56 protein-coding genes and 1 riboswitch (1 of these 57 running past the window's edge) are annotated in these 55,637 nt (G+C 72.7%); of the genes, 43 read left to right on the top strand and 13 right to left on the bottom strand.

Annotated elements, in window-relative coordinates; genetic code table 11:
- A protein-coding gene (locus tag ACWER9_RS18760) for an AAA family ATPase (RefSeq protein ID WP_452303033.1) crosses the window boundary here: on the top strand, positions 1-975 show its 3' portion. The gene continues 9 nt to the left of window position 1, outside the view; the window shows 975 of its 984 coding nt (coding positions 10-984); the start codon falls outside the window, past its left edge; the stop codon is at positions 973-975.
- A 78-nt stretch (positions 976-1,053) separates the two neighbouring features.
- On the opposite strand, the gene ACWER9_RS18755 is transcribed toward ACWER9_RS18760, so the two are convergent.
- Entirely contained in the window at positions 1,054-2,334 is a 1,281-nt protein-coding gene (locus ACWER9_RS18755; protein ID WP_452303032.1) for a hypothetical protein, read from the bottom strand.
- Positions 2,335-2,575: 241 nt separating this feature from the next.
- Here ACWER9_RS18755 and ACWER9_RS18750 point away from each other — a divergent pair, with 241 nt between their 5' ends.
- From ACWER9_RS18750 to ACWER9_RS18735, 4 genes are all read left to right on the top strand, one after another.
- Positions 2,576-5,044 carry an ATP-binding protein gene (locus ACWER9_RS18750; protein ID WP_452303031.1) on the top strand — a complete coding sequence of 823 codons (2,469 nt, stop codon included), beginning with the start codon at positions 2,576-2,578 and terminating at the stop codon, positions 5,042-5,044.
- Between the two features lie 110 nt (positions 5,045-5,154).
- Positions 5,155-5,712: a peptide deformylase gene (gene def / locus ACWER9_RS18745; RefSeq protein WP_452303030.1), complete on the top strand. Its 558-nt coding sequence runs from the start codon at positions 5,155-5,157 to the stop codon at positions 5,710-5,712.
- A 5-nt stretch (positions 5,713-5,717) separates the two neighbouring features.
- The gene (gene fmt, locus ACWER9_RS18740) at positions 5,718-6,644 is read left to right on the top strand and encodes a methionyl-tRNA formyltransferase (protein WP_452303029.1); all 927 of its coding nucleotides are present in this window, start codon (positions 5,718-5,720) and stop codon (positions 6,642-6,644) included.
- Positions 6,599-8,077: an RsmB/NOP family class I SAM-dependent RNA methyltransferase gene (locus ACWER9_RS18735; RefSeq protein WP_452303047.1), complete on the top strand. Its 1,479-nt coding sequence runs from the start codon at positions 6,599-6,601 to the stop codon at positions 8,075-8,077. The genes fmt and ACWER9_RS18735 overlap by 46 nt, the downstream gene beginning before the upstream one ends.
- A gap of 43 nt (positions 8,078-8,120) precedes the next feature.
- On the opposite strand, the gene ACWER9_RS18730 is transcribed toward ACWER9_RS18735, so the two are convergent.
- Positions 8,121-9,011: a septum formation family protein gene (locus ACWER9_RS18730; protein WP_452303028.1), complete on the bottom strand. Its 891-nt coding sequence runs from the start codon at positions 9,009-9,011 to the stop codon at positions 8,121-8,123.
- A gap of 82 nt (positions 9,012-9,093) precedes the next feature.
- On the bottom strand, positions 9,094-9,984 hold the full coding sequence (locus ACWER9_RS18725; protein ID WP_452303027.1) for a septum formation family protein: 891 nt from the start codon (positions 9,982-9,984) through the stop codon (positions 9,094-9,096).
- A 254-nt stretch (positions 9,985-10,238) separates the two neighbouring features.
- On the opposite strand from ACWER9_RS18725, the gene rpe reads away from it, so the two are divergent.
- The 7 genes from rpe to ribH all read left to right on the top strand — a co-directional run bounded on the left by rpe (position 10,239) and on the right by ribH (position 16,441).
- Positions 10,239-10,919, top strand: a complete 681-nt coding sequence (rpe, locus tag ACWER9_RS18720; protein ID WP_452303026.1) for a ribulose-phosphate 3-epimerase — start codon at positions 10,239-10,241, stop codon at positions 10,917-10,919.
- 1 nt (position 10,920) lies between these two features.
- Positions 10,921-11,877 (top strand): GGDEF domain-containing response regulator, encoded by a 957-nt coding sequence (locus ACWER9_RS18715; RefSeq protein ID WP_452303025.1) that lies wholly within the window; start codon positions 10,921-10,923, stop codon positions 11,875-11,877.
- A gap of 77 nt (positions 11,878-11,954) precedes the next feature.
- Positions 11,955-12,125, top strand: a riboswitch (FMN riboswitch).
- Positions 12,126-12,291: 166 nt separating this feature from the next.
- Positions 12,292-13,353, top strand: coding sequence for a bifunctional diaminohydroxyphosphoribosylaminopyrimidine deaminase/5-amino-6-(5-phosphoribosylamino)uracil reductase RibD (gene ribD, locus ACWER9_RS18710; protein ID WP_452303024.1), 1,062 nt, complete (start codon positions 12,292-12,294; stop codon positions 13,351-13,353).
- Position 13,354: 1 nt separating this feature from the next.
- Entirely contained in the window at positions 13,355-13,993 is a 639-nt protein-coding gene (locus ACWER9_RS18705; RefSeq protein ID WP_452303023.1) for a riboflavin synthase, read from the top strand.
- Entirely contained in the window at positions 13,993-14,676 is a 684-nt protein-coding gene (gene pnuC / locus ACWER9_RS18700) for a nicotinamide riboside transporter PnuC (RefSeq protein ID WP_452303022.1), read from the top strand. The genes ACWER9_RS18705 and pnuC overlap by 1 nt, the downstream gene beginning before the upstream one ends.
- Positions 14,673-15,938, top strand: a complete 1,266-nt coding sequence (locus tag ACWER9_RS18695; RefSeq protein ID WP_452303021.1) for a bifunctional 3,4-dihydroxy-2-butanone-4-phosphate synthase/GTP cyclohydrolase II — start codon at positions 14,673-14,675, stop codon at positions 15,936-15,938. Before pnuC ends, ACWER9_RS18695 begins: the two co-directional genes overlap by 4 nt.
- Positions 15,939-15,940: 2 nt before the next feature.
- Complete coding sequence (gene ribH / locus ACWER9_RS18690; protein WP_030335701.1) at positions 15,941-16,441, top strand: 6,7-dimethyl-8-ribityllumazine synthase; 501 nt, start codon at positions 15,941-15,943, stop codon at positions 16,439-16,441.
- Positions 16,442-16,476: 35 nt separating this feature from the next.
- Here ribH and ACWER9_RS18685 read toward each other — a convergent pair whose 3' ends face one another.
- The 3 genes from ACWER9_RS18685 to ACWER9_RS18675 are packed head-to-tail and all read right to left on the bottom strand — an operon-like array spanning position 16,477 to position 18,929.
- Positions 16,477-17,220, bottom strand: coding sequence for an amino acid ABC transporter ATP-binding protein (locus ACWER9_RS18685; protein WP_452303020.1), 744 nt, complete (start codon positions 17,218-17,220; stop codon positions 16,477-16,479).
- A 3-nt stretch (positions 17,221-17,223) separates the two neighbouring features.
- Complete coding sequence (locus ACWER9_RS18680; RefSeq protein WP_452303019.1) at positions 17,224-18,069, bottom strand: amino acid ABC transporter permease; 846 nt, start codon at positions 18,067-18,069, stop codon at positions 17,224-17,226.
- Positions 18,066-18,929: an ABC transporter substrate-binding protein gene (locus ACWER9_RS18675; protein WP_452303018.1), complete on the bottom strand. Its 864-nt coding sequence runs from the start codon at positions 18,927-18,929 to the stop codon at positions 18,066-18,068. Before ACWER9_RS18675 ends, ACWER9_RS18680 begins: the two co-directional genes overlap by 4 nt.
- A 132-nt stretch (positions 18,930-19,061) precedes the next feature.
- Between ACWER9_RS18675 and ACWER9_RS18670 the strand changes: the two genes are divergently transcribed.
- The 10 genes from ACWER9_RS18670 to ACWER9_RS18625 all read left to right on the top strand — a co-directional run bounded on the left by ACWER9_RS18670 (position 19,062) and on the right by ACWER9_RS18625 (position 28,887).
- The gene (locus ACWER9_RS18670) at positions 19,062-19,325 is read left to right on the top strand and encodes a phosphoribosyl-ATP diphosphatase (RefSeq protein WP_110566078.1); all 264 of its coding nucleotides are present in this window, start codon (positions 19,062-19,064) and stop codon (positions 19,323-19,325) included.
- Between the two features lie 48 nt (positions 19,326-19,373).
- On the top strand, positions 19,374-20,219 hold the full coding sequence (gene hisG / locus ACWER9_RS18665; RefSeq protein ID WP_030488425.1) for an ATP phosphoribosyltransferase: 846 nt from the start codon (positions 19,374-19,376) through the stop codon (positions 20,217-20,219).
- A gap of 896 nt (positions 20,220-21,115) precedes the next feature.
- Complete coding sequence (locus ACWER9_RS18660) at positions 21,116-21,598, top strand: PH domain-containing protein (protein WP_452303017.1); 483 nt, start codon at positions 21,116-21,118, stop codon at positions 21,596-21,598.
- A gap of 757 nt (positions 21,599-22,355) precedes the next feature.
- Positions 22,356-23,003 (top strand): translation initiation factor IF-3, encoded by a 648-nt coding sequence (infC, locus tag ACWER9_RS18655; protein WP_269679849.1) that lies wholly within the window; start codon positions 22,356-22,358, stop codon positions 23,001-23,003.
- A 20-nt stretch (positions 23,004-23,023) separates the two neighbouring features.
- Positions 23,024-23,218, top strand: coding sequence for a 50S ribosomal protein L35 (gene rpmI, locus ACWER9_RS18650; protein WP_007458415.1), 195 nt, complete (start codon positions 23,024-23,026; stop codon positions 23,216-23,218).
- Positions 23,219-23,250: 32 nt separating this feature from the next.
- On the top strand, positions 23,251-23,643 hold the full coding sequence (gene rplT / locus ACWER9_RS18645) for a 50S ribosomal protein L20 (RefSeq protein ID WP_007458417.1): 393 nt from the start codon (positions 23,251-23,253) through the stop codon (positions 23,641-23,643).
- Between the two features lie 83 nt (positions 23,644-23,726).
- On the top strand, positions 23,727-24,524 hold the full coding sequence (locus tag ACWER9_RS18640; RefSeq protein WP_452303016.1) for a TrmH family RNA methyltransferase: 798 nt from the start codon (positions 23,727-23,729) through the stop codon (positions 24,522-24,524).
- A 219-nt stretch (positions 24,525-24,743) separates the two neighbouring features.
- Positions 24,744-25,823, top strand: a complete 1,080-nt coding sequence (gene pheS / locus ACWER9_RS18635) for a phenylalanine--tRNA ligase subunit alpha (RefSeq protein WP_452303015.1) — start codon at positions 24,744-24,746, stop codon at positions 25,821-25,823.
- Positions 25,824-25,863: 40 nt separating this feature from the next.
- On the top strand, positions 25,864-28,413 hold the full coding sequence (gene pheT / locus ACWER9_RS18630) for a phenylalanine--tRNA ligase subunit beta (RefSeq protein WP_452303014.1): 2,550 nt from the start codon (positions 25,864-25,866) through the stop codon (positions 28,411-28,413).
- Positions 28,414-28,416: 3 nt separating this feature from the next.
- The gene (locus ACWER9_RS18625) at positions 28,417-28,887 is read left to right on the top strand and encodes a S26 family signal peptidase (protein WP_452303013.1); all 471 of its coding nucleotides are present in this window, start codon (positions 28,417-28,419) and stop codon (positions 28,885-28,887) included.
- Between the two features lie 64 nt (positions 28,888-28,951).
- Here ACWER9_RS18625 and ACWER9_RS18620 read toward each other — a convergent pair whose 3' ends face one another.
- On the bottom strand, positions 28,952-29,167 hold the full coding sequence (locus tag ACWER9_RS18620; protein ID WP_452303012.1) for a hypothetical protein: 216 nt from the start codon (positions 29,165-29,167) through the stop codon (positions 28,952-28,954).
- A 155-nt stretch (positions 29,168-29,322) separates the two neighbouring features.
- Here ACWER9_RS18620 and ACWER9_RS18615 point away from each other — a divergent pair, with 155 nt between their 5' ends.
- The 3 genes from ACWER9_RS18615 to ACWER9_RS18605 are packed head-to-tail and all read left to right on the top strand — an operon-like array spanning position 29,323 to position 32,293.
- The gene (locus ACWER9_RS18615) at positions 29,323-29,874 is read left to right on the top strand and encodes a MauE/DoxX family redox-associated membrane protein (protein ID WP_452303046.1); all 552 of its coding nucleotides are present in this window, start codon (positions 29,323-29,325) and stop codon (positions 29,872-29,874) included.
- Positions 29,875-29,912: 38 nt separating this feature from the next.
- The gene (locus ACWER9_RS18610) at positions 29,913-30,452 is read left to right on the top strand and encodes a TlpA family protein disulfide reductase (protein ID WP_452303011.1); all 540 of its coding nucleotides are present in this window, start codon (positions 29,913-29,915) and stop codon (positions 30,450-30,452) included.
- Positions 30,449-32,293: an ABC transporter ATP-binding protein gene (locus ACWER9_RS18605; protein WP_452303010.1), complete on the top strand. Its 1,845-nt coding sequence runs from the start codon at positions 30,449-30,451 to the stop codon at positions 32,291-32,293. The genes ACWER9_RS18610 and ACWER9_RS18605 overlap by 4 nt, the downstream gene beginning before the upstream one ends.
- On the opposite strand, the gene ACWER9_RS18600 is transcribed toward ACWER9_RS18605, so the two are convergent.
- The gene (locus tag ACWER9_RS18600) at positions 32,263-34,095 is read right to left on the bottom strand and encodes a BTAD domain-containing putative transcriptional regulator (protein ID WP_452303009.1); all 1,833 of its coding nucleotides are present in this window, start codon (positions 34,093-34,095) and stop codon (positions 32,263-32,265) included. The genes ACWER9_RS18605 and ACWER9_RS18600 overlap by 31 nt on opposite strands.
- Before the next feature lie 201 nt (positions 34,096-34,296).
- Here ACWER9_RS18600 and argC point away from each other — a divergent pair, with 201 nt between their 5' ends.
- From argC to argH, 7 genes are all read left to right on the top strand, one after another.
- Positions 34,297-35,298, top strand: coding sequence for an N-acetyl-gamma-glutamyl-phosphate reductase (argC, locus tag ACWER9_RS18595; RefSeq protein WP_452303008.1), 1,002 nt, complete (start codon positions 34,297-34,299; stop codon positions 35,296-35,298).
- Entirely contained in the window at positions 35,295-36,467 is a 1,173-nt protein-coding gene (gene argJ, locus ACWER9_RS18590; protein ID WP_452303007.1) for a bifunctional glutamate N-acetyltransferase/amino-acid acetyltransferase ArgJ, read from the top strand. Before argC ends, argJ begins: the two co-directional genes overlap by 4 nt.
- Before the next feature lie 114 nt (positions 36,468-36,581).
- Positions 36,582-37,487 carry an acetylglutamate kinase gene (gene argB / locus ACWER9_RS18585; protein ID WP_452303006.1) on the top strand — a complete coding sequence of 302 codons (906 nt, stop codon included), beginning with the start codon at positions 36,582-36,584 and terminating at the stop codon, positions 37,485-37,487.
- Positions 37,484-38,713, top strand: coding sequence for an acetylornithine transaminase (locus tag ACWER9_RS18580; RefSeq protein ID WP_452303005.1), 1,230 nt, complete (start codon positions 37,484-37,486; stop codon positions 38,711-38,713). Before argB ends, ACWER9_RS18580 begins: the two co-directional genes overlap by 4 nt.
- Positions 38,710-39,678, top strand: coding sequence for an ornithine carbamoyltransferase (gene argF / locus ACWER9_RS18575; RefSeq protein WP_452303004.1), 969 nt, complete (start codon positions 38,710-38,712; stop codon positions 39,676-39,678). Before ACWER9_RS18580 ends, argF begins: the two co-directional genes overlap by 4 nt.
- A complete protein-coding gene (locus tag ACWER9_RS18570; protein WP_452303003.1) occupies positions 39,675-40,190 on the top strand; it encodes an arginine repressor in 516 nt (171 codons plus the stop codon). Before argF ends, ACWER9_RS18570 begins: the two co-directional genes overlap by 4 nt.
- Before the next feature lie 100 nt (positions 40,191-40,290).
- Positions 40,291-41,754, top strand: a complete 1,464-nt coding sequence (argH, locus tag ACWER9_RS18565) for an argininosuccinate lyase (RefSeq protein ID WP_452303045.1) — start codon at positions 40,291-40,293, stop codon at positions 41,752-41,754.
- Between the two features lie 44 nt (positions 41,755-41,798).
- Here the strand turns inward: argH and ACWER9_RS18560 are convergent, their stop codons facing one another.
- The 3 genes from ACWER9_RS18560 to ACWER9_RS18550 form a co-directional block, all read right to left on the bottom strand.
- The gene (locus tag ACWER9_RS18560) at positions 41,799-42,152 is read right to left on the bottom strand and encodes an MmcQ/YjbR family DNA-binding protein (RefSeq protein WP_452303002.1); all 354 of its coding nucleotides are present in this window, start codon (positions 42,150-42,152) and stop codon (positions 41,799-41,801) included.
- Between the two features lie 81 nt (positions 42,153-42,233).
- The gene (locus ACWER9_RS18555) at positions 42,234-42,659 is read right to left on the bottom strand and encodes a DNA-binding protein (protein ID WP_452303001.1); all 426 of its coding nucleotides are present in this window, start codon (positions 42,657-42,659) and stop codon (positions 42,234-42,236) included.
- 86 nt (positions 42,660-42,745) lie between these two features.
- Positions 42,746-43,201, bottom strand: coding sequence for a hypothetical protein (locus tag ACWER9_RS18550; RefSeq protein WP_452303000.1), 456 nt, complete (start codon positions 43,199-43,201; stop codon positions 42,746-42,748).
- Positions 43,202-43,386: 185 nt separating this feature from the next.
- On the opposite strand from ACWER9_RS18550, the gene ACWER9_RS18545 reads away from it, so the two are divergent.
- The 5 genes from ACWER9_RS18545 to ACWER9_RS18525 all read left to right on the top strand — a co-directional run bounded on the left by ACWER9_RS18545 (position 43,387) and on the right by ACWER9_RS18525 (position 47,415).
- Positions 43,387-44,028, top strand: coding sequence for a DNA-3-methyladenine glycosylase (locus tag ACWER9_RS18545; protein ID WP_452302999.1), 642 nt, complete (start codon positions 43,387-43,389; stop codon positions 44,026-44,028).
- Between the two features lie 86 nt (positions 44,029-44,114).
- Entirely contained in the window at positions 44,115-45,200 is a 1,086-nt protein-coding gene (locus ACWER9_RS18540) for a WD40/YVTN/BNR-like repeat-containing protein (RefSeq protein WP_452302998.1), read from the top strand.
- A gap of 2 nt (positions 45,201-45,202) precedes the next feature.
- Positions 45,203-45,478 (top strand): ubiquitin-like small modifier protein 1, encoded by a 276-nt coding sequence (locus tag ACWER9_RS18535; protein WP_452302997.1) that lies wholly within the window; start codon positions 45,203-45,205, stop codon positions 45,476-45,478.
- Between the two features lie 162 nt (positions 45,479-45,640).
- Positions 45,641-46,783 carry an LLM class flavin-dependent oxidoreductase gene (locus ACWER9_RS18530; RefSeq protein ID WP_452302996.1) on the top strand — a complete coding sequence of 381 codons (1,143 nt, stop codon included), beginning with the start codon at positions 45,641-45,643 and terminating at the stop codon, positions 46,781-46,783.
- Positions 46,780-47,415 carry an FMN reductase gene (locus ACWER9_RS18525; RefSeq protein WP_452302995.1) on the top strand — a complete coding sequence of 212 codons (636 nt, stop codon included), beginning with the start codon at positions 46,780-46,782 and terminating at the stop codon, positions 47,413-47,415. The genes ACWER9_RS18530 and ACWER9_RS18525 overlap by 4 nt, the downstream gene beginning before the upstream one ends.
- On the opposite strand, the gene ACWER9_RS18520 is transcribed toward ACWER9_RS18525, so the two are convergent.
- Positions 47,408-48,280 (bottom strand): universal stress protein, encoded by an 873-nt coding sequence (locus tag ACWER9_RS18520; RefSeq protein WP_452302994.1) that lies wholly within the window; start codon positions 48,278-48,280, stop codon positions 47,408-47,410. The two genes, ACWER9_RS18525 and ACWER9_RS18520, sit on opposite strands and share 8 nt — an antisense overlap.
- A 137-nt stretch (positions 48,281-48,417) precedes the next feature.
- Between ACWER9_RS18520 and ACWER9_RS18515 the strand changes: the two genes are divergently transcribed.
- From ACWER9_RS18515 to ACWER9_RS18495, 5 genes are all read left to right on the top strand, one after another.
- Entirely contained in the window at positions 48,418-48,918 is a 501-nt protein-coding gene (locus ACWER9_RS18515; RefSeq protein ID WP_452302993.1) for an ArsR/SmtB family transcription factor, read from the top strand.
- 41 nt (positions 48,919-48,959) lie between these two features.
- Positions 48,960-50,432, top strand: coding sequence for a serine hydrolase domain-containing protein (locus ACWER9_RS18510; protein ID WP_452302992.1), 1,473 nt, complete (start codon positions 48,960-48,962; stop codon positions 50,430-50,432).
- Between the two features lie 46 nt (positions 50,433-50,478).
- Positions 50,479-50,979, top strand: coding sequence for a GNAT family N-acetyltransferase (locus tag ACWER9_RS18505; RefSeq protein WP_452302991.1), 501 nt, complete (start codon positions 50,479-50,481; stop codon positions 50,977-50,979).
- 9 nt (positions 50,980-50,988) lie between these two features.
- Entirely contained in the window at positions 50,989-51,630 is a 642-nt protein-coding gene (locus tag ACWER9_RS18500) for a hypothetical protein (protein WP_452302990.1), read from the top strand.
- A gap of 283 nt (positions 51,631-51,913) precedes the next feature.
- Positions 51,914-53,245, top strand: a complete 1,332-nt coding sequence (locus ACWER9_RS18495; RefSeq protein ID WP_452302989.1) for a hemolysin family protein — start codon at positions 51,914-51,916, stop codon at positions 53,243-53,245.
- A gap of 22 nt (positions 53,246-53,267) precedes the next feature.
- Here the strand turns inward: ACWER9_RS18495 and ACWER9_RS18490 are convergent, their stop codons facing one another.
- Positions 53,268-53,657 (bottom strand): PaaI family thioesterase, encoded by a 390-nt coding sequence (locus ACWER9_RS18490; protein WP_452302988.1) that lies wholly within the window; start codon positions 53,655-53,657, stop codon positions 53,268-53,270.
- A gap of 100 nt (positions 53,658-53,757) precedes the next feature.
- Here ACWER9_RS18490 and tyrS point away from each other — a divergent pair, with 100 nt between their 5' ends.
- Complete coding sequence (gene tyrS, locus ACWER9_RS18485; protein ID WP_452303044.1) at positions 53,758-55,050, top strand: tyrosine--tRNA ligase; 1,293 nt, start codon at positions 53,758-53,760, stop codon at positions 55,048-55,050.
- The last annotated feature ends 587 nt before the right edge of the window (positions 55,051-55,637 follow it).

The following is a 55,637-nucleotide window of genomic DNA, read 5'->3' as shown; positions in this document are numbered from 1 at the left end:
GGACAATCGATCGTCTTCAACGGCGACCTCGGCAGCGGCAAGAGCACGGTGTCGGTCGAGATCGCCAAGCGGCTCGGCATGCGCCGGGTCAGCGTGGGGGACCTCTACCGGGAGATGGCGCAGCAGCGGCAGATGACCGCGTTGCAGCTCAACCTGCACGCCGAGCTCGACCAGGCCGTCGACGGCTACGTCGACCAGCTCCAGCGGGACATCGCCGCCTCCGGTGAGCGTCTCATCATGGACTCGCGGCTGGCGTGGCACTTCTTCACCGACGCGCTCAAGGTGCACATGATCACCGAGCCGGGCGAGGCGGCGCGCCGGGTGCTCGCCCGACCGTCCGGGCCGGCGGAGAGCTACGCCTCCCTGGACGAGGCCAAGGCCAAGCTCCGGGAGCGCAGCGCGAGCGAGCGCAGCCGGTTCATCATCCGTTACGGCGTGGACAAGGCCCGTTTGCGCAACTATGACCTGATCTGCGACACCACCCGGGCGTCCGCCGCCGAGGTGATCGAGCACATCGTGGCCGCGTACGAGGGCACCCTCGGCGCCGAGGTGCTGCGCGACGCGCCGCCGCTGCTGTTGTTGGACCCGGCCCGGGTCTACCCGACCGAGGACATCGCCACCCTGCGCGGGCTGTGGGACACCGACTTCGTCGGTGGGGTGGCCGAGGCCGGCGACGAGGCCCTCGAACCGCTGAAGATCGGGTTCACCGGCGAGTACTTCTTCGTCGTGGACGGTCACCGCCGCCTCAGCGCCGCTCTGCAGAACGGGTTCTCCCTGGTCCCCGCCCAGCTGGTCGCCGAGGTCGACGAGCCGGTGGTGGGCGGGATGACCGCGATCGACTACTTCGCCGCCCAGGTGCGTCCCGGCCTGATCTACGACTGGGAGGCGGCTCACAAGATCCAACTGCCGTTGCCCGAGCCGGCGCTACTCCGTGGCGACGCGGTGCTCGCGGGGGACCCGGGCGCCAGCGTCTGAACCGGCGTGTGGCCGGGCCGACGCGCGGGGTACGCGCGCGGCCCGGCCACCGAGTCGTTCGGCGGTCGCCGAGACGGCTCAGCCGAGGACGACGCCCGAGGCGCCGACGCCGGCCATGCCGGAGAAGATGTCCTCGTAGTAGAACCGCCAGGCGCAGACCCGGCCGGTGGGGCGGTAGCCGGTGCAGGCCGTCGACGTGTTGGTGTCGTCGATGGCGGTGTTGGTGCCGGTGGCCCAGACCTGGAGCGTGTTCGCCGCGTTCACGATCTCCACCGGGCCGCCGCTGTCGCCCTGACCGACGGCGTTGGTGCGGGTGGTGTTCTCCGCCTGGACCTGGCCGCAGACCTGGCCGAAGTCGCGCACGTTGATGCAGAGGTTGCGGGCCTTCACCTGGATCGAGCAGCGGGTGCCGGAGTACGCGCCGGAGGTGCACACCCAGTTGCCGACCTGGCTGGCCGACGCGCCGATCACCTGGTTGCTGAACTCACTGACCACGTTGCCGTTCGCGTCGGTGCTGTTGTTGAAGACCCGGCCGCCCGAGGCGCCGGAGAGCAGCAGGGTGTCCGTGCCGGCGTTGCGGGTGCCGACGATGCCCATCGACTGCCCGGTCGGGTCGGTCGCGGCGTTGTTGATGTTGCCGCAGTGCGCGGCGGAGAGGATCCGCGCGGACCCGCCCTGGAAGACCCCGAAGCCGGTCGAGCAGCCGCCGCCGGTGGTGGCGTTGCGCCAGGCGGCGCCGCCCCACCACGGTGTGGTGTCGTCCCATCGGGTCGCGGGCGCGGCGGCGACCTTGGTCTGCACGGTCACCGGCACGCCGGCCATGGCCGTCGCGCCGAGCAGCCCGTCCTGCGTGCCAACGAGCAGGCCGGCACCGTCGGCGCGCGGCCCGACCGTGGTGATCTCGTCGCCGGCCTTGGCCCGCAGCCGATCGGCTGCGGCGAGGAGTTCCCGCTGCGAGTACGCGGCGGGCAGCACCTGGGTGGCGACGGTGGCCCGGGCGGTGGCCACCAGGCTGGCCGGCGGTTCGCCCTTCCAGTAGACCTGGAGCTGGCGGGTGGTGGGGTCGGCGACGATGCCGGCGAAGCCGGAGTTCGGGCTGCGCTCGGCCACCTTCGTGATCCGGGCGGCGGCGTCGTTCATGCGCTGCTGCAGCCGCAGCAGCTCCGACCAGGAGGCGAAGCCGCCGGGCACCGGCGTGCTGTCGACGAAGGATCCGGTGGCGGCGGCCTTGCCGCCCGGTGCTGCGGTGGCGGGTGTGGCGGTCATGCCCGCGGCGAGCAGCGCGAGACTGACCGCGGTGACGGCGACGCGACGCAGCATCGCCACGGGGCGCCGGGTGGTCGGGTGTGGACGGATCATCGGGTACCTCTTCCCCCAGGGATCGTGGAGCGGGCCGTGCCCGCACCAGGGACGGTGGCAGGGGCGTCGGCGCGGTGAGGCGGATCCTGGACGGTGCTGGACACGGCTGGACACCACCGGACGGGGGGACGGTCCGCAGTGGAACTGTCATACATTGGCCGCTGTCTATCGAGCGGCGCGAGGGTGGAATTACCCTGCCCGTGCGCATCCGGGGGGCCGGATGACCGGGGGTGGGGGCCGCATGTCCGACCAGTGGGTACCTTCCGGAACTTGTCAGACGTCACATGGGTCGTCCGGAGCGTTCGAGCTGGCCCGTGCCGGCACCGAGGCGCAGACCCTGCCGGAGCTGGCCGGGTTGCTGCGCCAACTGCGCCGTCGGGAAGCCCGCCAGCAGGGCGAGACACTGCTGACGTACCGGCAGTTGGCCGCGAAGACCGGCTGGTCGCGCGGGATCATCGGGGAGTACTTCTCCGGCAACATCCTGCCGCCGCCGGAGCGCTTCGACGCCCTCATCCGACTGCTCGGGGCGACCCCGGCCGAGCAGGGAGTGCTGGCCACCGCACGGGACCGGGTCGAGGAGCGGCGTCGACACCTGACCCGGGACCACAGCACCACCGGACGGGTGGGCGTGCGGCCCCGGGCCGGCGGCCCGCGCACCGGCACGACGTCCCCGCCCTTTCCGGTGCCCCGCCAGCTGCCCCCGGTGCTGCCCGGGTTCGTCGGACGGGCCGCCCACCTCGCGCGGCTCGACGCCGAGTGCGCGGCGTCCCCGGCGCCCGGGGACGACGACGTGGCGTCGGTCACCGTCCTGACGGTGTCCGGTACGGCCGGGGTCGGCAAGACGACCCTCGCCGTCAACTGGGCGCACCGGGTCGCCGACCGCTTCCCGGACGGCCAGCTCTACGTCGACCTGCGCGGGTTCGACTCCACCGGGACTGTGCTGACGGCGGCCGAGGCGGTGCGGGGCTTCCTGGAGGCACTGGAGGTGCCTGCCGAACGAATCCCCACCCACCTGCCCGCTCAGGTGGGTCTCTACCGCAGCCTGCTCGCTGGTCGCCGGATGCTGGTGCTGCTGGACAACGCCCGCGACGCCGACCAGGTCCGGCCCCTGCTGGTCGGCAGTGCGAGCTGTCTGGTCCTGGTCACCAGTCGCAACCGGCTCGCCGGTCTGGTCGCCACCGAGGGCGCCCGGCCGGTCAGCGTCGACCTGCTCAGCACCGCGGAGGCCTGGCAGCTGTTGGCCCGGCGGCTCGGCGCGCACCGGCTGGCGGCCGAGCCGCAGGCGGTGGACGAGATCATCGAGCGGTGCGCGCGGCTACCGCTGGCGCTTGCCGTCCTCGCTGCGAGAGCTGCGGAGAAGCCGGCGTTCCCGTTGGCCACCCTCGCGGCCGAACTGCGCGCGGCGCCGCGACCACTCGACTCGTTCGACGGAGGCGACACCAGCACCGACGTGCAGGCCGTCTTCTCCTGGTCGTACCGGGGCCTGACCCCACCGGCGGCACGCCTGTTCCGGCTCTTCGGCTGCCACCCCGGCCCGGACATCGGGGTCGCCGCCGCGGCCAGCCTGGCCGGGCTGCCCCGGGCCGAGGTGCCGCGACTGCTGGCGGAGTTGGCCCACGCGCACCTCGTCACCGAACACGTCCCCGGCCGGTACGGCGCGCACGACCTCCTCCGGGCGTACGCGGCCGAGCAGGTCGAACGGCTCGAACCGGCGCCGGCCCGGCGGGCCGCGATCCGCCGTGGGCTGGACCACTACCTGCACACCGCGCACGCGGCGGCGCTGCTGCTGCAACCGGGCCGGGATCCGGTCACCCTCGCTGCCGCCGCACCGGGTGTGCTGCCGGAGAGGATGACCGACCTCGGTCAGGCGCTCGCCTGGTTCGGCGTCGAGTATCCGGTGCTGCTGGCGGCGGTCGCCCACGCCACCCGGGCCGGGTTCGACGGCCACGCGTGGCAGCTGGCCTGGACCCTGGTGGACTTCCTGCAGCGCCGGGGGCGGTGGCCGGATCTGGCGGTGGCCCAGCGCAACGCCCTGGCCGGGGCGCAGCGGGCCGGCGACCGACCCGGGCAGGCGAATGCCCACCGCGACCTCGCCCGGGTGCAGTATCGACTGGGCCGGGTGGATGAGGCGGCGAGGAACTACCGCCAGGCCCTGGTGATCTTCGCGGAGCTGGGCGACCACACCGGGCAGGCGCGTACCCACCGGGCGTTCGGCGCGATGCTCGACGGGCTCGGCCGGCACGCCGAGTCGCTGGAGCAGAGCGAGCGCGCCCTGGCGCTGTACCGGGCGGCCGGGCACGTCGCCGGGGAGGCCAGCGCCCGCAACGCGGTGGGCTGGGCGCACGCCCAGCTCGGCCAGTACGAGCCGGCGCTGGGGCACTGCCGGGAGGCGTTGCGGCTGCTCCAAACGACCGGCGACCGGCACGGTGAGGCGAACACCTGGGACAGCCTCGGCTTCATCCACGCCCGGCTGGGTGAGCACGGCGCCGCGATCAGGTGTTTCCAGCGGGCGATCGGGCTGTACCGGCGGGTCAGTGACCGCTTCGACGAGGCGGACACCCTGTCCCGGCTCGGCGAGAGCCGGCAGGCGATGGGGGACGCGGCCGGCGCCGCGCGGACCTGGCGACGAGCCGTCGGCATCCTCGACGACCTCGGGCACCCGGCCGTCGAACGGGTGCGTGAGCTGCTGGCCCGGGCCGTCCGCGGGTGACGCTTGGCACACCGGCGGTGGGTGATCGAGGTGCGCCGCCCGGCCGGTGGCCGGGCACTCCGTAGACTGGTACGGCACCGCTCGTCCACCCACCGAAGGAGCCGTCCCGCGTGACCGTCCAGCCCATCCGTCTGTTTGGGGATCCGGTGCTGCGCACGCCGGCCGATCCGGTCGTCGACTTCGACGCCGAGCTACGTCGGCTGGTGGCCGACCTCACCGACACGATGCGGGAGCAGAACGGCGCCGGCTTGGCCGCGCCGCAGCTCGGTGTGAGCCTGCGGGTGTTCACCTTCGACGTCGACGACGTCCTCGGGCACCTGATCAACCCGGTGCTGGAGTTCCCCGACGAGGAGGAGCAGGACGGCCCGGAGGGCTGCCTGTCGATCCCCGGGCTCTACTTCGACACCAAGCGTCGGCAGAACGTCGTCGCCAAGGGCTTCAACTCGTTCGGCGACCCGATGCAGATCGTCGGCACCGGTCTGATGGCACGGTGTGTGCAGCACGAGACCGACCACCTCGACGGGGTGCTCTTCCTGGACCGACTGGACCAGGAGGGGCGCAAGGAGGCCATGAAGGCCATCCGCCAGGCCGAGTGGTACGACGCGGCGGCTCCGCCCACGGTCAAGCTCAGCCCGCACACCAGCAACCCCTTCGGTCTGGGGCGCTGACCCGGATGCGCGTGATCTTCGCCGGTACGCCGGCCGTCGCCGTGCCCGCCCTGGCCGCCGTCGCGGCCTCCCGACACGAGCTGGTGGCCGTGGTCACCCGGCCCGACGCGCCCGCCGGGCGGGGACGGGGTCTGTCCCGTTCCCCGGTCGGTGCGTGGGCCGACGAGCACGGCGTCGAGGTGCTCACGCCGGCCCGCCCCCGCGACCCGGAGTTCCTCGACCGGCTGCGCGAGCTGGAGCCGGCCTGCGTGCCGGTGGTCGCCTACGGCGCGCTGGTGCCGCCGGCGGCCCTGGAGATCCCCCGGCACGGGTGGATCAACCTGCACTTCTCGCTGCTGCCCGCGTGGCGTGGCGCCGCGCCGGTGCAGCACGCCGTGCTGCACGGTGACGAGGTGACCGGGGCCAGCGTCTTCCAGCTGGAGGCGGGCCTGGACACCGGCCCGGTCTACGGCACCCTGACCGACGAGATCAGCGCCGCCGACACCTCCGGTGACCTGCTGGGGCGGCTCGCCGACTCCGGTGCCGGGCTGCTGGTGGCGGTGCTCGACGCGATCGACGAGGGCACCGCCCGCGCGGAGCCGCAGCCGGCCGACGGGGTGTCGCTGGCGCCGAAGTTGACAGTCGACGACGCGCGGGTGCGCTGGGGCGACCCGGCCTTCGCCGTGGACCGGCGGATCCGGGCCTGCACGCCCGCGCCGGGTGGCTGGACCACGTTCCGGGACGAGCGGGTGAAGCTCGGCCCGGTCGTCCCGGTGCCCGACGGCCCCGCGCTGAAGCCGGGGGAGTTGTTCGTGGAGAAGTCCGGGGTGCTTGTCGGCACGGCGACCGTGCCGGTGCGTCTCGGTGAGGTTCGTGCCGCGGGCAAGCGGGCCATGGGCGCGACCGACTGGGCGCGCGGCGTCCGGGTCGGCGCTGGAGAGGACTTCGCGTGACGGCACCGGAGGGGACCCGACCGACGCGCCCCGGCCCGTCGACCGGCCGTGGCGGCGACCGCCGCCCAACCCGACCACCACTGGACCGGCCGCGCCGCGCCGCGTACGAGGCGGTGGCAGCGGTGCACCGCGACGACGCGTTCGCCAATCTGGTGCTGCCCATCATCCTGCGCGAGGAGGGGCTGTTCGGTCGGGACGCGGCCTTCGCCACCGAGCTGACCTACGGCACCCTGCGCCACCTGGGCACGTTGGATGCGATCCTGACCGACGCCGCCGGGCGGGACGTGGCCCGGATCGACCCGCCGGCCCGCGACGCGTTGCGGCTCGGGGCGTACCAACTGCTGCACACCCGGGTGCCGGCGCACGCCGCGGTCTCGTCGACGGTGGACCTGGTCCGCTCGGTCGCGCCGGGCGCGGCCGGCTTCGCCAACGCGGTGCTGCGCGAGGTGTCCAGCCGTGACGCGGACGCCTGGGTGGCGAAGCTCGCCCCGCCGATGGAGACCGACCCGACCGGGCACCTCGCGCTGGCGTACAGCCATCCGCAGTGGATCGTGCGGGCCTTCTCCGAGGCGCTCGGCGGCGACCTGGGCGAGACGACCCGCCTCCTGATCGAGGACAATGAGCGCCCTCCGGTGCACCTGTGCGCCCGGCCCGGTCTGATCGACCCGGTCGAGCTGGCCGACCAGGTCGGCGGTGCGCCAGGCGCCTTCTCGCCGTACGCCGTCTATCTGCCCGGTGGCGCGCCGGGCGACATTCCGGCGGTGGCCGACGGCCGCGCCCACGTCCAGGACGAGGGCTCCCAGCTGGTGGCCGCCGCGCTCGCCTCCGCGCCGCTGGACGGCCCGGACGGGCGTTGGTTGGACCTGTGCGCCGGCCCGGGAGGCAAGGCCGGGCTGCTCGGCGCGTTGGCCGCGCAGCGCGGTGCCCGGGTGACCGCGGTGGAGGTGGCCGAGCACCGGGCCAGGCTGGTCTCCCAGGCGACCCGGGGCCTGCCGGTGGCCGTGCTCACCATGGACGGTCGGGAGGTCGGCGGCGACCCGAAGCTGCCGGAGCAGCACTTCGACCGGGTGCTTGTGGACGCACCGTGCACGGGGCTGGGCTCGCTGCGTCGGCGGCCGGAGTCGCGCTGGCGTCGCCAGCCGTCCGACCTGCCGCCGCTGACCCGGCTGCAACGGGAGTTGCTCGGCGCGGCGCTGCGGGCGGTCCGTCCGGGCGGTCTGGTCGCCTACGTCACCTGTTCGCCGCACACCGTCGAGACGCACGTGACGGTGACCGAGGCGGCCCGCCGCAGCGGGGTCCAGGTGGACTTCGTGGACGCCCGGCCGCTGCTGCCGGCCGGCATGCCGGGTCTGGGTGACGGGCCCACCGTGCAGCTCTGGCCGCACCGGCACGGCACCGACGCGATGTTCCTCGCCGTGCTGCGCCGAGGCTGACCCGACCCTGCGTCCGGCCGGTCGGTGATTCGACCGGCCGGGCTCAGGTGACCGGTAGGCCCTTGGTTCCGGCGTTCTTCATCGAGCGGGTCAGGTTCCGGTCGGAGATCCAGAGGAAGCACTGGACGCCCCGGTTGCCGTTGCGCCACTCCTCCTCGTACGGCTGGTAGTAGATCGTTCCGGCGCGGAAGTCGAGCTGGGAGTTGTCCGGCACCTTGGCGTACGTGGCGATCATCGACTGGCAGGCCCGGTGGGTGCGCTTGGTGGTGCGGGTGAACTCGGCGTAGCTGACGTCCGGGCCCTGCCATACCCCGACGAACTCGGCGTGGTGCTTGGCGGTGCAGGAGACCGGCACCATCTCGTCGATGTCGTCCTTGACCAGCTTGGGGTTGAAGCAGCGGTAGGCCAGCGGCGCAGCACCGGAGAGCGCGCCCCGCAGGCTGCCGGTGCGCAGGTCGACGGCGGTGTCGTCGATGCTGGCGATCTCGGTGACGTCACAGCGGTACCAGCGGGCCCCGCCCGCCCACGCCGGCGGCGACGGAAGCACGACGGTCAGGCCGAGGCGCCCGGAACGCCAGTCGCCGCCCACCGCCTTGGTGACCGCCGTGTCGCAGCCTGCCTGGGCGGCCCGCATCCCGGCGGAGCCGGGCTGCGGGGGCGTGCCGCCCTCGGCGCCCCGGCCGGTGAGGGTGCCGACGTGCATGGTCTCCACCCGGTGCGCCTCGGTGCACGCCGTCGGGTTGTAACCGGTCAGGAAGCCGACCTGCTGGGAGCTCTGGTGGCAGACGTCGGCAGCGGGGACGAACTGCTGCGCCGCGACGGGCGCCGGCCAGTCGTCGACGAGGTCACGGTCGAGTCCGGCGGGTGCGCCGCACCCGGACAGCGCCAGGGCCAGAGCCCCACCCCCGGCGAACGCCGCCAACCACCGTCGCATCCCGACCTCCCGCCGCTGGTGGCCCCCGACCGGACCCAGCCGGTCGGTACCGCCACGGCGCAGCAGCATACGGCACCGATGCTCAGATCGCGGGCAGTCCCTCGGGGCCGGCGCCGCGCATCGAGCGGGTGAGTTTGCGGTCGTCGCTCCACAGGAAACAGCGCACCCCACGGTCGCCCTCCTCCCACTCCCGCTGCGACGGTGGGTAGTAGATGGACCCGGCCCGGTACGGCAGCTCGCTGTTGTTGGGCACCGCCGCGTACTCGGCGATCAGCGCCATGCAGCGACGGTGGGCCTGCTCGGCGGACTTGGCGAACTCCGCCCAGCTCATGTCCCGCTCCTCGTAGACGCCCACGAACTCGGCGCGGTGCGGCTCGGTGCAGAGCACGGGCGCCATGTAGTTGAGGTTGTCGCCGATGAGTTTGGGGTCGAAGCAGCGGTGCGTCAGGGGCGTGTCGCCGATCAGCGCGCCGCGCAGGCTGCCGGTGCGGTTCACCGGGCGGGTGTTGTCGATGCTGCCGGTCTCGCTGAGGTCGCAGCGGAACCAGCGGGCGCCACCGGCCCAGGCGGGCGCGGAGGGCAGCGCGAGGGTCAGCGCGAGCCGGGCGGTGTGCCAGTCACCGCCGAGCACCTGACGGGCCCGCTGGTCACACTCGGCGCGGGCGGTGCGCAGCGCCGACGACCCGGGTTCAGGTCGGTTCTCGGTCAGCGCGTCGGGCCCGACGAAGGTGCCGACGTGGATGGTCTCGGCCAGGTGGTTGCGCGCGCAGTCCACCGTCTCGTACGTGCTGGCCTGCACGACCGAGGCGATCCGCGGCAGGCAGGTGTCGGTGGCGGGGGTGAACGGCTTCGGAACCCGCAGCGCCGGCCAGTCGTCGGTGAGATCACCGTCCGCGCCGCGCGCCGGCGCGCAGCCGGCCAGCAGCACCGTCGTGACGCCGGCCAGCACCAGCGCTGGAAGCCACCGTCGCATCGTCCGCCCTCCCGGGAGCTGGCGGCCGGTCGTCGCGCCCCGCGGCGAGACTCCGGCGGGCGTGCAGCCTATGGCACCGTCCCGGTTGGAGTGTCGTCGCGTTTCCGTCGATCGGCCAGCCGCTGATGTCTGTTCGTCCGGATTCGGGGGTCCGGTGCGTCCAATTCTGCACCACTGGTCACTGCTGGGTCACAGCGCGTCCCCGATGGTGGCGCGATGCTGGTGGCGGGTCGCCACGTTCGTACACTGGCCCCGTGACCGTACCGCCGCCGATCGTCGCGCCGAGCATTCTGGCCGCCGATTTCGCCCGCCTCGCCGAAGAGGTCCGTGCCGTCGAGGACGCCGCGGACTGGTTGCACGTGGACGTGATGGACAACCACTTCGTGCCGAACCTGACCATCGGGCTGCCCGTGGTGCAGAGCCTGCGGGCTGTCACGGCGATGCCCTTCGACGTGCACCTGATGATCGAGGACCCCCGCCGGTGGGCTCCCGGGTACGCCGACGCCGGGGCGTACAACGTCACCTTCCACGCGGAGGCGTCCGACGACCCGGTGGCGCTGGCCAAGGATCTGCGCTCGGCCGGTGCGAAGGCGGGCCTGGCCATCGACCGGGACACCCCGATCGAGCCCTACCTGGACCTACTGCCCAGCTTCGACACCCTGCTGATCATGACGATCAAGGCGGGCTTCGGTGGGCAGCGGTTCATTCCGCAGCTGCTGGAGAAGGTGCGGGCCGCCCGGCGGCACGTCTCGGCCGGGCACCTGGAGCTGCGCATCGAGGTGGACGGCGGGATCGCCGCCGACACCATCGAGCAGGCGGCCGCCGCGGGCGCCGACGCGTTCGTGGCCGGCACCGCCGTGTACGGGGCCGCCGACCCGGCGGAGGCCGTACGGCACCTGCGCGCACTGGCGGAACGCGCGGCTCCCGGGGCCTGAGGTGGAGCCCGAGGCCGACCGCAAGGACATCATTCTCGTCGTGGACGACGATGAGGACATCGCTCGTTTCGTCGAGTTCAACCTGCGGCTGCACGGCTTCGAGGTGATCCACGCCAGTGACGGTCAGGAGGCCCTGGAGGTCATCGAGCGGCAGCGGCCGGACCTGGCGGTGGTCGATCTCATGATGCCCCGCATCGACGGGCTGGAGTTGACCCGGCGGCTGCGCGCCGACCCGATGACCTCCGCCCTTCCGGTGATCATGTTGACCGCCAAGGGGATGACCGTCGACAAGGTGCACGGGCTCAGCGCCGGCGCGGACGACTACCTGGTCAAGCCGTTCGACACCGCCGAGCTGGTGGCCCGGGTCTCGTCCACGCTGCGCCGCAACAAGGAGTTCCGGGAGGTCTCCCCGCTGACCGGGTTGCCCGGCAACAGCCGGATCCGGCGGGAGATCAGCGACCGGGTCCGCAACGGTGTGGACTACGCGGTCGGCTACGTCGACATCGACAGGTTCAAGAGCGTCAACGACAGGTACGGCTTCGTCCGCGGCGACGACTTCATCTCCGCGCTGGCCCGCAGCCTGCACCGGGCGGTGGTGGGCGTCGGGCTGCCACCGGCCTTCCTCGGCCACGTCGGCGGCGACGACTTCGTCATCGTCTGCGCTCCGGACCAGGTGCGTCCGCTGACCTCCCAGGCGGTGGTCGACTTCGAGAACGCCGCCGACACGCTCTACGACCCGACCGACCGGGAGCGCGGCTTCGTCGAGTTGAAGGACCGGCGGGGCAACATCAGGCGCGCGGCCCTGGTCACCCTCTCCATCGGGGTCTCCCTCTCTGACTCCGGCAAGCGGTTCTCCGACCCCCTGGAGGCGATCGCGATGGCCTCGGAGATGAAGACCGTGGCGAAGAGCCAACCGGGCTCGTACGTGGCTGTGGACCGGCGACGCGGCGTCACCTGAGCGTGATACCGCTGTGAAGTAGCTCGCCTAGGTAGCGGCGGAGCCGCATCGGCGTGTAAGACTTCCGTGTACCCACCACGCGCTGGCGGGACTCGGTGAAATTCCGAACCGGCGGTGATCCACGGTCCAACCGTGGTCAGCCCGCGACCCGGACGGCTCTGTCGCCCGGTGGACCTGGTGAGAATCCGGGGCCGACGGTTGGGGGCGGTTCGTCCGCGCCCAGACAGTCCGGATGGGAGACAGCGCGCGGGACGGACGGGTCCGAGCCGGCCGCTGGCTTCAGCGTGCCGTGCCGACCCCCCGGGGCGGCTGTGCCGTTTCCGGAATCCGCCACCGCCTGCCCGTGGCCCCATGGCCACCGCCTCCCTGACCGCCTGCGCGCGGACCGGCGAGTGAGAGGGCAGGGGCAGGGCGATGGCCAGCGTCTCCGTTGATGAGGCGATGCGGCGTGCGATCGAGTTGGCCGCGCGCGGGCTCGGCACCACAAGCCCCAACCCGGTGGTCGGGTGCGTGTTGCTCGACGAGGACGGCCAGGTCGTCGGCGAGGGCTTCCACGCGTACGCCGGTGGCCCGCACGCCGAGATCGTGGCGCTGGCGCAGGCCGGGCGGCGGGCCAAGGGCGGCACCGCGGTCGTCACTCTGGAACCCTGCGACCACACCGGCCGCACCGGCCCCTGTAGTTCCGCTCTCGTGCAGGCGGGGGTGGGCCGGGTGGTCATCGCCGTACCCGACCCCAACCCGGTCGCTTCCGGGGGCGCCGCCACCTTGCGCGCCGCCGGGGTCCGGGTCGATCTGGGGGTACGCGGCGAGGAGGCCGAGGCCGGCAACGTCGCCTGGCTGACCTCGATGCGCCGGGGCTGGCCGTACGTGATCTGGAAGTACGCCGCCACCCTCGACGGGCGCTCCGCCGCTGCCGACGGCACCAGCATGTGGATCACCTCGGAGGCGGCCCGGATCGACGTGCACGCGCTGCGCGGCACTGTCGACGCGGTCATCGCCGGGGTGGGCACCGTGCTCGCCGACGACCCCCGGTTGACCGCCCGCAACCTGCGCGACGGCAGCCTGGCCATCCGGCAGCCGCTGCGGGTGGTGGTGGACAGTTCGGGGCGTACCCCGGCCGACGCCCGGGTCCGCGACGGCGCCGCGCGGACGTGGATCGCGACCGCCGACGAGGTCGGCGCCGACCCGGACGGCCGGGTGGACCTGCCGGCGCTGCTCGCGGCGCTGCACCAGCGCGGGGTCCGCGCGGTGCTGCTGGAGGGCGGTCCCCGGCTGGCCGGCGCGTTCCTGGAGGCCGGCCTGGTCGACAAGATCGTCGGGTACGTCGCGCCGCGGTTGCTCGGCGCCGGTCCGACCGCGCTCGTCGACGCGGGAGTGACCACCATCGCTGAGGCCATCGATCTGGAGTTCGTCGACGTTACGCAGATCGGTCCGGATCTCCGGATCACCGCTTTGCCCCGCAAAAGGGAGGGCTGAGATGTTCACCGGCATTATCGAGGAACTGGGCGAGATCGTCCGGGTCGCGCCGACGGCTGGCGATTCGGCGTTGCTCGGCGTCCGCGGCCCGCTTGTCACGTCCGACGCCCGGCACGGCGACTCGATCGCCGTCAACGGTGTCTGCCTGACCGTCGTGGAGGTGGCCGACGGCGTCTTCACCGCCGACGTGATGGGGGAGACGCTGCGCCGCTCCGCGCTGGGCGCGCTGCGCCCGGGCGACCCGGTCAACCTGGAGCGGGCCGCCGCGCTCGGCAGTCGCCTCGGCGGGCACCTGGTCCAGGGCCACGTCGACGGCGTCGGTGAACTGGTCTCCCGGGAGCCGGCCGAGCAGTGGGAGACCGTCCGGTTCCGACTGCCCGCCGCCCTGTCCCGGTACGTCGTGGAGAAGGGCTCGATCACCATCGACGGTGTCTCGTTGACAGTCGCCGCCGTCGGCGCGGACGAGTTCGCCGTCGGGCTGATCCCGACCACGCTGAAGCTGACCACGCTCGGCGCGAAGGGCGTCGGCGACCCGGTCAACCTGGAGGTGGACGTGCTGGCCAAGTACGTCGAGCGGCTGCTCGGCGACCGGCTCGGTGACACCCGCGGGGCGACCACGATCCCGGGTGGGGTGGCCTGATGGGTCCGCTCAGCTGGCTCCTCGACGCCCAGGTGCAGGTCGCCGGCTCGCCGGTGCTGGCCCGGGAGATCGTCGGCAACGCGTTCGGGCTGGTCTCGGCGCTGCTCGGGCTGCGCCGGCTGGTCTGGGCGTGGCCGGTCGGCATGATCGGTAACGCGCTGCTGCTCACCGTCTTCCTCGGCGGGGTGTTCGCCACCCCGCAGGCGCACGACCTGTACGGGCAGGCCGGCCGCCAGGTGTTCTTCTTCGCGGTGAGCGTCTACGGCTGGTGGCGGTGGCGGCGCAACCGTCGCGGCGACGCCGGGCAGGCGGCGGTCGTCCCGCGCTGGGCCACCGCACGGGAACGACTGGTGCTGCTGGCCGCCGCCGTGCTCGGCACCGCCGCGGCGTACCCGGTGCTCAAGGCCCTGGGCTCGTGGGGCCCGCTGCCGGACGCCTGGATCCTCACCGGCAGCCTGCTGGCCACCTACGGCATGGCCCGCGGCTGGGTGGAGTTCTGGCTGCTCTGGATCGCGGTGGACGCGGTCGGCGTGCCGCTGCTGCTGCGCGGCGGGTTCTACCCGTCGGCCGTCATGTACCTGATCTACGGCGCCCTCTGCGTCTGGGGCTTCGCCGCCTGGTGGCGCACCTCGCGCGCCGGGGCCACCGCCCCTCAACCCACCTACCGGGAGGCGCTCGCGTGACCAGCTTCGGGGATATCGACCAGGCGATCGCGGACATCGCGGCCGGCCGGCCGGTCGTCGTGGTCGACGACGCGGACCGGGAGAACGAGGGCGACCTGATCTTCGCGGCCGAGTTGGCCACGCCGGAGCTGATGGCGTTCATGGTGCGCTACACCTCCGGCTACGTCTGCGTGGCGCTCACCGAGAGCGAAGCCGACCGGCTCGACCTGCCGCCGATGCACCACACCAACCAGGACCGGCGCGGCACCGCGTACACGGTGACCGTGGACGCCCGCGAGGGGGTCAGCACCGGCATCTCGGCGGCCGACCGCGCGCACACCAGTCGGCTGCTCGCCGACGCGGCCACCGACCCGACCGACCTGGCCCGCCCGGGGCACGTGGTGCCGCTGCGGGCCCGCGAGGGCGGGGTGCTGCGCCGACCGGGGCACACCGAGGCGGGCATCGACCTGACCCGGCTGGCCGGGCTGCGTCCGGCCGGCGTGCTCTGCGAGCTGGTCAACGACGACGGCACCATGATGCGCCTGCCGGACCTGGAGAAGTTCTCCGCCGAGCACGGCCTCACGCTTGTCACCATCGCCGACCTCATCGCCTACCGGCGGCGGACCGAGAAGCAGGTCGAACTGGTCGCCGACGCCCGGATGCCGACGAAGCACGGGGTGTTCCGGGCGCTCGGCTACCGCGCCGAGCACGACCCGGCCGAGCACGTCGCGATGGTGCTCGGTGACCTCGGTGACGGCCAGGACGTGCTGGTCCGGGTGCACTCCGAGTGCCTGACCGGGGACGTGTTCGGCTCGCTGCGCTGCGACTGTGGGCCGCAGCTGGACGCCGCGTTGGCTCGGGTCGGGCAGGAGGGCCGGGGTGTGGTGCTCTACGTCCGTGGGCACGAGGGTCGCGGCATCGGTCTGCTGCACAAGTTGCAGGCGTACCAACTGCAGGACCTGGGCCGCGACACCGTCGACGCCAACCTCGACCTGGGCCTGCCGGCCGACGCCCGCGACTACGGCACCGGCGCGCAGATCCTCTACGACCTGGGCGTGCGGTCGATGCGACTGTTGACCAACAACCCGGCCAAGCGGGCCGGGCTGGAGGGGTACGGGTTGACCATCACCGGCCGCGAAGGGCTGCCGGCCGGCGCGCACCCGGAGAACATGCGCTACCTGCGCACCAAGCGGGACCGGATGGGTCACCTGCTGGACGAGTTGGACGAGGTGTCCGAGGCGCCACTGGGGCGTCCGGTCGCCAACGACGAGATCGGAGCATGACGATGGCGGGTTTCGGTGAGCCGGGAGTCGAGGCGGTCGACGCCGCTGGGCTGACCGTCGGGGTCGTCGCCGCTCGCTGGCACGGCGAGTTGACCGACCACATGCTCGAGCGTGCGGTGGCCGCCGCCGAGGCGTGCGGCGCGCGTTCCGTGGTCGCCCGGGTCGCCGGTTCGGTCGAGCTTCCGGTGGTGGCGCAGGCCCTCGCCCGTCGCTGCGACGTGGTGGTCGCGCTCGGCGTCGTGGTCCGTGGTGCCACCGCCCACTTCGACTACGTCTGCCGCTCGGTCACCGACGGCCTGACCCGGGTGGCGCTCGACGAGGGCAAGCCGGTGGCGCACGGAGTGCTGACCGTGGAGACCATCGAGCAGGCCCGTGACCGCGCCGGACTGCCCGGCTCGGCGGAGGACAAGGGCTGGGCGGCCACCGTCGCCGCGCTCGACGCGGCGCTTGCCGTGCGGACCGTGGCGGCGGGCAACGCCCAGCGGGTCGGCTTCGGCGGCTGACCCTCGCTTTTCCGCTCACTCCCTCACTTCCTCGCTCAGAGCCGACCCGCCTCGATGATCCGGCGCAGGAACTGCCGGGTACGAGGCTGGGTCGGCTCGCCGAGCACCTGTTCGGGCGGGCCGCTCTCGACGACCCGCCCGGCGTCGAGGAAACACACCTGATCGGCGACCTCCCGGGCGAAGCCCATCTCGTGGGTGGCCAGCACCATGGTCATGCCGTCGGCCTTCAGGTCGCGGATCATCGTCAACACCTCGCCGACCAGCTCCGGGTCCAGCGCGGACGTGACCTCGTCGAGCAGCATCAGTCGAGGTGAGTTGGCAAGTGCCCGGACGATCGCCACCCGCTGCTGCTGCCCGCCGGAGAGCCGGTCCGGGTAGGCGTCCGCCTTGGCGCCGAGCCCCACCCGGTCGAGCAACTCGCGGGCCTGCGCCTCGGCTTCCGCCCGGCCCCGCCGGTGCACCCGACGCGGCGCGAGGGTGATGTTGTCCAGGACGCTGAGGTGCGGAAAGAGGTTGTACGCCTGGAACACCATGCCGATCCGCCGCCGGACCCGGTCCGGGTCCACCCGCGGATCGGAGATGTCCTCCCCGTCCAACTCGACGGTGCCGTCGTCGAGGTCGTCAAGCAGGTTGACGCAGCGCAGCAGAGTCGACTTGCCGGACCCGGACGCGCCGATCAGGGCCACCACCTGGTGTTCGGCGACGGTCAGGTCGAGCTGGTCGAGCACGGCGTGCCCACCGAACTCCTTGCGGAGGCCACGGCAGCGCAGCAACGCCATGGGTCAGCCTCCCGACTGTCGACGGGCCGCGCGCAGCGTCACCCAGTCGGTGACCGCGATCAGCGGGATCGCGAGCAGCACGAAGAGCACCCCCGCCACGACGTACGGCGTGTAGTTGAAGGTTTGGGCGGTGGCGATCTGGGCGGCGCGGACCGCGTCGATCGGCCCGGCGAGCGAGACCAGACCGACGTCCTTCTGCAACGCCACCACGTCGTTGAGCAGCGGTGGCGCCACCCGGCGGACGGCCTGCGGCAGAACCACGTGGCGCATCGTCTGCCGGTAGGTCAGGCCCAGCGAACGGGCCGCCGCGAGCTGACTGGGGTGCACCGACTCGATGCCGGCCCGGAACACCTCGGCCAGGTAGCCGCCGTAGGTGAGGACCAGCGCGATCCCACCCAGCACCAGCACCGGCGGCATGCCCTGCAACCGCAGCCCCGGCACGCCCAGGGTGAGCAGGTAGAGCACGATGATCAACGGAAGGCCGCGGAAGGTGTAGGTGTAGCCGGCGGCCAGCGCGCGGACCGGGAAGAAGACCGGCCCGCGCAGCGTCCGCAGCACGGCGATCACCAGCCCGAGCAGCAGCGCGCCGACCGCACAGCAGACCAGCAGCCGTACGTTGAGCCAGAGGCCGCTCAGCACCGTCGGCAGGGCGTCGCGGGCGATCTCCGGATCCAGGAACGACCGCCGGACCCGCTCCCAGCCCGGCGCCCCGGTCACCGCGATCACCAGCAGCGTGCCGAGGGCCGCCGTCGAGGACGCCGCGACGAGCACGCTGAGGACGGTCTGCCGACGCCGGTACGCCGAGCGCCGCAGCTGCGCCTCGGACGGCACGTGACCCAGAAGCGTCACCGCAGCTCGGCCGCCCCCGCCACCTGCGCCAGCCACTTCTGCTCCAACTCCCGCAGCGTGCCCGCGGCGGCGAGCTGACCGACCGCGCCGGTCACGCAGGAGGTCAGCGGGGAGTTCTTGTCCAGCAGCAACCCGAACGCCTCGGGCGTACCGACCTGCGGCACCTGCCCGACGATCGTCGCGTCGGTGATCTCCGCGCCGCTGATGTAGAAGGCGGTCGGCAGGTCCACCACGAGACCGTCCAACTGCCCGTTCTGCAGCGCCTTCTTGGCGTCGTCGTTGCTGTTGTAGACCTGCGGCTCGACGGTTGGCTTGATCACGTCGGTGATCGCGCGGTAGCTGGTGGTGCCGACCTGGGCGCCGAGCCGAGCGTCCCGCAGTTCGGCCAGCGACGTCCGGCCGGCGATCTTCGAGGACTTGAGCGCGATCACGGTCTGCCGCACGAGGTAGTACGGCGCGGAGAAGTCGACAGCCTTCTTGCGCTCCTCGGTGATGGAGAACTGGTTGATGTCGAAGTCGAAGTCCTTCGGCCCCGGCGCGATGGCGGTGTCGAACTTGACCCGGGTCCAGGTGACGTCGGCGCGGGCGTAGCCGAGCTTCTCCGCCACCGCGTACGCGACGGCGGACTCGAAGCCCTCGCCGCTGTCCGGCTTGTCCTTCGAGAACCACGGCTCGTACGCGGGCTGGTCGGTGGCGATGGTCAGCTTGCCTGTCGTACGCGTGGGCAGGCTGTCCTTCGCGCAGGACGGCGGGGCGGTGACGATGGGGGTGGGCTTCTCCACCTGTGGCGCGCACCCGGCGGTGGCGACGACGGCGGCACCGGCGACGGTGAGCGCGAGGAGACGTGAGCTGCTGGCCATGGCGGACAGCGTAGGGTCGATGGCCGTCGATCGACAATTGCCCCACCATGTTGGTAGGGAATTGTCCGCTTGCTGGATTCCGGCGGACCCGGACGCGGGGCGCCGCCCGGGTGGCTGGAAGAATCGTTCCCCGTGAAGACGTTCGAGGAGTTGTTCGCCGAGCTGCAGGCCAAGGCCGCCGCCGGCACCCCGGGCTCGGGCACCGTCGCCGCGCTGGACAAGGGCGTGCACTTCATCGGCAAGAAGGTCGTCGAGGAGGCGGCCGAGTCGTGGATGGCCGCCGAGCACGAGGGGCCGGAGCGCACCGCCGAGGAGATCTCCCAGCTGCTCTACCAGGTCCAGGTGCTGATGCTCGCCAGTGGTCTCGACCTCAAGGACGTCTACCGACATCTGTGAGTGCCCCCACCCCGTTGATCGCCATCCGGATCGAAGGAGCACTCCGTCATGCTGCGTGTCGCCATTCCCAACAAGGGCACCCTGGCCGAACCGGCCGCCCAGATGCTGCGCGAGGCGGGCTACCGCCAGCGCACCGACCCCAAGGACCTCGTCTGCCGCGACGAGGCCAACGACGTCGAATTCTTCTACCTGCGCCCGAAGGACATCGCCACCTACGTCGGCTCCGGTGACCTCGACCTCGGGATCACCGGCCGGGACCTGCTGATCGACTCGGCCGCGCCGGCCGAGGAGGTCGTCGACCTCGCCTTCGGCCGGGCCACCTTCCGCTTCGCCGCCCGCCCCGACGACATCGCCTCCGTGCAGGAGCTGGGCGGTCACCGGATCGCCACCGCCTACCCGGGGCTTGTCGAGCGGCACCTCGGCGAGGTGGGCGTCAAAGCCGACGTGATCCGCCTCGACGGCGCCGTCGAGAACGCCGTACGCCTCGGCGTCGCCGACGTGATCGCGGACGTCGTGGAGACCGGCGCGACCCTGCGCCAGGCGGGCCTGGTGGTCTTCGGTGAGCCGCTGCTGCGCTCGTCGGCGGTGCTGGTCCGCCGCGCTGGCGCGCCCGCACAACCGCAGGCCGAGCAGTTGCTGCGCCGCCTGCACGGCGTGCTGGTGGCCCGTCGCTACGTGATGCTCGCCTACGACGTGCCGGCTGGCCTGCTGGACCGTGCGAGCGGGCTCACCCCGGGCATCGAGTCGCCCACCGTGTCGCCACTGCACCGCGAGGGCTGGGTGGCGGTGCAGGCGATGGTGCTCCGCGACGACGTGCACCGCATCATGGACGAGCTGTACGAGTTGGGCGCCCGCGCCATCCTCGTCACCAACATCCACGCCTGCCGCCTCTAACCGTCCCGGCCCCACGCTCGACCGCTCGGCCTGGCTTGGCGCGCCGGTCTCTGGTTCGCATCGCGCGCCTTGATCAACTCGGTTTCCTGAAAGTGGGGGTGTCCGGTCCGCCGCGACACCCCCATTTCCCTGACCCGGAGTGGATCTATCCCCGTGCGCCGGCCCCGGCGCGCGCTGCCCCGCCCGCGGTTTCGCCCCGGCGTGGCGCGGCCTGGCGCGGCGTGGCGCGGTCCGTGGCGCGGCCCGTGGTCCGTGGCGCGGCTCGTGGTCCGTGGCGCGGCCCGTGGTCCGTGAGCGCGGACCGTGGTCCGTGACGTGGCGTGGCCCGTGGCGCGGCGTGGCGTGGCCCATGCGCCGGGCCGCCCAGGCCTAGCGCGGCTGCTGGCGCTTGATCGACTCGGTTTTCGTGAAACGGGCGGGTCCTTGGTGTGCGGACACCCCCGATTCACGGAAGCCGAGTCGATCTGTCGCGCTGGGCATGGGTGTCAGAGGCTGTCTCGCAATGGCAGTGCCCGGCCGAGGTGACCGCGCCGGGTCGTCGCGGGTCTTTGATGCTGCGGGGCGAAGCCGAGGCGCTGGGCGCCCGGCGACCGCGCGCGAACCGCGAAGATCGTGCTCAATCATTGAAACAGTGGCCTCGTTCCTCGTCCGAGACCACTAGATCCTGGATCGAGCACGATCTTGCGGTGGTGCGGTGGTGCGGTGGTGCGGTGGTGCGGTGGTGCGGTGGTGCGGTGTGGCGGTGCCGCAGGGGGGCAGGGCGGCGGTGCGTGGCTGAGCGGCTCGGTGGGGGTGTGGTGGTTGAGCGAGCGGCTCGTGGGCGGCGGGATGGTGAGTGAGCGGCGGCTCGGCGGGTGGTGCGTTTGACGGGCTAGTGCGGGTGGCAGACTGGTGGGGTGAGTGAAACCGAGCTGGTCCGCCTGAAGCCCCGCCGCATCCGCGTGGTCTGCTGGTCGGCAGCGGCTGCCCTGGTGGTGGTGTTCAGCCTGGTCGCCACCTCGCTGAGTGGCCCGACCGGCGACGGCTACGGCAGCTTCCAGCGTGGTGACCAGATCGCCATGATCGGCCTGGGCGTCTTCGGTGCGCTGGGCTTCCTGTTGTTCACCCGACCCCGGGTGGAGGCGGACGAGCGGGGCATCCGGGTGCGGAACGTGATCAGCTCGTACGAGCTGCCCTGGGAGGTTGTCCGGGGGGTTCGCTTCGACCGGGGCGCGCCGTGGGCCAGCCTGGAACTGCATGACGACGACCTGCTGCCGATGGTCGCGCTGCAAGCCGCCGACAAGGAGTTGGCCGTCGACGGGGTCCGCGCGCTGCGCCGGCTGCACGAGGGCCACCAGGTCCGCCTCGCCGAACGCGCCGAACGCGCCGTCGACCACTGAAAGCCGCGCCGTTGAGCGCCTTGCCATTGACGCTGAGCCCGCGCCATCGGTCCATCGAGCCATCGAGCCATCGAGCACCGCGCCGCTGAGCACTGCGGGCGTCGGGCGCGCAGAGCGTCGGTCAACCTGCGCCAGCGGCCGCCCAGCCGCACCCGACAGCCGACCTGCGCCAGCCCCTGACCCGACCCCGATCCGCAAGATCCGCACAACTTCCGTGAAGGTGCTGCCTCAGCCCTGCCGGAGGCAGCACCTTCCGGGAAAGTGCGCAGATCTTGGCGGTGGGGCGAGCGGGACAGCGGGACGGTGGGGCGAGCGGGACGGTGGGGCGAGCGGGACAGCGGGGCGCCCGCGCGCCGGGACGAGCGGGACGAGCGGGACGAGCGGGACGAGCGGAGCACGGCACGGCACCCCCCGAGGCAGCCCCAGATGCTGCCCCGGGTGTCCCGGTTTGGGAGTGGCCGGGGCGTCGGTGTAGTGTTGTCGAGTCGACCAGGCTGTCTCCGCGTGCGAGCAGGCAGCCTTGAAAGCGGAGCGCCTGCTCCCACCCGAGTCGCCGCTACGGTGGCCGGGTCCGGTCACCGGTTCCGGGCATGTCCCGGTGCCGGATGCGCGATCCTGTGATCGTGCTGACCGGTCGAGCGGGCCCTGGCATGCGCCGGGGCCTTCTGTTTTCCGGGTCGGTTCCCATCCGGGAGCCGCAGGGGTCGGCACCTGAGCAGAAACGACTCGAGGAGGCCCCATCAGCGTCGAACCACGCGTGAACGAGCAGATCCGGGCACGTGAGGTCCGACTGGTCGGCCCAGAGGGTGAGCAGGTGGGCATCGTCCCGCTGGAGCGCGCTCTTCAGCTGGCCGCGGACGTCGATCTGGACCTGGTCGAGGTTGCGCCGATGGCGCGCCCGCCGGTGTGCAAGCTCATGGACTTCGGCAAGTTCAAGTACGAGAGCGCACTCAAGGCGCGCGAAGCGCGGCGTAATCAGCAGCAGACCGTCATCAAGGAAATGAAGCTTCGGCCGAAGATCGACCCGCACGACTACGAGACCAAGAAGGGTCACGTGGTGCGGTTCCTCAAGGCGGGCGACAAGGTCAAGGTGACGATCATGTTCCGCGGTCGCGAGCAGAGCCGCCCGGAGCTGGGTTACCGGCTCCTGCGCCGGCTCGAGTCCGAGATCACGGACCTGGGATACGTCGAGGCCGCCCCGAAGCAGGACGGCCGAAACATGATCATGGTTCTCGCTCCGCACCGGGCCGTCAAGGCTTCCGCGGTCGCCGCCACGGCGTCTCGCGGTGGCCCTCGGGACCGGGCCGCGGACGAGTCCGCCGCTCCGGCAGCCGATGACACCGCGGCGGTCGGCGAGACCGCAGCAGCCGGTGACACCGGCACCGCCGCCACCAGCGGCGAGTAACAGGGGAGAAGACGTTCCACATGCCGAAGATGAAGAGCCACACGGGTATGGGTAAGCGGGTCAAGGTGACCGGCAAGGGCAAGATCGTTGCCCAGCAGGCCGGCCTCCGCCACAACCTGGAGAAGAAGCCCTCCACCCAGACCCGCCGGCTGACCGGCACGGTCGTGCTGGCCAAGGCCGACGTCAAGCGCATCAAGAAGCTGCTCGGCCGCTGACGCGCGCCACCTTTACGTAAGAAGGAGTTGAGATGGCACGCGTCAAGCGGGCTGTAAACGCCCAGAAGAAGCGTCGTACCCTGCTGGAGACCGCGAGTGGTTACCGCGGTCAGCGCTCCCGCCTGTACCGCAAGGCCAAGGAGCAGGTGCTGCACTCGATGCAGTACGCCTACCGGGACCGTCGCGACCGCAAGGGCGACTTCCGGCAGCTGTGGATTCAGCGGATCAACGCGGGCGCCCGGGCCAACGGGATGACCTACAACCGTCTGATCCAGGGCCTGCGTCTGGCCGGCATCGAGGTCGACCGCAAGATCCTGGCCGACATGGCTGTCAACGACGCCGCCTCGTTCGCGGCGATCGTCGAGCTGGCCCGGGCCGCGGTCACGGCCGAGGGCACCGGCGGCGCGGCGGCTCAGGCCGCCTGATCCCCACGCACCAGAGCGAGGCGTCTCCCGTGTCGGCACCGCCGTCCGGGGGGCGCCTCGATCGTGCCGGAGGAACCCACACCATGGCCTTCACCCCGCGTACCCCAAGGGTTGTCGCCGCCCGCCGCCTGCAACGCCGCCGGGACCGCGACGCGACCGGCCGGTTCCTGGCCGAGGGTCCGCAGGCGGTCCGCGAGGCCCTCGCGCGGCCGGGGGTGGTCACCGAGCTGTTCGGTACGACCACCGCGCTCGACAGGTACCCGGAGTTGGCCGCCGCCGCGGCCCACGCCGACGTGCCGGTCTCCGAGGTGACCGAGGAGGCCATCGCGGCGCTTGCCGAGACCGTCGCCCCGCAGGGGCTGGTGGCCGTCTGCCGGCAGCTGGACGTGTCGTTGGAGCAGGCCCTCGCGGGTGCGCCCCGGCTGGTGGCGGTGCTCGCCGAGATTCGTGACCCGGGCAACGCCGGCACGGTGCTGCGCACCGCCGACGCCGCCGGCGCCGGGGCGGTGGTCTTCGCCGGAGACGCCGTCGACCCGTACAACGGCAAGTGTGTGCGGGCTTCGGCCGGCAGCCTCTTCCACGTCGACGTGGTGCGCGCCACCGACCCGGTCGCGGTGGTCGCCGCGCTGCGCGCCGCCGGTCTCTCGATCTTCGCCACCACCGGGTACGGCGACAGCGACCTGGACGACCTGACCGACTACGGCCGGCTCGTCGGGCCGACCGCCTGGTTGTTCGGCTCGGAGGCGCACGGCCTGCCGGAGGAGCTGACCGCCGCCGCCGACGCCCGGGTGCGGGTGCCGTTGTACGGGCGCGCGGAGAGCCTGAACCTGGCTGCCGCCGCGGCGGTCTGCCTGTACGCTTCAGCGAGAGCGCAGCGCTGAGGGTGACCGCCTGCGGCGCGACTGACAGCAGGGGAGAGCGTCCGTCCATGAACGCGACACGGCGTTCGTTTAGCCAGCCCGCCGGTGTCGGCGGGCGGCGGGCCTGACCTGCTCCCTGCGCAACTCCTACCGGCGGGCTGCGGCACAGCCGCGCGTCCGTAGACTCGCTAAGCCGCCCCGGTGAGGGCTGGCGCCGCCGTGAGGGAGTGCCCGTACGCCATGAGCTACCGCAACGATCCGTACGACCCGAAGCAGGTCGCCCTGCTCGACCCCGCCGCCCTGGACGAGGCTGTCGCGGACGCCACGAAGGCGTTCACGGCGGCGGCCGACCCGGACGCGCTCACCGCACTGCGCCCGGTGCACCTCGGTGACCGGTCCCCGGTCTCGTTGGCGCGCCGGGAGATCGGCGCGTTGCCGCCGGCCGCGAAGTCCGACGCGGGCAAGCGGGTCAACGAGGCCCGCCGGGCGATCGAGACCGCCTACGCCGACCGCGCCGAGGTGCTGGAGCGCGAACAGGCCGAGCGGGTGCTGGTCGAGGAGCGGGTGGACGTCACCCTGCCCTACGACAGGCGTCCACGCGGCGCCCGGCACCCGTTGAGCACCCTGATGGAGTCGATAAGCGACCTGTTCGTCGGGATGGGCTACGAGGTGGCCGAAGGGCCCGAGGTCGACCTGGAATGGGTCAACTTCGACGCGCTGAACATCCCCGCCGACCACCCGGCGCGCGGGTTGATGGACACCTTCCACATCGCATCCCCTGATGGCTCCGCGGGCTCCGGGCTTGTATTGCGAACCCACACCTCCACGGTGCAGACCCGTACGATGCTCAGCCGCAAGCCCCCGATCTACGTGATCGTGCCGGGCCGGGTCTACCGCACCGACGAGATCGACGCCACCCACAGCCCGGTGTTCCACCAGGCCGAGGGGCTGGTGGTCGACAAGGGCATCACGATGGCGCACCTGCGGGGCACCCTCGACCACTTCGCCCGGGCGATGTTCGGGCCGGAGGCGAAGACCCGGTGGCGGCCGCACTACTTCCCGTTCACCGAGCCGTCGGCGGAGTTCGACGTGTGGTTCCCCGAGCACCGCGACGGCCCACAGTGGGTCGAGTGGGGTGGCTGCGGCATGGTCAACCCGCGGGTGCTGCGCGCCTGTGGCGTCGACCCGGAGGTCTACTCCGGATTCGCGTTCGGCATGGGCATCGACCGGACCCTGATGATCCGGCACGGGGTCAGCGACATCCGCCATCTCTTCGAGGGCGACGTGCGGTTCAGCCGCGCGCTCGGGACCGGGGCGTAGGCGATGCGAGTACGAGACACGGGAACGGTGGTCTGACGTCATGCGAGTTTCTGTCAGTTGGCTGCGGGAGTACGTCGACCTCCCCGCAGAGCTGCCCACCGGTGACCTGGAGCAGGCCCTGGTCGACCTCGGCATCGAGGTCGAGTCCGTGGTGGACCTGCGCGAGAGCGTCACCGGTCAGCTCGTCGTCGGTGAGGTCCGCGAGATCGAGGAGCTGACCGGTTTCAAGAAGCCGATCCGGTTCTGCCGGGTCGACGTGGGCGCCGCGAACGGCACCGGTGAGCCGCAGGAGATCGTCTGCGGTGCGCGTAACTTCGCCCCCGGTGACCGGGTGGTGGTGATCCTGCCCGGTGGTGTGCTGCCGGGCGGGTTCGCCATCGGCGCCCGCAAGACGTACGGGCACAACTCGGCGGGCATGATCTGCTCGGCGAAGGAGTTGGGCCTGGGCGACGACCACTCCGGCATCATCGTGCTGGGGCCGGACGTGACGGCCAAGCCGGGTGACGACGCGCGCCCGGTGGTCGGCCTCGACGACGTCGTGCTCGACCTGGAGATCACCCCCGACCGGGGGTACGCGTTGAGCCTGCGCGGCCTGGCCCGGGAGCTGTCGCACGCGTTCGACGTGCCGCTGCGTGACCCGGCCCTGGCGCCGGCTCCGGGCGGCACCGCGACGCCGGCGTACCCGGTGGAGGTCCGCGACACGGTCGGCTGCGACCGGTTCACCGCCCGCCTGGTGCGGGGTGTCGACCCGACCGCGCCCACCCCGTCGTGGATGGCCCAGCGGCTCGTCACCGCCGGCATCCGCAGCATCTCGCTGCCCGTCGACATCACCAACTACGTGATGGTGGAGCTGGGCCAGCCGATGCACGCGTTCGACGCCGACCGGATCGCCGGGCCGCTTGTGGTCCGTCGCGCCGAGGCGGGGGAGAAGCTGACCACCCTGGACGGCGTCAACCGGGTACTCACCGCCGACGACATGGTGATCTGCGACGACACGGGGCCGATCTCCCTGGCCGCGGTGATGGGCGGCGAGACCAGTGAGGTCGTCACCGGCACCACCACCAACGTGCTCTTCGAGGCGGCGCACTGGGACCCGGCGATGGTCGGCCGCACCGCCCGCCGGCACAAGCTGTTCAGCGAGGCCGCGAAGCGCTGGGAGCGCGGCGTCGACCCTGCCGTGGCGCTTGTCGCGCTGGAGCGGGCCGTGGAGCTGCTCACCGAGCACGGCGGCGGCACGCCGAGCACGGAGATCCTCGACATCGACCACGTGCGGCCTCGTACCTCGATCAGCCTCCCGGCGGACCTGCCGACCCGGCGGGTCGGCGTCGAGTACCCGCCGGCGCGGGTGGTCGCCCTGCTGGAGCGGGTCGGCTGCACCGTCGCGCAGGGAGCGGACCGGTTGTCCGAGGACCCGGGCGCGGTCGGCGTGGCCAGCGGTGTCGGGACGACACTGAGTGTCACCCCGCCGACCTGGCGGCCCGACCTGACCGACCCGGCCGACCTGGTCGAGGAGGTGGTTCGCCTCGACGGGTACGACCGGGTGCCGTCGGTGTTGCCGACCGCGCCGCCCGGTCGCGGTCTGACCCCGCGCCAGCGTCGCCGCCGGGCCGTCGCCGACTCGCTTGCGGAGCGGGGGTACGTGGCCGTGCTCGCGCACCCGTTCGTCTCGCCGGAGCTGGCCGACCAGCTCGGTCTGCCGGCCGACGACCCGCGCCGGCCGGCGGTGCGGCTTGCCAACCCGCTGTCCGAGGAGGAGCCGCTGCTGCGCACCACGCTGCTCGGCCCGCTGCTCGGCGTCCTCAAGCGCAACCTCGGCCGGGGTCTTCGCGACCTCGCACTCTCCGAGATCGGTGCGGTCTTCCACCCGCGCGAAGGCGCCGGCAGCCCGCCGGCGATGGGCGTGGACCGGCGCCCCACCGACGCGGAGTTCGCGGCCGCCGACGCGGTGGTGCCGGCCCAGCCGGTGCACGTGGCGGTGGTGCTCTCCGGCGACCTGGATCCGGCCGGCTGGTGGGGTGCGGGTCGACCGGCCGGCTGGGCGGACGCCATCGAGGCGGCCCGGGACGTGCTGGCCGCCGCCGGGATCCCGGACGAGCAGGTCGAGGTGCGTGCCGCCGAGTACGCGCCGTGGCACCCGGGCCGCTGCGCCGAGCTGCGGGTCGACGGCACCGTCGTCGGGCACGCCGGTGAGCTGCACCCGCTGGTGGTCGCGGCGTTGGAGCTGCCCCGCCGCACCAGCGCGATGGAGGTGGACCTCGACGCGTTGCCGTCGACGCCGGTGACGTCCGCGCCGACGGTCTCCGGCTTCCCGCCGGCCCTCATCGACGTGGCGTTGGTGGTGGACGACTCGGTGCCGGCCGAGCAGGTGCGCCGGGCGCTGGAGGCGGGCGCCGGTGAGCTGCTGGAGGACGTGCGGCTGTTCGACGTGTACTCCGGCGCGCAGCTCGGCGAGGGTCGCCGGTCGCTGGCGTACAAGCTGACGTTCCGGGCACCGGACCGGACGCTCACCGTCGAGGAGGCGGTGGCGGCCCGGGATGCGGCGGTCGCGGTGGCGGCGGAGCGCGTCGGCGCGACGCTGCGCGGCGCCTGAGTGATGCCGGCGCTGGGATGGTTCGCGGTGGCCGCCGTGCTCGCGGTGGCCACCGCCGGCCTGATCTGGGCCCGCCGACACCTGCTGTTGGTCGCGGTGGTGGGGCGCAGCATGGAGCCGACGCTGCGCTCCGGTGACCGGGTGCTGGCCCGGCGTGTGCCGCTGGCCCGGGTCCGACCCGGGGACGTGGTCGTGGTGGTGGCGCCGGTGGCGATGACCGCCGGCCACCCCACCCGGCCCGAGGCGGAAGGTCCCGGCCTGCTGATCAAGCGGGCGTACGCGGTGCCCGGCGACCCGGTGCCGGTGGACCGGGTGCCGCTGCTGCGCTCGGGCGGTGACGAGGTCGTGCCGGCGGGTCGGCTGGTGGTGCTCGGCGACAACCCGTCGCACAGCTACGACTCCCGCGAGTGCGGTTACATCCCCGAGCCGGACGTGCTCGGCGTGCTGGTCCGGCCGCGACCGCATACCCGCTGACCGGCCGCGCCGTGCGGTGGACGGCGTGCCGCCCGGCCGGGGCCGGACGGCACGCCGCGACCGCTCAGCAGAGGGCGGTCATCGTGCTCGCGCCCGCGCTGCAGCTGTAGCCGCAGCCGCCGCAGAACGTCTTGCAGGCACCGTTCTGGCTGCACCGCTTCAGGTAGCAGGTGGCGCAGACAGCGCACCACGGGTCCGGTGGACAGCCGGCAGCGGCCGTCACCTTGGGTACGAACACGCCGAGCATCCGCTCGCCCAGGGTTTCCAGTCGACGGAACATCAGTTCACCTCCTCTCGGTACTGATCGGTGCCCGGACGCTACGGCGGCTCGCTACACCGCCCGTACAGCCGACTCGGCCGTCGATGGTTGTCGATGTATCCGCGATGTATCCGCCGCTCCTAGCCTGGGCCTCCCGGCGAGGAGGTGGCGTGACGATGCGAGCCCTGGAGTTGACCGCACGGCTGCTGTTGGCCCTGGTGTTCGTGGTAGCGGTGGTCGGCAAGCTGCGTACCCGGGCGGGTTTCGCGGAGTTCGTCGCGTCGGTGCGCCAGTTCGGCGTGCCGGCCCGCTGGGCCCCGCCGGCCGCCCGCGTCGCCGTCGCCACCGAGGCGGCCGTGGTCGTTCTGCTCGCCGTCGGGCGCACCGTGCCCGCCGGGCTGCTGCTGGCCACCGGTCTGCTCGGCGTGCTCACCGCCGCGATCGTCGGCGCGCTGCGGCGGGGGGCCCGGCCGGCCTGCCGCTGCTTCGGTGCCGGCGACGCGCCGATCGGCGCCCGGCACGTCGTCCGCAACCTCGCCCTCACCACCGTGGCGTTGCTCGGCCTGCTGGGCTGGGCGACCGCCAGCGGGCCGCCGTCGGCACCCACCGTGCTGCTCGCTGTCGGCGTCGCGGTGCCGCTCGCCGCCGTGGTGGTCCGCCTCGACGACGTGGTCGCACTCTTCGCACCCACCCCGTCCCGGGCGCCCCGCCCGGCCCGCCGCTCCTGATCCCGGCCCGTACCCTCCCGCACCCCGAAGGAGTCCTCATGGCGCTGTTGACCGTCGCCGTCGTCCTCGTCGCCGCTCTCGGCCTGCTCAACCTGATCCTGATGCTCGGCGTGATCCGACGCCTGCGGGAGCACACCGAGCTGCTCAGCGAGCAGCAGAGCGCGCCGCCGCCGGTGATGTTGGAGGTCGGCTCGATCCCCGGTGACTTCCTGTCGACCGCTGTGGACGGTCGGGTGTTCGCGCGGACCGACATGCCGCCGATGACCCTGATCGCGTTCCTCTCGCCGAGCTGCGAGCACTGTGAGGAGCAGGTTCCGGTGCTGATCGACCGGGCGCGGAGCATGCCCGGCGGCGCCGATCACGTCTGGGTCGTGGTGGTCGGCAAGGGCCCGGACACCCAGCCGTACGCGGACCGGTTCGCCGGCCTGGCGACCGTCTTCGTCGAGCCCGGGAACGGGGCGCTGCCGCTCGCGTTCGGGGTCAAGGGATACCCGGCGTTCGGCCTGCTCGACGAGCGCGGGATCGTCGGGGCGACGGCGTTCGGCATCGCCCGGTTGGACCTTCCGGTGGCACGGTGAGCAGCTTCCGGCTGACGCCGCGACGGGCCGCCCGGCACGCCCGGGCGGCCCTCGGCCTGACCTGGCGGGCGGCCCCGGCGGGCACCGCTGCGGATCTGGTCCTCGCGGCGCTGGCCGGGCTCACCCCGGTGCTCGTCGCCGCGCTGACCAAACTGCTGCTGGACCGGCTCACCGGCGGTGCCTCGGCCGGTGCGACGTTGGCCGCGCTCGCGGCCGGCCTCGCCGTCGCCGCCGCGCTCAACGCGGTCCTGCCGCACCTGCGCACGTACGTGGCGGCGGAGCGGTCCCGGGCGGTGTCCCGGCTGGTCCGCCGCCGGTTGCACGACGCGGTGCAGCGCCTGGTCGGGCTGGTCCGGCTGGAGGACCCGGAGTTCCAGGACCGGTTGCAGGCGGCCCAGCAGACCGGGCACCTCGGCCCGACCCAGCTGACGGGCAACGCGTTCGGCGTGGTGCAGAGCGTCCTGGCGATGGGCGGTTTCCTCGGCATTCTGCTGGTGCTCAACCCGCTGATCGGGGCACTGGTGCTCCTCGCCGCCCTGCCCACTCTCTGGATGCAGTTGCGGCTCAACCGGGCTCGGGCGGCGATGGTGCTGCGCCTGGAGCACTTCCAACGACGGGACATGTTCTTCGCCCAACTGCTTGTGGGTGTCGCGGCGGCGAAGGAGGTGCGGCTGTTCGGTCTGGGCCGGTTCTTCGGCGACCGGATGCTGGACGAGCTGCACGGCATGCACCGGGTGGAGCAGCGGCTGGACCGCCGGGAGGTGCGCGCCCAGGCGGTGCTCGGCCTGCTCGGCGCGGCGGTGGCCGGCGTCGGGGTGGTCTACACCGTGTCGGTGGCCCGCTCCGGTGGGCTGACCCCCGGCGACGTGGTCATCTACCTGGCGGCGGTGCCGGGTGTGCAGGGCGCGCTGGGCAGCCTGGTCAGTCAGCTGGGCGGGATCCACCAGGCACTGCTCCTCTTCGAGCACTACCACGAGGTGGTGCAGGTCGAACGGGACCTGCCGGTGCCGGCCACCCCCCGTCCGGTGCCACCGCTGACCGAGGGGATCGAGCTGCGCGACGTGTGGTTCCGCTACTCACCGGAGCACCCGTGGGTGCTGCGCGGGGTGGACCTGTTCCTGCCGGCCGGCTCGACGACCGCGCTGGTCGGGCTCAACGGCGCCGGCAAGAGCACGCTTGTCAAGCTCCTGTGCCGGTTCTACGACCCGGAGCGCGGCAGCATCCGGTGGGACGGGGTCGACCTGCGGGAGCTCGATCCGGTGGGGCTGCGGGAACGGCTGGGCGCGGTGTTCCAGGACTTCATGCCGTACGACCTCAGCGCGGCGGAGAACATCGCGCTTGGTGACCTGAGTGCGCGCGACGACCCGGAGCGGTTGCGGGCCGCTGCCCGCGACGCCGGTATCGACGACGCGCTCGCCGCGTTGCCCCGAGGCTACGACACCCTGTTGACCCGGATCTTCTTCGACGGCCCGGACCGTGACGACCCGCAGGCCGGGGTGGTGCTCTCCGGTGGCCAGTGGCAGCGGGTGGCGCTGGCCCGTGGGTTCCTGCGCGCCGACCGGGACCTGCTGATGCTCGACGAGCCCAGTTCCGGCCTGGACGCCGAGGCCGAGGCCGATCTGCACCGCCGGTTGGGTGAGCTGCGCCAGGGGCGGACAAGTCTGCTCATCTCGCACCGGCTCAACGCGGTCCGTGACGCGGATGCCATCGTGGTCCTCGCCGATGGGCGGATCGCCGAGCAGGGTGACCACGAGCAACTGCTCGCCGCCGGCGGCGGGTACGCCCGGCTGTTCACTCTTCAGGCACGCGGTTACCGGGAGGAGGCCGCGGCGCCGGCCTGATCGGCGACCGGTCCGCCGCCCTCGGTGGCGGCGAGTTCGGCGGCGAAGAGCCGCACCAGCGCGCCGATGTGGAACCGGCCCGGTCCGGCCGGTTCGGCGAGCTGTGCGGCGACCAGTCGGTCCAGGGCCCGCGCCGCGTCCTCGCGGGGGACTCCGGTCAGCGCGGCGGCCAACTCCGCGGTGACCGGCCCGGGGTGGGCCCGGCCGAGTCGCAGGAAGGTGGGGGCCGCGGGGCCGAGCCGGCGGTAGCTCGCGCTGAGGCGGGGGCCGAGCCCGGTCTCGGCGAGCCGGTACCGCTCGTCGCGCAGCAGCCGCGCCAACCGGCTCAGCGACCAGTGCGGCCCCTCGTTCAGCCGGCGGGCCGCGGTGCGCAGCGCGAGCGGTAGCCGCTCACAGAGGTTGACCACCGCCGAGGCGGCCTCCGGCTCGTCGTCGACCGTGCGGTCCCCGGCCGTGGCCCGCAGCAGTGCCAACGCGTCGGCGGCGGGCAGTGGATCGAGCCGCAGCTTGGAGGCGTCGCCGGTGGTGACCGGGTTGCGGCTGGTGACCAGCAACGCGCACCCCCCTCGTGCCGGCAGCAGGCCGTCGATCTGGTCGGCGTCGGCCGCGTTGTCGAGCACCAGCAGCACCCGCCGGTCGAAGAGCAGCGACCGGACCCGGGCGCGGGCCTCGGCCTCGCTGGCCGGCTTCGGCTGGTCGGCGCCGGGTTGCAGCGCCCGTAGGACCCGTCTGGCGACCTGCAACGGCGGCGGTGGCGCGTCGGCGACCGACCCGCCGAGGTCGAGGTGGATCTGGCCGTCGGGGAACGCGTCAAGGGCCTGGGCCGCGGCATACAGCGCCAGGGCGGACTTGCCGGTGCCCGCCATGCCGTAGATGGCGACCGTGACCGGTAACCGCCGGGTGTCGACGAGCGCCTCGCGCAGCCGGGCCAGCTCGGCTCGGCGGCCCACGAAGGGCCCGGCGGGGCAGGGCAGCTCGTGCGGTACCCGTTGCTCCACGGAACGCCCGCGCACACGGGTGTCACCGACACGCCGGGCGGGGGTCGTCGGGTGCCGTTCCTGCCGGTTCACCGAGCGGTACAGCTCGGTCAGCTCCGGCCCGGGTGCCACACCCAACTCGCCGTCGAGCGCCCGACAGGCCGCCCGGTAGGTCCGGACCGCGCCGGCCTGGTCACCCGCGCGGTGCAGGGCAGTCATGAGCAGCGCCCACGCCGGTTCGCGCAGCGGGTGCTCGGCGAGGTGCTCGCGGAGCAGGGTGAGCAACGCCGGCGTGCCGCAGTCGCCGAGGTCCAGGCGGCAGGCCGCGTACGTCTCCCGGGCACCGGCCCGTCGCTCGCGCAGCCGGTCGAAGGCCGCCGCGGCCGCCGGCCCGTACGCCGGGGGCGGTTCGGTCGGCGACCAGAGCGCCAGCGCGCGGCCCAGCAGCGTGGCGGCCAGTTCGGGTTCGCCGCTGATCCGGGCCGCGTGGCCCTCGGTGACGAGTCGCTCGAACTCGGCGGCGTCCAGCTCGCCCGCCTCGACCCGGAGGACGTACCCGCCGTGCTCGGCGGGCAGCCGGGGCGGGGCGCCGGGGGAGTCGAGCAGGTGCCGGAGCTGGCTGGCGTGGCTGCGCAGGTTCGCCACGGCGGAGGCCGGGTAGCGGGTGCCCCACAGCTCCTCGCGGAGGCGTTCGACGGGCACCGTCATGCCGGCCTGCAACAGCAGGGTGACCAGCAGGGCACTGGGCCGTCCGGCCGGCACCCGCAGGGCCAGGTCGTCGCGGCGCACCCGGACCGGACCGAGGATCTCGAACGACAGCCCCACGCGCGCCTCCGTCAGGTGCCCCCACGCGAGCCGGACAGGCCGACCCACCACCGTCGAAAAATCATGCTAGTCGATTTTTCGACAGCTCCGGAGGTTTCGTCGAATGGCAGCGGGATCACATCAACATGCAGTGGACCGTATGAACTTGCAGTCACTGATCGCTCTTGCTAGCCTTCGCCGTATAGTCATGCGGAGGTGAGTATGGGGATTCGAGTCGCGGTCGCCGGGGCGAGCGGCTACGCCGGAGGCGAGCTGCTGCGCCTGATCGCCGGGCACCCGGAGTTCGACCTGGTCGCCGCCACCGCGCACAGCCAGGCCGGGCACCGTGTCGACGTGGCGCACCCGCAGCTGACCGGGCTCGACCTGGTGCTCGGGGAGACCGACCCGGGCACCCTGGCCGACGCGGACCTCGTCTTCCTGGCGCTGCCGCACGGTCAGTCGGCGGCCCTCGCGGCCCAACTCCCGGCCGAGGTGCGGATCGTCGACCTGGGCGCCGACCACCGGTTGGCCGACCCGTACGCCTGGGCCCAGTACTACGGTGGCACGCACGCCGGGCAGTGGACCTACGGCCTGCCCGAGCTGCCCGGTCAACGAGAGCTGATCGCCGGCTCCACCCGGGTCGCGAACACCGGCTGCTACGCCGCCGCGATCACCCTGGCGCTCGCGCCGCTTGTCGCCGGCGGGGCGGCCAGCCCCGCCGACGTCGTGGTGGTCGCCGCCTCCGGCACCTCCGGCGCCGGCCGCGCGGCCAAGGCGCACCTGCTGGCCAGCGAGGTGATGGGTGACCTGTCGCCGTACCGGGTGGGAACCCACCAGCACGTACCGGAGATCAAGCAGGCCAGCGGCGCCACCGGCCTGTCGTTCACCCCGGTCCTGGCGCCGATGCCCCGCGGCATCCTGGCCACGGTCACCGCGGTGCCGGCGCGCGGCGTCGACCCGCAGGAGGTGCTGGCGCGGGCGTACGCCGACGCTCCGTTCGTGCACGTGCTTCCGGAGGGCCGGTGGCCGCACACCGCCGCCACCCTCGGCTCCAACTCGTGTCACCTCCAGGCCACGGTCGACGTCGACTCGGGTCGTCTGATCGTGCTCAGCGCCCTGGACAACCTGGGTAAGGGCGCCGCCGGCCAGGCCGTGCAGAACGCCAATCTGATGTTCGGTCTGCCGGAGACGACGGGCCTGTCGATCTGGGGAGTCACGCCATGAGTGTCACCACCCCTCGGGGGTTCCGGGCGGCCGGTGTGGCCGCCGGGCTCAAGGCCAGCGGTGGTGCGGACGTCGCCCTGGTGGTCAACGACGGCCCGGACGCCGGTGTGGCAGGTGTCTTCACCACCAACCGGGTCAAGGCCGCGCCGGTTCTCTGGAGCCAGCAGGTCGTGCAGGGCGGTGTGGTTCGCGCCGTGGTGCTCAACTCCGGCGGTGCCAACGCCTGCACCGGGCCGGCCGGCTTCCAGGACACGCACGCCACGGCCGAGCACACCGCCGCCGCGCTGACCTCGGTCAGCCCACGGTTGATCCTCGGCGCTGGTGAGGTCGCGGTCTGCTCGACCGGGCTGATCGGTGAGCGGCTGCCGATGCCGAAGTTGCTGCCGGGCGTCCGCTCGGCGATCAAGAGCTTGTCCCGGGACGGTGGCGCGGCCGCCGCCGAGGCCATCATGACCACGGACACCCGACCGAAGACCACTGTGGCCCGGGGCAGCGGCTGGACGGTGGGTGGCATGGCCAAGGGCGCCGGGATGCTCGCGCCGGGGATGGCCACCATGCTCTGCGTGTTGACCACCGACGCGGTGGCCGGGCCGGCGACGCTTGACGAGGCGTTGCGGGCGGCGACCCGGGTCACCTTCGACCGGGTGGACAGCGACGGTTGCATGTCCACGAACGACACCGTGCTGTTGCTGTCCAGCGGCGCGAGCGGCATCGAGCCGACGCCGGCCGAGTTGGCCGCCGCCGTCACCGCGGCCTGTCACGACCTGGCCCAGCAGTTGGTGGCCGATGCCGAGGGCGCCACCAAGCAGGTCGCCATCGACGTGGTCGGCGCGGCGAGTGAGGACGAGGCGGTCGAGGTGGGCCGTACGGTGGCCCGCAACAACCTGGTCAAGACCGCGTTGTTCGGCAACGACCCCAACTGGGGTCGGATCCTCGCCGCCGTCGGCACCACCACCGCCGCGTTCGACCCGGACGAGGTGGATGTGGCGGTCAACGGAGTCTGGGTGTGCCGGGGCGGTGCCGCCGCCGAGGACCGCTCGAAGGTCGACCTGACCGGGCGGGACGTGACCATCCGGATCGACCTGCACGCGGGCACGTCCGCCGCCACCATCTGGACGAACGACCTGTCGCACGCGTACGTGCACGAGAACTCGGCCTACTCGACGTGAGCGCGAGGAACGCAGCGCAGCGGAGTCCCGCAGTCGCGAACGAAGGGACGGCACGGTGAGCGCGAGGAACGCAGCGCAGCGGAGTCCCGTAGTCGCGAACGAAGGGGCGGCACAGTGAGTCTCAGTAGCGACCTGGCTCGCGCCCAGGTCAAGGCGGAGACGTTGATCGAGGCGCTGCCCTGGTTGGCGCGCTTCTCCGGGTCGACGGTCGTGGTGAAGTACGGCGGCAACGCGATGACCGATCCGGAGTTGCAGCGGGCGTTCGCGGCCGACATGGTCTTCCTGCGTTATGCCGGCCTGAAGCCGGTGGTGGTGCACGGCGGTGGTCCGCAGATCTCCGCGATGCTGGGTCGCCTCGGCATCGCCAGCGAGTTCCGGGGTGGTCTGCGGGTGACCACCGCCGAGGCGATGGACGTGGTCCGGATGGTGCTTGTCGGCCAGGTGGGCCGGGAGCTCGTCGGTCTGATCAACTCGCACGGCCCGTACGCCGTCGGCCTCTCCGGCGAGGACGCCCGGCTGTTCACCGCGGTGCGGCGCCCGGCGTACGTGGACGGGGTGCCGGTCGACGTGGGGCAGGTCGGTGACGTCGAGTCGGTCGACGTGTCGGCGGTGACCGACCTGATCGAGGCTGGTCGGATTCCGGTGATCTCCACGGTGGCGCCGGACGTGGAGGGGGTGCTGCACAACCTCAACGCGGACACCGCCGCCTCGGCGCTTGCCGTCGCGTTGCGGGCCCGCAAGCTGGTGGTGCTCACCGATGTGGCCGGTCTGTACGCCGACTGGCCGGACACCACGAGCCTGGTCTCCGAGATCGCGGCGGACGACCTGGCCAAGCTGCTGCCCAGCCTGGAGTCGGGGATGGTGCCGAAGATGGAGGCCTGCCTGCGGGCGGTGCGTGGGGGAGTGCCGGCGGCACACGTCGTCGACGGCCGGGTGGCGCACTCGACGTTGCTTGAGGTGTTCACCTCGGAAGGGTTCGGAACGATGGTGGTGCCGACAGACGGGACGGACGCGACATGAGCACGTTGGCGCAGCGGTGGAAGCAGTCCATGATGGACAACTACGGCACGCCGCCGGTGGCGTTGGTCTCCGGCGCCGGTGCCGTCGTGGTCGACGACGCCGGTCGGGAGTACCTCGACCTGGTGGGTGGCATCGCGGTCAACGCCCTCGGTCACGCCCACCCGGCGGTGGTGGCGGCGGTGTCGAAGCAGGTCGCGACCCTCGGGCACGTCTCCAACCTGTACGTGGCCGAGCCGCCGGTCGCCCTCGCCGAGCTGTTGTTGGCGCTCGCCGGCCGACCCGGCCGGGTGTTCTTCGCCAACTCGGGCGCGGAGGCGAACGAGGCGGCGTTCAAGCTCTCCCGGCGTACCGGCCGCACCCACGTGGTGGCCGCCAGGGGCGGCTTCCACGGCCGTACGATGGGCGCCCTCGCGTTGACCGGTCAGCCGGCCAAGGTCGACCCGTTCCGGCCGCTGCCGGGTGAGGTGACCCACGTCGACTACGGCGATGTGGCCGCCCTCGACGCGGCCGTCTCCGACGCCACCGCCATGGTGATCCTGGAGCCGATCCAGGGTGAGAACGGTGTGCTCGTCCCGCCGGCGGGTTATCTCGCCGCGGCCCGGCGGATCACCGCCCGGCACGGCGCGCTGCTGGTCCTCGACGAGGTGCAGACCGGCGTGGGGCGCACCGGGCACTGGTTCGCGCACCAGGCCGAGGGCGTGGAGCCGGACGTGGTCACCCTGGCCAAGGGGTTGGGTGGCGGGCTGCCCATCGGCGCCACGCTGGCCTTCGGCCCCGCCGCGGACCTGCTCACCCCCGGCTCGCACGGCACCACGTTCGGCGGCAACCCGGTCAGCTGCGCGGCGGCGCTCGCCGTGGTGGCGACGATCGCCAACGATGGCCTGCTCGACAACGTCAAGCGGGTCGGCGAGCGGCTGCGTCGCGGCATCGAGGCGCTGGGCCACCCGCTCGTCGCCGGCGTACGCGGTGCCGGTCTGCTGCTCGGCGTGGCGCTCACCGCGCCGGTGGCGTCGGTGCTGGCCGAGGCCCTGCGGGAGGCCGGTTTCCTGGTCAACCCGGTGCAGCCGGGCGCGCTCCGGCTGGCTCCGCCGCTGATCCTCACCGCCGACCAGGCGGACGCCTTCCTGGCGGCGCTGCCCGCCGCGCTGGACGCGACCGCTCCGGCAGCCGCCGGCGCGCAGACCGCACCATCCACCCTGACCACCACGACGGGGACGACTCGATGACCCGGCACTTCCTTCGCGACGACGACCTCTCGCCCGCCGAACAGTCCGCGGTCCTCGACCTGGCGGCGCGGATGAAGGTGGACCGGTTCGGGCACCAGCCGCTTGCCGGCCCCCGCTCGGTGGCGGTGCTCTTCGACAAGCAGAGCCTGCGGACCAGGATCTCGTTCGACGCCGGGATCGCCGAGTTGGGCGGGCACCCCCTCGTGGTGGACACGCAGGTCACCCACTTCGGTCGCGGTGAGTCCCTCGCGGACGCGGGGCGCGTGCTGTCCCGCTACGTCGCGGCGATCGTGCTGCGGACCCACGGGGACGAGCGGATCGCCGAGGTGGCGTCGGGCGCCGGTGTGCCGGTGGTCAACGCGCTCACCGACGGTTTCCACCCGTGCCAGCTGCTGGCCGACCTGCTCACCATCCGGGAGCGGTGCGGTGGCACGACCGGCCGTACCCTGGCGTACGTGGGGGACGGCGCGAACAACATGGCGCAGTCGTACCTGTTGGCCGGGGCGACGGCCGGGATGCACGTGCGGATCGCCGGCCCGGACGGGTTCGCCCCGGACGCGGCAGTGGTGCGACGGGCCACCGAGATCGCCGCGGCCACCGGCGGGTCGGTGCGGGTGCTGACCGACCCGGCCCAGGCGGTACGCGACGCCGACGTGCTCGCCACCGACACCTGGACGTCGATGGGGCAGGAGTCCGACGGGTTGGACCGGATCACCCCGTTCCTGCCGTACCAGGTCAACAAGGAACTGCTCGGCCAGGCCGCACCGGACGCGATCGTGCTGCACTGCCTGCCCGCGCACCGCGGCGAGGAGATCACCGACGACGTGCTCGACGGTCCGCAGAGCGCGGTCTTCGACCAGGCGGAGAACCGGCTGCACGCGCAGAAGGCGCTGCTGACGTTCCTGTTGGAGACCGCCACCGAGGGTGCCGCCGCCGGTGACACCGCCACCGGGGGGTCGCGATGACCGCCCCGCTGACCCGCGCGGCCCGGCACGCCCGGATCGTGGAGCTGATCCGGGACGGGGCGATCCGGTCGCAGACCGAGTTGGCCGACCGGCTCGCCGCCGACGGCGTGGGCGTCACCCAGGCCACCCTCTCGCGGGACCTGGAGGAGTTGGGCGCGGTCAAGGTGCGCGGCGGTGACGGCCCGGCCGTCTACCTGATCCCCGAGGACGGGCAGCGACCGCTGCGCGACGCCGAGGCCGCGCCGGCCCGGCTGGTACGGCTGCTGCGCGAACTGCTCAACGGGGTCGACTCCAGCGGCAACATCGCCGTGCTGCGGACACCGCCGGGCGCAGCCCAGTACCTGGCCAGCGCGTTGGACCGGGCGGGTCTGCCGGAGATCGTCGGCACCATCGCCGGCGACGACACCATCCTCGTCGTGGCCCGGGACGCCGTGGGTGGGGCCGCGCTCGGCGACAAGCTCGCCGGCTGGGCCCGCCGGGACGACACCGTGGAAGGGAACACCTCGCCGTGACCGAGCGGGTCGTGCTGGGGTTGCTGGGCCGGATGGCCGCCGCGCGGAACGCCCGGCTGGGTGGCCCCGCGCTCGTGAGTGAAAGGCAAGCAGAGCGATGATTGGCGACGTGGACGACAAGAGCCTGACCGAGAACAGCGCCGCCACCAACCGGACGAGCCTCTGGGGTGGCCGGTTCGCGGGTGGCCCCGCCGAAGCGCTCGCCCGACTGTCGGTGAGCGTGCAGTTCGACTGGCGGCTGGCCCCGTACGACATTGCCGGTTCCCGGGCGCACGCCCGGGTCCTCGCCGGCGCCGGCCTGCTCGACCCGGAGGAACTGGGCCGGATGCTTGCCGCGCTTGACGACCTGGAGGCCGCCTGCGCCTCCGGAACGTTCCGCCCCACGATCGACGACGAGGACGTGCACACCGCGCTGGAACGCGGTCTGCTGGAGCGCCTCGGCAGCCTCGGCGGCAAGCTGCGCGCCGGCCGGTCCCGCAACGACCAGGTCGCCACCGACCTACGGCTCTACCTGCGCGATCACGCCCGGGGCGTGGCCAGCCGCCTGGTCGAGCTGGCGGAGGCGCTCGTCGAGCAGGCTGAGCGGCACGTCGACACGGCCGCGCCGGGCATGACCCACCTCCAGCACGCCCAGCCGGTCACCTTCGGGCACTGGCTGCTCGCCCACGTGCAGCCGCTGCTGCGTGACCTGGAGCGGCTGCGTGACTGGGACCACCGGGCGGCGATCAGCCCGCTCGGCGCGGGCGCCCTGGCCGGTTCCGGGCTCCCGCTGGATCCGGTGGCGGTGGCGAAGGAGTTGGGCTTCCGGACGTCGTTCGCCAACTCCATGGACGCCGTCGCCGACCGGGACTTCGTGGCCGAGTTCCTCTTCGCCACCGCGCTGATCGGGGTGCACCTGTCCCGCCTCGGTGAGGAGGTGGTGCTCTGGACCTCGCACGAGTTCGGCTGGGTGGAGCTGGACGACTCGTTCGCCACCGGCTCGTCGATCATGCCGCAGAAGAAGAACGCGGACATCGCCGAGCTGGCCCGGGGCAAGTCGGGGCGGCTGGTCGGCGGGCTGATGACGGTGCTCACCATGCTCAAGGGCCTGCCGATGACCTACGACCGGGACATGCAGGAGGACAAGGAGCCGGCCTTCGACGCGGTCGACACCCTGGAGCTGCTGCTTCCGGCCCTGGCGGGGATGATCTCCACGATGACGGTCCGGGTGGACCGGCTCGTCGCCGCCGCCCCGGTCGGCTTCTCCCTCGCCACCGAGGTCGCCGACTGGCTGGTCCGACGCAACGTGCCGTTCCGCGACGCGCACGAGATCACCGGCCAGCTGGTGGCGCTCTGCGCGGCCCGGGAGTGCGAGCTGAACGACGTCTCCGACGAGGACCTGACCGCGATCAGCAAGCACCTCGACCCGTCGGTGCGCGACGTGCTCTCCGTCCGGTCGGCTCTCGCGGCCCGGACCACCCCCGGTTCCACCGGCCCCGGCCCGGTCGCCGACCAGCTCGCCGCCGCGGCGGACCGGCTGGCCGGCTGGCGGGAGTGGGCCACCGAACGGGTCGTCCCGCGCTGAGCGGTGCCGTGGCGTCGGCGTCTGCCGCCGGCGCCGCGGCCGGTTCAGGCCGTGGGGCGCTCCCGCTTGGGGAGCTTGGCCACCACCATGTCGTACGACGAGTCGACCGCCTCGGTCAGCTCGTCGTCGTCGATGCCGCCGTCCAGGCGTAGCGTGTTCCATCCGGACCGGCCGATGTAGGCCATCACGCTGGCGTCGTCGGGGTATCGGTGCAGCCACTCGTCGGCCACCTCCCGGGTCGGCCCGCACTTGATGCCGACCGTCGGCTTGCCCCCGCCGCTGCCGAGGAACGCGAAGATCCGGCCGCCCACCTTCACCACCTCGTCGCCCTCCCACGGTCGGTCCAGCCACGCTCCCGGCTTGGCCAGGCAGTACGCCAGCATCTCCGCGCGCTCCATGGGTGCCTCCTCGTCGTGCGCACAGTGTGCCCGTCCGACCGCCGTCGCGGTCGCGGCCGCCCGCAAGATCGTGCGTGGTCGTCAGGTGGTCTGCTCGGACGAGCGGGCCGCGACCCGTTCGTAGCGCTGCCGGGCCGCCTGTGCGCTGCCCAACCCCAACCCGTACGCGATGGCCTGCCAGGTCAGCCCCCGGTCGCGGGCAAGCGTCAGCAGGCCGGCCTCCAGGGCGTCCAGCTCGGCGCGGACGTGGGGCAGCAGGGTCAGCGCGGCGGTCAGGTCGGCGGCGTCGACCGGCTCTTCCGTGGGCTCCTGCTCGGCCCCGCCGGCGGCCAGGGCGGTGACGAGGGCGACCGCCTCCCACGGGTCGAGCACGTACGGGTGGGCCCAGCGGCCCCGCCGTGTGTCGGTGCCGGCGTGCCGTTCGCTGATTCGCTGTAACGCCTCGTGGGTGCGGTGGGCGCGGGCCCGGCCCGGGTCGGGGGCGGTGAAGATGTCCTCGGTCGTCATTCCCCGAGCACACCCTATGAACGCACGATTGTCAACGAGATGTTGAAGCCTGGCGGCACGGGCCTGCCGTGCCGCCAGGCGACGTCTCAGGGCGCCAGGGTGAACTGACGCTCGTTGAAGATGGGAATGCAGTACGGGTCACAGGGGTTTGCGTCGAGCACACCGAACGCGACGCCCGCCGCGAACGAACGCTCGACCGGGATCACCGCGATCCGCACCTGCTGGGCGCCCTCGACGCAGGTGACCCTCCGGACCGTCGTGCCCGCGCGCATGGTCTGGCCGACCGCCTGCGCGACCTTCACCGTGAGGTCGAACTCGATAGCCTTCGTGCAGGTCACGGTGACCGGCACGATCGCCGCCGCGCCATTCGCCTCGATCTTGCCGGTGCCGCCGATCGCGATCGTGGCCGGCCCCGCGTCGTTGGCCCGCGCCGCGGCCGGCAGCGGGATGCTCGCGCTCGCCGACTGGGTGAAGGCCAGGGTCGCGGCCGCCGCGACGAGGGCGGTGGCGATCAGTGGTCGCCGGATGCTCCGTACGGTCATGGTGGTTTCCTCCCGTTTGTGTCGTCGCTCCCTGCGACGACATCGGGAACACTCCCGAGCCGGCGGTCCGGTTTCACTGTCCGACCATCTGTCCCATCTGCGACGTGAGCCCTCCTCGCTCGTCCCCGGGGTGGTCGGCCCGCCCGCCCGGGTGCCGGCGCGATGCGGTGGGTACCGTCGGGGTCATGGCCCTGTCGTCCGGTGACCACACCACCGACGCCGACCTCACGGCGCTCGCGGACCTGCTCGCCGGTCCACTGCTGCCGGCGGCGCGGGGACTGCTGGGTTGCCGGCTGCACGTCGGCGGCGTCACCGTCCGGATCACCGAGGTCGAGGCGTACGCCGGAAGTGGCGGTGACCCCGCCTCGCACGCCCATCGGGGCCGCACCCCCCGCAACGCCGTGATGTTCGGGCCCGCCGGGTACGCCTACGTCTACTTCACCTACGGCATGCACTGGTGCGTCAACGTGGTCACCGGGGTCGAGGGGGAGGCCGCCGCCGTGCTGCTGCGCGCCGGCGAGGTGGTCGACGGGCTGGCCACGGCACGGGAGCGCCGGCCGGCCATCCGGCGGGACGTGGACCTCGCCCGGGGGCCCGCCCGGCTCTGCTCCGCGCTCGGCATCGACCGTGCGGCGTACGGGGCGTACCTGCTCGGCGACGGCCAGGTCCGGCTGCGGCCCCCGGATCGGCCGGTGCCACCGGAGGCGGTGGTGGCGGGTCCCCGGGTCGGTGTCACCGGCGCGCACGACCTGCCCTGGCGGTTCTGGCTCCACGGCGATCCCACGGTCAGCGCGTACCGTCGGCACGTGCCCCGCGTCCGACGCTGAGCGACCTGCGGGCGTGTGGGCGACGGTGGTTGTCGGGGGGTGTGGCCATAATCACCGGACCTGCTCACGACGGCTCGGAGGACGTCATGGCAACACTGCTCGCGATCGGCACGGCCAAGGGCCTGTTCCTGGCCACCAGCACCGACGACCGGCGCAGCTGGGAGATCACCGGCCCGCACTTTCCGATGACCGGCGTCTACGCGGTCGCTGTCGACACCCGGCGCTCCACCCCGCGGCTGCTCGTCGGCATGACCAGCTCACACTTCGGCCCCAGTGTCGCCACCAGCGACGACCTCGGCGCTTCCTGGGACGAGCCCGACGCGGCGCCGGTCGCCTTCCCGGCCGACACCGGCGTCTCCCTCGGGCGGGTCTGGCAGTTGATGCCGGCCGGCCCCGACGAGCCGGACGTCGTCTGGGCCGGCACCGAGCCGTCGGCGTTGTTCAAGTCCACCGACGGTGGCCGCAGCTTCGAGTTGGTCCGTTCCCTCTGGGACCACCCGCACCGCCCCCAGTGGGAGGCCGGCTTCGGTGGCCAGGCCGTGCACACCGTGCTGCCGCACCCGCGTGACCCGGCTCGGCTGCTGGTCGCCATGTCCACCGGTGGGGTCTACCGCTCGGAGGACGCCGGGGCGAGCTGGGCGCCGGGCAACACCGGCATCCGCGCCTACTTCATGCCCGACGAGTGGCCGGAGTTCGGTCAGTGTGTGCACAAGGCCGCCCGAGACGCCGGCAACCCCGAGCGGCTGTACGCGCAGAACCACCACGGCGTCTACCGCTCCGACGACGACGGCCGCACCTGGTCCTCGATCGCCGACGGGCTGCCCAGCGACTTCGGCTTCCCGATCGTGGCCCACCCGGGGCGCGGCGGCACGGTGTGGACCTTCCCCCTGGTGGCCGACGGCGAGCGGTTCCCGACCGACCACCGCTGCCGGGTGTTCCGTTCCGCCGACGCCGGCGGCAAGTGGGAGCCGCTCTCGGTCGGGCTGCCCGAGGGTCCGTTCTACCCGGCGGTGCTGCGCGACGCGATGTGCGCCGATGACGCCACCCCGGGCGGGGTCTACTTCGGCACCCGCTCCGGGTCGGTCTTCGCCAGTCGCGACGAGGGCGACTCCTGGTCGTCGGTGGCGGCGCACCTGCCCGACGTGCTCTGCGTTCGCGCCGCGGAGGTCTGAGCGTGGTCACCGTGTTGCTGCCCGGTCCGCTGCGCGGCGAGGCAGGGGGCGCGAGTCGGCTGAGTGTCACCGCCGCCGGGACGCTGCGGGCGGTCCTCGACGAGATTGCCGTCGCGCATCCCCGGCTGGCCCGGCGCATCCGCGACGAGCGCGGCGAACTGCGCCGCTATGTCAATGTCTTCGTCGACGGGGAGGACTGCCGCCACTCCGGAGGTCTGGCCGCCCCGGTCGAGGACGGCGCGGAGGTGCAGGTGCTTCCCTCGGTCGCAGGCGGCTGACCGAGTCGACACCATGGGGTTCTCGCCCCGAATGTCGTGGTGTGGGGTGTGGTCGGCGCCACTGCCAGGCGTCCCGCCGACGGAATAGTTGCGTCGTCAAATAAGTTGTGAGCTGCGTCCGGGTACCACGGCGGCACCCGGTTGACACGCGAGGAGCTGGTCATGCAGTTCGGAATCTTCACCGTCGGTGACGTCACGGTCGATCCGACCACCGGTCGGGAGCCGACCGAGCATGAGCGGGTCAAGGCGATGGTCGCGATCGCGCTGAAGGCCGAGGAGGTCGGTCTGGACGTCTTCGCCACCGGCGAGCACCACAACCCGCCGTTCGTGCCGTCCTCACCGACGACCATGCTCGGCTACATCGCGGCGCGCACCGAGCGTCTGCTGCTGTCCACCGCCACCACGCTGATCACCACCAACGACCCGGTGAAGATCGCCGAGGACTACGCGATGCTCCAGCACCTGTCCGACGGCCGGGTGGACCTCATGATGGGCCGCGGCAACACCGGCCCGGTCTACCCGTGGTTCGGCAAGGACATCCGCGCCGGCATCCCCCTGGCCATCGAGAACTACGACCTGCTGCACCGGCTGTGGCGCGAGGACGTGGTCGACTGGAAGGGCAAGTACCGCACCCCGTTGCAGTCGTTCACCTCGACGCCGCGCCCGCTCGACGGCGTGCCCCCGTTCGTCTGGCACGGCTCGATCCGCAGCCCGGAGATCGCCGAGCAGGCCGCGTACTACGGTGACGGCTTCTTCGCCAACCACATCTTCTGGCCCAAGGAGCACACCCAGCGGATGGTCGGGCTCTACCGCCAGCGGTACGCGCACTACGGCCACGGCTCCGCCGACCAGGCGATCGTCGGTCTCGGCGGGCAGGTGTTCATGCGTCGCAACTCGCAGGACGCGGTCCGGGAGTTCCGGCCCTACTTCGACAACGCCCCGGTCTACGGGCACGGGCCGTCGCTCGAGGAGTTCACCCGGGAGACCCCGCTGACCGTGGGCAGCCCGCAACAGGTCATCGACCGCACGCTCGGCTTCCGGGAGTACGTCGGTGACTACCAGCGGCAGCTGTTCCTGATGGACCACGCGGGGTTGCCGCTGAAGACCGTGCTGGAGCAGCTCGACCTGCTCGGCGAGGAGGTCGTGCCGGTGCTGCGTAAGGAGTTCGACGCGCTGCGCCCCGCGCACGTTCCGGCCGCGCCGACGCACGCCTCGCTTGTCGCCGCGGCGGGCGGCGCCAAGGACAGCACCGTGCACGCCGTGGACGACGTGACGGGCAAGGCTCCGGAGGGGGCGACCCGATGACCCGCCGCACCCTGGCCGTGGTCTCGGCGGGGCTGAGTCAGCCCTCGTCGACCCGGCTGCTCGCCGACCAGCTCGCCGCGGCCACCCGCGACGAGTTGGTCCGGCGCGGCCACGAGGTGGAGCTGCACGTCGTCGACCTGCGGGAGTACGCGCACGACGTGGTCAACAACATGCTCACCGGGTTCGCGCCGGCAGCGCTGCGCGAGGTCGTCGACACGGTGACCGGGGCGGACGGCGTCATCGCCGTCACCCCGATCTTCAGCGCCTCGTACAACGGGCTGTTCAAGTCCTTCTTCGACGTGTTGGACAAGGAGTCGCTCGTCGACCGGCCGGTGTTGATCGGTGCCACCGGCGGCACCGCCCGGCACTCGCTCGCGCTGGAGCACGCCGTCCGCCCGATGTTCGCCTACCTTCGGTCGGTGGTGGTCCCGACCGCGGTCTTCGCCGCCCCGGAGGACTGGTCCGACGGCACCGCCGACGGCGCGTTGCGCGGTCGGATCCGGCGCGCCGCCGGGGAGTTGGCCGACCAGATCGAGCGCCGGCCTCCGGCCACCGGGCCGGCGGATCCGTTCGCCCTCACCACCGATTTCCTGCAGATGCTCGGCCGAGGTGACGGCGCGCCGGTCAGCTGACCGGGTGGGCGACCAGCACCGGGCAGTGCGCGTGCTGGATCGCCGCCTGACTGACCGACCCGAGCAGCAGACCGGCGAACCCGGCCCGGCCCCGGGAGCCCACGACCAGCAGCGACGCCGTGCCGCTGGCCTCGACGAGCCCCTGGGCCGCGCCGGCCGCCCGGACCGGATGCTCCCGCACCACCAGGTCGGGGTACGCGGCGCGCGCCACGGCGGACGCGTCGGCGAGTAGCCGCACCGCCTCGGCCTGGTACGCGGCTTGCGACTCCTCGATCTCCTCCGGCACCGTCCGGTCCCCGTCCGCGGGAGCGACGTGCACCAGCACCAGCGGCACGCTGCGCAGCGCCGCCTCGTCGGCGCCGAGGCCCACCGCGAGGCCTGACGACTCGGACCCGTCGACGCCGACAAGCACCGGGCCGTCCACCGGGATCGGCTGGTCGTACGGGCGGACCACAAGCACCGGGCAGTGCGCGTGCGCGGCCACCTGCGCGCCCACTGAGCCGAGCAGCAGTCCGGCGAACCCGCCCAGGCCACGGCTGCCCACCACGACCAGCGCCGCCCGCCGGGACTCCTCGACCAGGGTGGCTCCGGGGCCCGCGCCGACCTGACGTACCTCGACGGCGAGGCCGGGCCACCGTTCGGTCAGCTCGGCCGCCGTGCGCTGCACCATCTCCTGCGCCTCGGGGGAGGGCACCGGTGTCCCGAACTCGTACGGGTTGAGCGGCACGCCGGAGCCGAACGGATGCAGGTAGCCGTGCACCACGAGCAACTGTCGGGACCGGAGCAGTGCGGCGCGCGCCGCGTGCTCGGCGGCGACGAGGCTGGAGGGCGATCCGTCCACGCCCACCACGACAGGTCGGTTCATCGGCGCTCCCCGGGTCGGTCAGGTCATTGTCGGTCGCGCGGACGCCCTGGCGGGGTCGGACGCGCCAGCCCCGGCGTTTCCGGCTACTCGGTGATCCGTAGTTTGCACGTAACTACGTAAGTTCGTATTATCGACGTGTGGACACTGTGGAAGATCGACTCGCCGCGCTGGAGGCACAGGTTGCCGCGTTGAGCGAACGGCTCGCCGCCGCACCCCCGCCGCCCGCGCCCGAAGGCACCTTCTGGGCTCTCGACGGCCTCAAAGCCCGCCTGCCATCCGACGGGCCGGGCGCGGTCCTCTACACCGGCACCGTCCGGGTCGCCGACCAGCGCTACGACTGGCAGTACGGCCGCACCGTCGACGACCTGCTCGCCGCCGACTGGACCGAGCTGGCCAGCACCCTCTCCGCGTTGGCCCACCCGGTGCGGCTGCGGCTGCTGCGGGAGATCCTCGACGGCCGGCAGAGCACCAGCGAGCTGGCCGAGATCGACGAGTTGGGCACCACCGGCCAACTGCACCACCACCTGCGCCAGATCACCGCCGCCGGTTGGCTGCGCAGCGCCGGCCGAGGCCGGTACGCGGTTCCGGCCGAACGCGTGGTGCCGCTGCTGGCCATCCTCACCGCCGCCGGCCGCTGACCAGCGACTCACCCCGATGACCCCCAACCGAAGGAGCCACCATGCGCCGGACGACAGTCACCGCCCTCGTCGTCGCGCTGATCGCCGGTCTGGTCGGGGTGGCGCTGATGCCCCGGGCGCCCCGACTCGGCGCGCAGACCACCGGCGACCGCGCGCTGGCCGCCGCCGTCCGGTCGGCCGCGCCCGACCCGTCCGGACACCGTGGGCTCGCCGTCGCCCTGGTCGAGAACGGGCGCATCCGCGCCGCCGGCCTGGGCGACCGCGACCCCGCCGGCCGACCCGTCGAACCCGGCACCCCGTTCGAGATCGGCTCGGTCACCAAGGCGCTCACCGGCATGCTCCTCGCCGACCAGATCGCCGCCGGGGTCGTCCGCCCCGACGACCGGCTCGGCGCCACCTGGCCCGAGGTGACCGGCTCCGCCCGCGACGTCACGCTCGCCGAACTCGCCAGCCACCGCGCCGGCCTGCCCCGGCTCGCCCCCGGCTCCCCGCTGGGGTGGGCACGCATCATCTGGTCCAACGTCTCCGGCGGCAACCCCTACGGCGGGCAGGGCGTCGACACCATCCGCAGCACCGCCGACCGGGTCGGTCCGGACGACGAGCGCGGCGAGGTCCACTACTCCAACATCGGGCCGTCCGTGCTCGGCCACGCGCTCGCCGTGAAGGCCGGCGTCGCGTACCCCGACCTGCTGCGGGCACGGCTGCTCGGACCGCTCGGCATGACGGCCACCGTCGTCGCCACCCGCGACGGCGACCTGCCGGCCGACCGCGCCCACGGCAGCCGGGCCGGCGGCCGACCACTCGACCCGTGGACGGGGGCCGGTTACGCCCCGGCCGGAGCCGGCCCCTGGTCGACCGCCGAGGACCTGGGCAGGTTGCTCGCCGCGACCCTCGCCGGCACCGCGCCCGGCGCCGACGCCGCGACCGCCCGTTTCCGCGAGGACGACGACACCCGCATCGGGTACGGCTGGTTCACCACCCGACACGGTGACCACGAGGTGGTCTGGCACAACGGCGCGACCGGCGGGTTCCGCTCCTACGTCGGCTTCGAACGCGCCACCGGCCGGGCGGTCGTGGTGCTCGGCAACACCGACAAGGGCGTCGAGCCGATCGGGCTGCGGCTGCTCGGAGTGCCGCAGGAGCAGGCCGACTCGGCGGCGTCGGTGATGCTGCCGTGGATCGGCGCCGGTCTCGCGGTGGCCTTCACCTTCCTCGGCGGCCTGTCCCTGCTCGGCACCGCCCGCCGCCGCCGACTCGACCAGGTGACGGTGCTGGCGGCGGCGGTCTGGGCGTTCGCCTACCTGGGGTTGGGGCACCGGTTGGGGGACTGGTCGGTGGTGCCGGCCTGGCTGTGGCCGCTCGGGGCCGGCCTGTCGGCGGCGGGGGTGGCACTGGCGGCGACCCGGTGGCGTGCCCTGCCGGTGGTCGACGCGCGGGTGCCGTGGCGTCGGCTGCTGTCGGTGGCGAGTTCGGTGGTGGCCGCCGTGCTCGCGGTCGTCGCCGTCGCCGGCTGAGTCCGCGCCGCCGCTGGGTGTCACCGCCGTTGCGTACCCTCGTCCGATGACCCGCGATGTGCTGCTGCGCCCGGTCCTCGAGGACGACCTCGTCGAGTTCTTCCTGCACCAGCAGGACCCGGAGGCCAACCGGATGGCCGCGTTCGGGCCCAAGGACCCGTCCGACCGCCGGGAGTTCGCCGCACACTGGGCCCGGGTCCTCACCAACCCGGCGAACCGGGTCCGTACCGTCGAGGTCGACGGCGAGGTGGTCGGCTACGTGAGCGCCTTCCCGGTCGGCGACCAGACCGAGGTCAGCTACTGGATCGACCCGGCGCGCTGGGGCCGGGGTCACGCCACGGCAGCCCTGGCCGCCCTGCTGCGCGAGCTGCCCCGGCCGGTGCACGCCCGCGCCGCCAAGGACAACGCCGCCTCCCTCGCGGTGCTGCGCAAGTGCGGGTTCGTGGTGGTCGGTGAAGACTCGGGGTACGCGAACGGGCGCGGCGAAGACGTCGAAGAGTGGCTGCTGGAGCTGCCCGCCGACGCCTCTGACCAGGGCGGGCACTAGTCTCGCGGCGTGAACTGGTTGGATCTCGTCGGCTGGGCCGGCTCCGCGGTGCTGGTCTGGTCGCTGCTGCAGTCGCGCATCCTGCGGCTGCGGGCGCTCAACCTCGTCGGCTGCTTCGTGCTGATCGGCTACAACGCCGCGATCGAGGTCTGGCCCGGGGTCGGGCTCAACGTCGTGCTGGCGGCGATCAACATCTGGTACCTGCGCGGAATGCTCGCCACCCGGCACGACGAGAAGACCTACCAGGTGGTGGAGGTCGGCGTCGGCGACCAGTTCCTCGCGCACACGCTGCGGGTGCACGCCGCCGACATCGCCCGGTTCAACCCCGGCTTCCGCTGGGACCCGGCTGCCTCGGGGCGCTCCGCGTTCCTCGTGGTCACCGCCGACGAGGTGGTCGGGGTGGTGCTGTCGCACGCCGAGGCGGGTGGCGTCGCCCAGATCGACCTGGACTACGTCACCCCGAAGTTTCGTGACTTCACCCCGGGCGAGTTCGTCTACCGGCGCAGCCACCTGTTCACCGAACGCGGCTTCCACCGGGTGGTCAGCCCGCCCCGGATGATCGCCCCCTACTACCACCGGCTCGGCTTCCGCCCCGAGGGCGACTCGTACGTCCTCGACCTGCCGGCGTCACCGTCGCCCGAGTCGGCCTAGCGTCACCGACGCCCGATTGGGCACAGCGTCATCGACGCCCGATTGGGCACAGCGTCATCGACGCCCGATTGGGCACAGCGTCATCGACGCCCGATTGGGCACAGCGTCACCGTCGCCCGATTGGGCACAGCGTCATCGACGCCGGATTCGGCGTAGCCTCGCCGGGGCAGGATTCGGCCGGCGCCGGACGGGGCACAGACAACGCCTACGCCGGGCGGGCTCGCCGACCGGCGGGTGCCGCGCATACCGGCCGGTGCCACCACCACGAGGGAGCGAACCGGGCGTGCAGAGCTACGGGAGCCAACTGGCCCTGGTCGGAGTCCTGGTCGTGATCAACGCGCTCTTCGCGGGCAGCGAAATGGCGTTGGTGTCGCTGCGAGACAGCCAGATCCAGCGGCTGGAGCGCACCAGCCGGGCCGGTCGGGTGCTGGCTCGGCTCGCCAAGGACCCGAACCGCTTCCTGGCCACCATCCAGATCGGCATCACCCTCGCCGGCTTCCTGGCTTCCGCCGCCGCGGCGGTCTCGCTGGCCAAGCCCCTGGTGCCGCTGCTCGGGGTGTTCGGCGGCGCCGCCGAGACGGTGGCGATCGTGGCGGTCACCCTCGCGCTGACCTTCGTCACCCTGGTCTTCGGGGAGTTGGCGCCCAAGCGGATCGCGATGCAGTCCGCCGAGCGGTGGGCGCTGCTGGTGGCCCGCCCACTCGACCTGCTCGCCAGCCTCACCCGGCCGGCCGTGTGGGCGCTCGGCGCCACCAGCGACGTGGTGGTCCGCCTGGTCGGGCTCAACCCCAGACACGAGCCGGAAGAGATCGGCCCGGACGAGCTGCGCGACATCGTCGCCGGCAACCACGGCTTCACCAAGGAGCAGCGGACCATCATCGCGGGTGCCGTGGAGATCGCCGACCGGCGGCTGCGGGCTGTGCTCGTACCCCGGTTGCAGGTCTTCACGCTCGACAGCGGGACCACCGCGGAGGCCGCGCGGCTGGTGCTGGCCGCCACCGGGCACTCCCGGGCGCCGGTCGTGCGCCACGGCGGCCTGGACGACACGGCCGGGGTGATCCACCTGCGTGACCTGGTGGGTGTGCCCGACGACCGCCCGGTCGACGAGATCGCCCGGCCGCCGATGCTGCTGCCCGACTCGCTGCCGGTGGTGGACGCGCTGCGGCAGTTCAAGGCCGAGCGCCAGCACATCGCGCTCGTCGTGGACGAGCGCGGCGCGGTCGACGGCATCGTGACGCTCGAGGACATCCTGGAGGAGATCGTCGGCGAGATCTACGACGAGACGGACCGGGATGTGAGCTCGGTGCGGCGCGACCCCGACGGTGCGTTGGTGCTGCCGGGCACGTTTCCGGTGCACGACCTCCCGGACATCGGCGTGGAGTTGCCGTCACGCCCGGCCGGTGACTACACGACCGTCGCCGGGCTGGTGCTGGCCCGGCTCGGGCACATCCCCACCGTCGCCGGCGAGGACGTCACCCTTGACGGCTGGGTTCTGATGGTGGCCGGCATCGACCACCGGGCCATCACCGAGGTACGGCTCAGCCGCGTCCCCGAGGAGGCCGACACCGACGCCGACGAGGCCGCGGAGCCGGTGCTGGACGAGGCCCGCAGCTGACCCGTCCGGCGGGCGTCGTCGCTCAGGCGGGCGAGAGGTTCTGCAACCGGACCTGACCACGGGCGACCAGCCGCTCGTCGGCGTCGGTGATCTCCACCTGCCAGAGCTGCTGGCTGCGGCCCCGGTGCACGGGAGTGCCGACGGCGGTCAGCTCGCCGTCGCGGACGGCCCGCAGGAAGTCCGTCTGGTTCGACACCCCGACCACGGTGCCCCGGCCGGCCAGCCAGATGGCGCCCCCGACGCTGGCCGCGGTCTCCACGACCGAGCAGTACACCCCGCCGTGCAGGAGGTTGAACGGCTGGTGCAGCTCCGGTCGGACCTGCCAGCGAATGACCACCCGATCGGCGCTCGCCTCGTCGAAGGTGAGGCCGAGCAGGGCGGCGAAACCACCCGTCAGATCTGGAATCTCCACGGCGAACCTTTCCTCGATCAACGGGGCGCAAGCCTAGCCGGGCGGGGTTGCGCCAAACCCGGTACGGGTCGGTGCCGGCGATGGGGGAGAATCGGTGACCGTGACCGACAGCAGCCTCCCGCCGACCGGGCGGGACTCCCTGACCGACGACCTGCTCTGGCGTGGCCTGATACAGGACTCGACCGGCCTCGACGAGCTGCGCGAGCTGCTCGACGGTGGGGCTTCCGCCACGTACTACGTGGGCTTCGACCCCACCGCGGCGAGCCTGCACGTCGGCTCGCTCATGCAGGTCACCATGGCCCGCCGGCTGCAACTCGCCGGCCACCGCCCGTTGCTGCTGGTCGGCGGGGCGACCGGGCAGATCGGTGACCCGAAGGAGAGCGCCGAGCGGACCCTCAACCCGCCTGACGTGATCGCCGGATGGGTGGAGCGGATCCGCGACCAGTTGGCGCCGTTCGTGTCGTACACCGGCGAGAACGCGGCCCAGTTGGTCAACAACCTGGAGTGGACCGGCGAGATGTCGGTGGTCGAGTTCCTCCGCGACGTGGGCAAACACTTCCCGGTGAACAAGATGCTCGCGCGGGAGGTGGTGCGGGCCCGCCTGGAGACCGGCATCAGCTTCACCGAGTTCAGCTACCAGCTGCTGCAGGCCAACGACTTCTTCGAGCTGCACCGCCGGCACGGCTGTCAGCTCCAGTTCGGTGGCTCCGACCAGTGGGGCAACATCACCGCCGGTGTCGACTACGTACGCCGACGGGGCGCGGGGCCGGTGCAGGCGTTCACCACGCCGCTCGTCACCAAGTCCGACGGCACGAAGTTCGGCAAGACCGAGGGCGGTGCCGTCTGGCTCGACCCCACGATGACCAGCCCGTACGCGTTCTACCAGTTCTGGCTCAACGTGGAGGACGGGGAGGTGGACCGCTACCTGCGGTACTTCAGCTTCCGGAGCCGCGACGAGCTGGAAGAGCTGGCGAAGGCCACCGCCGAGCGGCCGGCGGCCCGGTTGGCGCAACGGGCGCTCGCCGAGGAGCTGACCACCCTGGTGCACGGCGCCGACGAGACCCGTCAGGCGATCGCGGCCAGCCAGGCGCTCTTCGGCCGCGGCTCCTTGGAGGAGCTGGCGCCGGAGACCCTGCGGGCGGCCCTGACCGAGGCGGGCCTGGTTCGCCTCTCCGGCGATGTGCCGGATGTGGCGGGTCTGCTGCGGGACTCCGGGCTGGTCAACGGCCTCAAGGAGGCCCGTCGGGTGATTGCCGAGGGTGGTGCCTACGTCAACAACAACCGGGTGACCGATGTGGAAGCGACAGTGTCGCCGAGCGACCTGCTGCATGGCCGATACCTGGTGCTACGCCGCGGAAAGCGCTCGTTCGCCGGCGTTGAGCTGGGTGAATAGCCGTCTGTCGACGGTGTGACGGGGGACGCGTCCGGCCGATTTGACGATCATCCCGCCGGACGCGTAACTTTCTCTCTGCCAGCGCGGAACGGACGAAACAGGCGAAAGCCTGAGACGGCCGGAGCGCCGGCCAACGGCCTGAGGGTCGGGTGGGCACGCCCACCGGAGCCTCAACTGGGAGGTGCCACCAGAAACGCCGCGAGGCGGATTTGGCGCGGCGAAACCGACCGGGTATGGTTACGAGCCGGCAGGGCACCGGGCGGGTCGCGGGAAATCGCGACGGCCGGCCTGCCGAATCCATGACGAGAGCGGCGCGAGCCGGTGGCGACATGGTGCCCGCGTTATCGGGTGAAGCACGACGAACCGCGAGATATCGGTTTGACACGGCGGAAACGAGCGGGTAACGTAGTAAAAGTGCCTGGCGCTGAAAGCGCCGGACATTGAGTGAGGAAAAGCCCCGGTTGGGGTTCCACGGTGGTGGGGCTTCTGGCTGGTGTGTGGTTGTTCTTTGAGAACTCAACAGGGTGCTTGTAAAGCCAGTGCCAATGATGATTTATACCCCGGACTGGTCGGTTCTTGTGACTGGC

The organism is Micromonospora sp. NPDC003944, assembly GCF_053605225.1.
The sequence above is the reverse complement of the archived record's forward strand: the minus strand, read 5'-3'. Positions and strand labels throughout refer to the sequence as shown.

Excerpts from the sequence above, each read along its gene's own strand:
- ACWER9_RS18685 (WP_452303020.1), bottom strand. The coding sequence starts at position 17,220 with ATGGCGTTGCTGCGCTGCCGTGGCCTCCGCAAGGAGTTCGGTGGGCAC.
- ACWER9_RS18615 (WP_452303046.1), top strand. The coding sequence starts at position 29,323 with ATGCGAGCCCTGGAGTTGACCGCACGGCTGCTGTTGGCCCTGGTGTTC.
- fmt (WP_452303029.1), top strand. The coding sequence starts at position 5,718 with ATGCGCGTGATCTTCGCCGGTACGCCGGCCGTCGCCGTGCCCGCCCTG.
- ACWER9_RS18510 (WP_452302992.1), top strand. The coding sequence starts at position 48,960 with ATGCGCCGGACGACAGTCACCGCCCTCGTCGTCGCGCTGATCGCCGGT.
- ACWER9_RS18580 (WP_452303005.1), top strand. The coding sequence starts at position 37,484 with ATGAGCACGTTGGCGCAGCGGTGGAAGCAGTCCATGATGGACAACTAC.
- ACWER9_RS18525 (WP_452302995.1), top strand. The coding sequence starts at position 46,780 with ATGACCCGCCGCACCCTGGCCGTGGTCTCGGCGGGGCTGAGTCAGCCC.
- ACWER9_RS18540 (WP_452302998.1), top strand. The coding sequence starts at position 44,115 with ATGGCAACACTGCTCGCGATCGGCACGGCCAAGGGCCTGTTCCTGGCC.
- rpmI (WP_007458415.1), top strand. The coding sequence starts at position 23,024 with ATGCCGAAGATGAAGAGCCACACGGGTATGGGTAAGCGGGTCAAGGTG.
- ACWER9_RS18550 (WP_452303000.1), bottom strand. The coding sequence starts at position 43,201 with ATGACCGTACGGAGCATCCGGCGACCACTGATCGCCACCGCCCTCGTC.
- ACWER9_RS18530 (WP_452302996.1), top strand. The coding sequence starts at position 45,641 with ATGCAGTTCGGAATCTTCACCGTCGGTGACGTCACGGTCGATCCGACC.
- ACWER9_RS18570 (WP_452303003.1), top strand. The coding sequence starts at position 39,675 with ATGACCGCCCCGCTGACCCGCGCGGCCCGGCACGCCCGGATCGTGGAG.
- rplT (WP_007458417.1), top strand. The coding sequence starts at position 23,251 with ATGGCACGCGTCAAGCGGGCTGTAAACGCCCAGAAGAAGCGTCGTACC.
- ACWER9_RS18555 (WP_452303001.1), bottom strand. The coding sequence starts at position 42,659 with ATGACGACCGAGGACATCTTCACCGCCCCCGACCCGGGCCGGGCCCGC.
- ACWER9_RS18545 (WP_452302999.1), top strand. The coding sequence starts at position 43,387 with ATGGCCCTGTCGTCCGGTGACCACACCACCGACGCCGACCTCACGGCG.
- hisG (WP_030488425.1), top strand. The coding sequence starts at position 19,374 with ATGCTGCGTGTCGCCATTCCCAACAAGGGCACCCTGGCCGAACCGGCC.
- ACWER9_RS18560 (WP_452303002.1), bottom strand. The coding sequence starts at position 42,152 with ATGGAGCGCGCGGAGATGCTGGCGTACTGCCTGGCCAAGCCGGGAGCG.
- ACWER9_RS18750 (WP_452303031.1), top strand. The coding sequence starts at position 2,576 with ATGTCCGACCAGTGGGTACCTTCCGGAACTTGTCAGACGTCACATGGG.
- ACWER9_RS18675 (WP_452303018.1), bottom strand. The coding sequence starts at position 18,929 with ATGGCCAGCAGCTCACGTCTCCTCGCGCTCACCGTCGCCGGTGCCGCC.
- ACWER9_RS18625 (WP_452303013.1), top strand. The coding sequence starts at position 28,417 with ATGCCGGCGCTGGGATGGTTCGCGGTGGCCGCCGTGCTCGCGGTGGCC.
- ACWER9_RS18610 (WP_452303011.1), top strand. The coding sequence starts at position 29,913 with ATGGCGCTGTTGACCGTCGCCGTCGTCCTCGTCGCCGCTCTCGGCCTG.
- ACWER9_RS18520 (WP_452302994.1), bottom strand. The coding sequence starts at position 48,280 with ATGAACCGACCTGTCGTGGTGGGCGTGGACGGATCGCCCTCCAGCCTC.
- ACWER9_RS18705 (WP_452303023.1), top strand. The coding sequence starts at position 13,355 with ATGTTCACCGGCATTATCGAGGAACTGGGCGAGATCGTCCGGGTCGCG.
- argF (WP_452303004.1), top strand. The coding sequence starts at position 38,710 with ATGACCCGGCACTTCCTTCGCGACGACGACCTCTCGCCCGCCGAACAG.
- argC (WP_452303008.1), top strand. The coding sequence starts at position 34,297 with ATGGGGATTCGAGTCGCGGTCGCCGGGGCGAGCGGCTACGCCGGAGGC.
- ACWER9_RS18640 (WP_452303016.1), top strand. The coding sequence starts at position 23,727 with ATGGCCTTCACCCCGCGTACCCCAAGGGTTGTCGCCGCCCGCCGCCTG.
- pheS (WP_452303015.1), top strand. The coding sequence starts at position 24,744 with ATGAGCTACCGCAACGATCCGTACGACCCGAAGCAGGTCGCCCTGCTC.
- ACWER9_RS18505 (WP_452302991.1), top strand. The coding sequence starts at position 50,479 with ATGACCCGCGATGTGCTGCTGCGCCCGGTCCTCGAGGACGACCTCGTC.
- pnuC (WP_452303022.1), top strand. The coding sequence starts at position 13,993 with ATGGGTCCGCTCAGCTGGCTCCTCGACGCCCAGGTGCAGGTCGCCGGC.
- ACWER9_RS18620 (WP_452303012.1), bottom strand. The coding sequence starts at position 29,167 with ATGTTCCGTCGACTGGAAACCCTGGGCGAGCGGATGCTCGGCGTGTTC.
- ACWER9_RS18755 (WP_452303032.1), bottom strand. The coding sequence starts at position 2,334 with ATGATCCGTCCACACCCGACCACCCGGCGCCCCGTGGCGATGCTGCGT.
- ACWER9_RS18725 (WP_452303027.1), bottom strand. The coding sequence starts at position 9,984 with ATGCGACGGTGGCTTCCAGCGCTGGTGCTGGCCGGCGTCACGACGGTG.
- ribD (WP_452303024.1), top strand. The coding sequence starts at position 12,292 with ATGGCCAGCGTCTCCGTTGATGAGGCGATGCGGCGTGCGATCGAGTTG.
- ribH (WP_030335701.1), top strand. The coding sequence starts at position 15,941 with ATGGCGGGTTTCGGTGAGCCGGGAGTCGAGGCGGTCGACGCCGCTGGG.
- ACWER9_RS18730 (WP_452303028.1), bottom strand. The coding sequence starts at position 9,011 with ATGCGACGGTGGTTGGCGGCGTTCGCCGGGGGTGGGGCTCTGGCCCTG.
- pheT (WP_452303014.1), top strand. The coding sequence starts at position 25,864 with ATGCGAGTTTCTGTCAGTTGGCTGCGGGAGTACGTCGACCTCCCCGCA.
- argJ (WP_452303007.1), top strand. The coding sequence starts at position 35,295 with ATGAGTGTCACCACCCCTCGGGGGTTCCGGGCGGCCGGTGTGGCCGCC.